At 43.6% G+C, this 57191-nt stretch carries 61 protein-coding genes and 3 pseudogenes (1 of these 64 cut by a window edge); 31 read left to right on the top strand and 33 right to left on the bottom strand.

Features of this window, described 5'->3' with window-relative positions:
* On the top strand, positions 1-1015 hold the 3' end of the coding sequence (gene recG, locus ABEF84_RS02245) for an ATP-dependent DNA helicase RecG (RefSeq protein ID WP_034586949.1). 1031 nt of this gene lie to the left of the window's left edge; 1015 of the gene's 2046 nt are visible here — the last part of the coding sequence; its start codon lies off the left edge, out of view; its stop codon occupies positions 1013-1015.
* Complete coding sequence (locus ABEF84_RS02240) at positions 1002-1637, top strand: phosphoribosyltransferase family protein (RefSeq protein WP_347453547.1); 636 nt, start codon at positions 1002-1004, stop codon at positions 1635-1637. Before recG ends, ABEF84_RS02240 begins: the two co-directional genes overlap by 14 nt.
* 2 nt (positions 1638-1639) lie before the next feature.
* Here ABEF84_RS02240 and ABEF84_RS02235 read toward each other — a convergent pair whose 3' ends face one another.
* Both ABEF84_RS02235 and ABEF84_RS02230 read right to left on the bottom strand, forming a co-directional pair.
* Positions 1640-2041 carry an NUDIX domain-containing protein gene (locus ABEF84_RS02235; RefSeq protein ID WP_034586945.1) on the bottom strand — a complete coding sequence of 134 codons (402 nt, stop codon included), beginning with the start codon at positions 2039-2041 and terminating at the stop codon, positions 1640-1642.
* A gap of 30 nt (positions 2042-2071) precedes the next feature.
* On the bottom strand, positions 2072-2662 hold the full coding sequence (locus ABEF84_RS02230) for a TIGR00730 family Rossman fold protein (protein WP_034586942.1): 591 nt from the start codon (positions 2660-2662) through the stop codon (positions 2072-2074).
* Between the two features lie 153 nt (positions 2663-2815).
* Between ABEF84_RS02230 and ABEF84_RS02225 the strand changes: the two genes are divergently transcribed.
* Complete coding sequence (locus tag ABEF84_RS02225; protein WP_034586940.1) at positions 2816-3829, top strand: CorA family divalent cation transporter; 1014 nt, start codon at positions 2816-2818, stop codon at positions 3827-3829.
* A 189-nt stretch (positions 3830-4018) separates the two neighbouring features.
* Here ABEF84_RS02225 and tnpA (ABEF84_RS02220) read toward each other — a convergent pair whose 3' ends face one another.
* Positions 4019-4432: an IS200/IS605 family transposase gene (gene tnpA, locus ABEF84_RS02220; protein WP_075167884.1), complete on the bottom strand. Its 414-nt coding sequence runs from the start codon at positions 4430-4432 to the stop codon at positions 4019-4021.
* Positions 4433-4452: 20 nt separating this feature from the next.
* Here tnpA (ABEF84_RS02220) and ABEF84_RS02215 point away from each other — a divergent pair, with 20 nt between their 5' ends.
* Positions 4453-5511 carry an RNA-guided endonuclease TnpB family protein gene (locus ABEF84_RS02215; RefSeq protein ID WP_034586922.1) on the top strand — a complete coding sequence of 353 codons (1059 nt, stop codon included), beginning with the start codon at positions 4453-4455 and terminating at the stop codon, positions 5509-5511.
* Between the two features lie 17 nt (positions 5512-5528).
* Here ABEF84_RS02215 and ABEF84_RS02210 read toward each other — a convergent pair whose 3' ends face one another.
* The 8 genes from ABEF84_RS02210 to dxs all read right to left on the bottom strand — a co-directional run bounded on the left by ABEF84_RS02210 (position 5529) and on the right by dxs (position 14182).
* A complete protein-coding gene (locus tag ABEF84_RS02210) occupies positions 5529-5819 on the bottom strand; it encodes an STAS domain-containing protein (RefSeq protein ID WP_034586937.1) in 291 nt (96 codons plus the stop codon).
* Between the two features lie 12 nt (positions 5820-5831).
* Complete coding sequence (locus ABEF84_RS02205; RefSeq protein WP_034586935.1) at positions 5832-6467, bottom strand: phospholipid-binding protein MlaC; 636 nt, start codon at positions 6465-6467, stop codon at positions 5832-5834.
* Between the two features lie 18 nt (positions 6468-6485).
* Positions 6486-7163, bottom strand: a complete 678-nt coding sequence (locus tag ABEF84_RS02200; protein WP_034586933.1) for an outer membrane lipid asymmetry maintenance protein MlaD — start codon at positions 7161-7163, stop codon at positions 6486-6488.
* Positions 7163-7942 carry a lipid asymmetry maintenance ABC transporter permease subunit MlaE gene (gene mlaE, locus ABEF84_RS02195; protein ID WP_034586930.1) on the bottom strand — a complete coding sequence of 260 codons (780 nt, stop codon included), beginning with the start codon at positions 7940-7942 and terminating at the stop codon, positions 7163-7165. The genes ABEF84_RS02200 and mlaE overlap by 1 nt, the downstream gene beginning before the upstream one ends.
* Positions 7939-8757, bottom strand: a complete 819-nt coding sequence (locus ABEF84_RS02190; protein ID WP_034586928.1) for an ABC transporter ATP-binding protein — start codon at positions 8755-8757, stop codon at positions 7939-7941. The genes mlaE and ABEF84_RS02190 overlap by 4 nt, the downstream gene beginning before the upstream one ends.
* A 394-nt stretch (positions 8758-9151) precedes the next feature.
* Entirely contained in the window at positions 9152-10900 is a 1749-nt protein-coding gene (locus ABEF84_RS02185) for a DEAD/DEAH box helicase (RefSeq protein ID WP_034582215.1), read from the bottom strand.
* 426 nt (positions 10901-11326) lie between these two features.
* Positions 11327-12157 (bottom strand): inositol monophosphatase family protein, encoded by an 831-nt coding sequence (locus ABEF84_RS02180; protein WP_034582213.1) that lies wholly within the window; start codon positions 12155-12157, stop codon positions 11327-11329.
* Positions 12158-12277: 120 nt separating this feature from the next.
* Positions 12278-14182: a 1-deoxy-D-xylulose-5-phosphate synthase gene (gene dxs, locus ABEF84_RS02175; protein ID WP_347453546.1), complete on the bottom strand. Its 1905-nt coding sequence runs from the start codon at positions 14180-14182 to the stop codon at positions 12278-12280.
* Between the two features lie 311 nt (positions 14183-14493).
* Here dxs and ribA point away from each other — a divergent pair, with 311 nt between their 5' ends.
* Complete coding sequence (gene ribA, locus ABEF84_RS02170) at positions 14494-15096, top strand: GTP cyclohydrolase II (RefSeq protein WP_034582209.1); 603 nt, start codon at positions 14494-14496, stop codon at positions 15094-15096.
* A gap of 124 nt (positions 15097-15220) precedes the next feature.
* Here the strand turns inward: ribA and hemN are convergent, their stop codons facing one another.
* The gene (gene hemN / locus ABEF84_RS02165) at positions 15221-16594 is read right to left on the bottom strand and encodes an oxygen-independent coproporphyrinogen III oxidase (RefSeq protein WP_034582205.1); all 1374 of its coding nucleotides are present in this window, start codon (positions 16592-16594) and stop codon (positions 15221-15223) included.
* 237 nt (positions 16595-16831) lie between these two features.
* Between hemN and hemF the strand changes: the two genes are divergently transcribed.
* From hemF to ABEF84_RS02125, 8 genes are all read left to right on the top strand, one after another.
* Positions 16832-17782, top strand: a complete 951-nt coding sequence (gene hemF, locus ABEF84_RS02160) for an oxygen-dependent coproporphyrinogen oxidase (protein WP_347453545.1) — start codon at positions 16832-16834, stop codon at positions 17780-17782.
* A 222-nt stretch (positions 17783-18004) separates the two neighbouring features.
* The gene (locus tag ABEF84_RS02155) at positions 18005-18967 is read left to right on the top strand and encodes an IS30-like element IS18 family transposase (RefSeq protein WP_075174500.1); all 963 of its coding nucleotides are present in this window, start codon (positions 18005-18007) and stop codon (positions 18965-18967) included.
* Positions 18968-19098: 131 nt separating this feature from the next.
* Positions 19099-19305 (top strand): hypothetical protein, encoded by a 207-nt coding sequence (locus ABEF84_RS02150; RefSeq protein WP_034582199.1) that lies wholly within the window; start codon positions 19099-19101, stop codon positions 19303-19305.
* Between the two features lie 103 nt (positions 19306-19408).
* Positions 19409-20197 carry a shikimate dehydrogenase gene (aroE, locus tag ABEF84_RS02145; protein WP_034582197.1) on the top strand — a complete coding sequence of 263 codons (789 nt, stop codon included), beginning with the start codon at positions 19409-19411 and terminating at the stop codon, positions 20195-20197.
* A 390-nt stretch (positions 20198-20587) separates the two neighbouring features.
* A complete protein-coding gene (locus ABEF84_RS02140; RefSeq protein ID WP_347453544.1) occupies positions 20588-22411 on the top strand; it encodes an acyl-CoA dehydrogenase C-terminal domain-containing protein in 1824 nt (607 codons plus the stop codon).
* Between the two features lie 348 nt (positions 22412-22759).
* Positions 22760-22969 carry a cold-shock protein gene (locus ABEF84_RS02135; RefSeq protein WP_034582192.1) on the top strand — a complete coding sequence of 70 codons (210 nt, stop codon included), beginning with the start codon at positions 22760-22762 and terminating at the stop codon, positions 22967-22969.
* 336 nt (positions 22970-23305) lie between these two features.
* On the top strand, positions 23306-23563 hold the full coding sequence (locus ABEF84_RS02130) for a hypothetical protein (protein ID WP_347453543.1): 258 nt from the start codon (positions 23306-23308) through the stop codon (positions 23561-23563).
* 155 nt (positions 23564-23718) lie between these two features.
* Positions 23719-24690, top strand: coding sequence for a hypothetical protein (locus ABEF84_RS02125; protein WP_347453542.1), 972 nt, complete (start codon positions 23719-23721; stop codon positions 24688-24690).
* A gap of 3 nt (positions 24691-24693) precedes the next feature.
* On the opposite strand, the gene hemW is transcribed toward ABEF84_RS02125, so the two are convergent.
* Positions 24694-25848 carry a radical SAM family heme chaperone HemW gene (gene hemW, locus ABEF84_RS02120; protein ID WP_347453541.1) on the bottom strand — a complete coding sequence of 385 codons (1155 nt, stop codon included), beginning with the start codon at positions 25846-25848 and terminating at the stop codon, positions 24694-24696.
* 124 nt (positions 25849-25972) lie between these two features.
* On the opposite strand from hemW, the gene ABEF84_RS02115 reads away from it, so the two are divergent.
* Both ABEF84_RS02115 and ABEF84_RS02110 read left to right on the top strand, forming a co-directional pair.
* The gene (locus ABEF84_RS02115; RefSeq protein ID WP_034587787.1) at positions 25973-26431 is read left to right on the top strand and encodes a DMT family transporter; all 459 of its coding nucleotides are present in this window, start codon (positions 25973-25975) and stop codon (positions 26429-26431) included.
* A 40-nt stretch (positions 26432-26471) separates the two neighbouring features.
* The gene (locus ABEF84_RS02110) at positions 26472-27839 is read left to right on the top strand and encodes an MATE family efflux transporter (protein ID WP_347453540.1); all 1368 of its coding nucleotides are present in this window, start codon (positions 26472-26474) and stop codon (positions 27837-27839) included.
* 257 nt (positions 27840-28096) lie between these two features.
* Here the strand turns inward: ABEF84_RS02110 and ABEF84_RS02105 are convergent, their stop codons facing one another.
* Positions 28097-28306 (bottom strand): DUF1737 domain-containing protein, encoded by a 210-nt coding sequence (locus ABEF84_RS02105; protein ID WP_347453539.1) that lies wholly within the window; start codon positions 28304-28306, stop codon positions 28097-28099.
* A 258-nt stretch (positions 28307-28564) separates the two neighbouring features.
* Here ABEF84_RS02105 and ABEF84_RS02100 point away from each other — a divergent pair, with 258 nt between their 5' ends.
* Together ABEF84_RS02100 and ABEF84_RS02095 are read left to right on the top strand one after the other, a co-directional pair.
* Positions 28565-29863, top strand: coding sequence for an AarF/ABC1/UbiB kinase family protein (locus ABEF84_RS02100; RefSeq protein ID WP_347453538.1), 1299 nt, complete (start codon positions 28565-28567; stop codon positions 29861-29863).
* 130 nt (positions 29864-29993) lie between these two features.
* Positions 29994-30251 carry a type B 50S ribosomal protein L31 gene (locus ABEF84_RS02095; RefSeq protein ID WP_347453537.1) on the top strand — a complete coding sequence of 86 codons (258 nt, stop codon included), beginning with the start codon at positions 29994-29996 and terminating at the stop codon, positions 30249-30251.
* A 74-nt stretch (positions 30252-30325) separates the two neighbouring features.
* On the opposite strand, the gene crcB is transcribed toward ABEF84_RS02095, so the two are convergent.
* Positions 30326-30706 carry a fluoride efflux transporter CrcB gene (gene crcB, locus ABEF84_RS02090; protein ID WP_347453536.1) on the bottom strand — a complete coding sequence of 127 codons (381 nt, stop codon included), beginning with the start codon at positions 30704-30706 and terminating at the stop codon, positions 30326-30328.
* A 164-nt stretch (positions 30707-30870) separates the two neighbouring features.
* On the opposite strand from crcB, the gene ABEF84_RS02085 reads away from it, so the two are divergent.
* Entirely contained in the window at positions 30871-31203 is a 333-nt protein-coding gene (locus ABEF84_RS02085) for a HopJ type III effector protein (protein WP_347453535.1), read from the top strand.
* A 59-nt stretch (positions 31204-31262) separates the two neighbouring features.
* Here the strand turns inward: ABEF84_RS02085 and ABEF84_RS02080 are convergent, their stop codons facing one another.
* Positions 31263-31814, bottom strand: a complete 552-nt coding sequence (locus ABEF84_RS02080) for a hypothetical protein (protein WP_347453534.1) — start codon at positions 31812-31814, stop codon at positions 31263-31265.
* A 193-nt stretch (positions 31815-32007) separates the two neighbouring features.
* On the opposite strand from ABEF84_RS02080, the gene ABEF84_RS02075 reads away from it, so the two are divergent.
* Positions 32008-32634, top strand: coding sequence for a class I SAM-dependent methyltransferase (locus ABEF84_RS02075; protein WP_347453533.1), 627 nt, complete (start codon positions 32008-32010; stop codon positions 32632-32634).
* A 1-nt stretch (position 32635) separates the two neighbouring features.
* Here ABEF84_RS02075 and ABEF84_RS02070 read toward each other — a convergent pair whose 3' ends face one another.
* A complete protein-coding gene (locus ABEF84_RS02070) occupies positions 32636-33211 on the bottom strand; it encodes a hypothetical protein (RefSeq protein WP_347453532.1) in 576 nt (191 codons plus the stop codon).
* 11 nt (positions 33212-33222) lie between these two features.
* Positions 33223-33699 carry a Holliday junction resolvase-like protein gene (locus ABEF84_RS02065; protein ID WP_034587767.1) on the bottom strand — a complete coding sequence of 159 codons (477 nt, stop codon included), beginning with the start codon at positions 33697-33699 and terminating at the stop codon, positions 33223-33225.
* A gap of 124 nt (positions 33700-33823) precedes the next feature.
* Here ABEF84_RS02065 and ABEF84_RS02060 point away from each other — a divergent pair, with 124 nt between their 5' ends.
* The 4 genes from ABEF84_RS02060 to ABEF84_RS02045 all read left to right on the top strand — a co-directional run bounded on the left by ABEF84_RS02060 (position 33824) and on the right by ABEF84_RS02045 (position 36923).
* Entirely contained in the window at positions 33824-34468 is a 645-nt protein-coding gene (locus ABEF84_RS02060) for a ParA family protein (RefSeq protein ID WP_347453531.1), read from the top strand.
* 126 nt (positions 34469-34594) lie between these two features.
* Complete coding sequence (locus tag ABEF84_RS02055) at positions 34595-35728, top strand: AI-2E family transporter (protein ID WP_347473508.1); 1134 nt, start codon at positions 34595-34597, stop codon at positions 35726-35728.
* A 128-nt stretch (positions 35729-35856) separates the two neighbouring features.
* Positions 35857-36405 (top strand): superoxide dismutase [Cu-Zn] SodC, encoded by a 549-nt coding sequence (gene sodC / locus ABEF84_RS02050; RefSeq protein ID WP_347473509.1) that lies wholly within the window; start codon positions 35857-35859, stop codon positions 36403-36405.
* 215 nt (positions 36406-36620) lie between these two features.
* Entirely contained in the window at positions 36621-36923 is a 303-nt protein-coding gene (locus tag ABEF84_RS02045; RefSeq protein ID WP_347473282.1) for a DUF3817 domain-containing protein, read from the top strand.
* A gap of 222 nt (positions 36924-37145) precedes the next feature.
* On the opposite strand, the gene ABEF84_RS02040 is transcribed toward ABEF84_RS02045, so the two are convergent.
* The 3 genes from ABEF84_RS02040 to ABEF84_RS02030 form a co-directional block, all read right to left on the bottom strand.
* A complete protein-coding gene (locus ABEF84_RS02040; protein WP_347473510.1) occupies positions 37146-38375 on the bottom strand; it encodes an MFS transporter in 1230 nt (409 codons plus the stop codon).
* A gap of 171 nt (positions 38376-38546) precedes the next feature.
* Positions 38547-38921: a hypothetical protein gene (locus ABEF84_RS02035; RefSeq protein WP_347454460.1), complete on the bottom strand. Its 375-nt coding sequence runs from the start codon at positions 38919-38921 to the stop codon at positions 38547-38549.
* 150 nt (positions 38922-39071) lie between these two features.
* Complete coding sequence (locus tag ABEF84_RS02030) at positions 39072-40481, bottom strand: FAD-binding oxidoreductase (protein ID WP_347454120.1); 1410 nt, start codon at positions 40479-40481, stop codon at positions 39072-39074.
* Between the two features lie 354 nt (positions 40482-40835).
* Between ABEF84_RS02030 and serA the strand changes: the two genes are divergently transcribed.
* A complete protein-coding gene (gene serA, locus ABEF84_RS02025; protein ID WP_034587753.1) occupies positions 40836-42068 on the top strand; it encodes a phosphoglycerate dehydrogenase in 1233 nt (410 codons plus the stop codon).
* A 179-nt stretch (positions 42069-42247) separates the two neighbouring features.
* A pseudogene (locus ABEF84_RS02020) lies at positions 42248-43066 on the top strand (EamA family transporter).
* A gap of 4 nt (positions 43067-43070) precedes the next feature.
* Here ABEF84_RS02020 and ABEF84_RS02015 read toward each other — a convergent pair.
* Positions 43071-43388, bottom strand: coding sequence for a hypothetical protein (locus tag ABEF84_RS02015; protein WP_347454461.1), 318 nt, complete (start codon positions 43386-43388; stop codon positions 43071-43073).
* A gap of 154 nt (positions 43389-43542) precedes the next feature.
* Positions 43543-43956 (bottom strand): annotated as a pseudogene (tnpA, locus tag ABEF84_RS02010) (IS200/IS605 family transposase).
* A 20-nt stretch (positions 43957-43976) separates the two neighbouring features.
* Here tnpA (ABEF84_RS02010) and ABEF84_RS02005 point away from each other — a divergent pair.
* Positions 43977-45035 (top strand): RNA-guided endonuclease TnpB family protein, encoded by a 1059-nt coding sequence (locus ABEF84_RS02005; protein WP_034586922.1) that lies wholly within the window; start codon positions 43977-43979, stop codon positions 45033-45035.
* On the opposite strand, the gene ABEF84_RS02000 is transcribed toward ABEF84_RS02005, so the two are convergent.
* The 3 genes from ABEF84_RS02000 to ABEF84_RS01990 form a co-directional block, all read right to left on the bottom strand.
* On the bottom strand, positions 45032-45625 hold the full coding sequence (locus tag ABEF84_RS02000; protein ID WP_347454462.1) for a hypothetical protein: 594 nt from the start codon (positions 45623-45625) through the stop codon (positions 45032-45034). The genes ABEF84_RS02005 and ABEF84_RS02000 overlap by 4 nt on opposite strands.
* Before the next feature lie 45 nt (positions 45626-45670).
* Positions 45671-45844, bottom strand: coding sequence for a hypothetical protein (locus tag ABEF84_RS01995; protein WP_347454463.1), 174 nt, complete (start codon positions 45842-45844; stop codon positions 45671-45673).
* 122 nt (positions 45845-45966) lie between these two features.
* On the bottom strand, positions 45967-47118 hold the full coding sequence (locus ABEF84_RS01990) for a hypothetical protein (RefSeq protein ID WP_347454464.1): 1152 nt from the start codon (positions 47116-47118) through the stop codon (positions 45967-45969).
* A 243-nt stretch (positions 47119-47361) separates the two neighbouring features.
* On the opposite strand from ABEF84_RS01990, the pseudogene ABEF84_RS01985 reads away from it, so the two are divergent.
* The 3 genes and pseudogenes from ABEF84_RS01985 to ABEF84_RS01975 all read left to right on the top strand — a co-directional run bounded on the left by ABEF84_RS01985 (position 47362) and on the right by ABEF84_RS01975 (position 49785).
* Positions 47362-48238 (top strand): annotated as a pseudogene (locus ABEF84_RS01985) (IS982-like element ISAba825 family transposase).
* A 183-nt stretch (positions 48239-48421) separates the two neighbouring features.
* Complete coding sequence (locus tag ABEF84_RS01980; protein ID WP_347453527.1) at positions 48422-49300, top strand: EamA family transporter; 879 nt, start codon at positions 48422-48424, stop codon at positions 49298-49300.
* Positions 49301-49371: 71 nt separating this feature from the next.
* A complete protein-coding gene (locus ABEF84_RS01975; protein ID WP_347454465.1) occupies positions 49372-49785 on the top strand; it encodes a hypothetical protein in 414 nt (137 codons plus the stop codon).
* A gap of 54 nt (positions 49786-49839) precedes the next feature.
* Here ABEF84_RS01975 and ABEF84_RS01970 read toward each other — a convergent pair whose 3' ends face one another.
* From ABEF84_RS01970 to truB, 3 genes are all read right to left on the bottom strand, one after another.
* On the bottom strand, positions 49840-50307 hold the full coding sequence (locus ABEF84_RS01970; RefSeq protein WP_347454466.1) for a hemerythrin domain-containing protein: 468 nt from the start codon (positions 50305-50307) through the stop codon (positions 49840-49842).
* A gap of 127 nt (positions 50308-50434) precedes the next feature.
* Positions 50435-51202, bottom strand: coding sequence for a TSUP family transporter (locus ABEF84_RS01965; RefSeq protein WP_347454467.1), 768 nt, complete (start codon positions 51200-51202; stop codon positions 50435-50437).
* A 22-nt stretch (positions 51203-51224) separates the two neighbouring features.
* On the bottom strand, positions 51225-52130 hold the full coding sequence (gene truB, locus ABEF84_RS01960; RefSeq protein WP_347454468.1) for a tRNA pseudouridine(55) synthase TruB: 906 nt from the start codon (positions 52128-52130) through the stop codon (positions 51225-51227).
* Between the two features lie 155 nt (positions 52131-52285).
* Here truB and ABEF84_RS01955 point away from each other — a divergent pair, with 155 nt between their 5' ends.
* Both ABEF84_RS01955 and ABEF84_RS01950 read left to right on the top strand, forming a co-directional pair.
* A complete protein-coding gene (locus ABEF84_RS01955; RefSeq protein WP_347454469.1) occupies positions 52286-53317 on the top strand; it encodes a lipase secretion chaperone in 1032 nt (343 codons plus the stop codon).
* Positions 53318-53852: 535 nt separating this feature from the next.
* Positions 53853-54836, top strand: a complete 984-nt coding sequence (locus tag ABEF84_RS01950) for a lipase family alpha/beta hydrolase (RefSeq protein WP_404798936.1) — start codon at positions 53853-53855, stop codon at positions 54834-54836.
* Between the two features lie 61 nt (positions 54837-54897).
* Here the strand turns inward: ABEF84_RS01950 and rplS are convergent, their stop codons facing one another.
* The 4 genes from rplS to rpsP form a co-directional block, all read right to left on the bottom strand.
* Positions 54898-55269, bottom strand: coding sequence for a 50S ribosomal protein L19 (rplS, locus tag ABEF84_RS01945; protein WP_004787066.1), 372 nt, complete (start codon positions 55267-55269; stop codon positions 54898-54900).
* A gap of 176 nt (positions 55270-55445) precedes the next feature.
* On the bottom strand, positions 55446-56195 hold the full coding sequence (trmD, locus tag ABEF84_RS01940) for a tRNA (guanosine(37)-N1)-methyltransferase TrmD (RefSeq protein WP_347454471.1): 750 nt from the start codon (positions 56193-56195) through the stop codon (positions 55446-55448).
* Positions 56196-56236: 41 nt separating this feature from the next.
* The gene (gene rimM, locus ABEF84_RS01935) at positions 56237-56785 is read right to left on the bottom strand and encodes a ribosome maturation factor RimM (protein ID WP_347453520.1); all 549 of its coding nucleotides are present in this window, start codon (positions 56783-56785) and stop codon (positions 56237-56239) included.
* Positions 56786-56814: 29 nt separating this feature from the next.
* Complete coding sequence (gene rpsP, locus ABEF84_RS01930; protein ID WP_034587736.1) at positions 56815-57072, bottom strand: 30S ribosomal protein S16; 258 nt, start codon at positions 57070-57072, stop codon at positions 56815-56817.
* Positions 57073-57191: the final 119 nt, after the last annotated feature.

Raw genomic sequence — 57191 nt, 5'->3', positions numbered from 1 at the left:
ACAGAAAGGCAAAGCCCGCACAACTGCTGAACAAAGTATTAGAGATGGCAGTGCCAATCTGGTGGTCGGCACACATGCCCTGTTTCAGGAAAATATCGAGTTTGCCAAACTCGGTCTGGTGATCATTGATGAACAGCACCGCTTTGGGGTCGATCAGCGTCTGGCTCTGCGTAACAAAGGCCTGGATGGTATGTCACCACATCAACTGGTGATGACCGCAACTCCGATTCCACGCACACTTGCCATGTCCGCCTATGGTGATCTGGATACTTCGATTATTGATGAGCTGCCACCGGGCCGTACTCCAATTCAGACGGTGACCATCCCCTTGGATCGCCGGGAAGAAGTTTTGCAACGTATTGCTACCAATTGTGCTGAAGGCAAGCAGGCCTATTGGGTCTGTACACTGGTAGAACAGTCTGAAACCCTGGATGCACAGGCAGCTGAAGCGACTTTTGCTGAAATCAAGGAACGTTTCCCGGAAATCAATATCGGTCTGGTACATGGCAAAATGAAGGCCGATGAAAAACAGGCCGTGATGCAGCAATTTAAAAACAATGAACTGCAGCTACTGATTGCGACCACGGTAATTGAAGTTGGTGTCGATGTACCCAATGCTTCACTGATGGTGATTGAAAATGCTGAGCGCCTAGGTTTGTCCCAGCTGCACCAGTTGCGTGGCCGTGTTGGCCGGGGGGCCAAAGCCAGTTTCTGTGTGTTGCTGTATAAACATCCCCTGTCCCAGAATGGTCAGGAACGTTTGCGCATCATGCGCGAGACCAATGACGGCTTTATCATTGCGGAAAAGGATCTGGAACTGCGCGGACCAGGTGAACTGCTCGGCACCAAACAGACCGGGGATATGGGCTTCCGTGTGGCTAAATTGGAACGGGATGATCACCTGCTGAATCAGGCACATTATGTGGCCCAGCAGATGTTAAAAGATTATCCGCAGCAGGCCGAAGCTCTACTGAAACGCTGGCTGCCTGAGGCTCCCCGCTATGCCTATGTTTAAGCTGATTCAACAAGGCAAGCATTGGCTAGGCAAGTTACAGCCCTGCCAGCTCTGTCATCATGATTATCAAGCGATACATTCAGTCTGTCAGGACTGCTGGCAGCAATTGCCCTGGGCATGTCAGACAGTACAACGACAGGAAATACCGGTACAGATTGCCTGCCATTATGCCTATCCGATGGACCGGCTAATTCAGCTTTTTAAATATGAACAGAAACTGTATTTAGAAAATCTGCTGGCAGGTACCCTGCTCAGCTTAAACTTACCTAAAGTCAGTGCCGTGGTACCAATGCCGATCTCAACCGAAAAGCTGGTACAGCGTGGTTATAACCAGTCATTACTACTCGCCAAGCATGTCGCCAGACATTTGAATGTGCCAGTGTGGCAACCGATAACCCGACTTAAGCAGCATTCACAAAAAGGCTTATGCCGGCTGGAACGAATTGAAGATATTGATACGCAGTTCCAGATGAATACTTCATCCAAACTGCGTTACCGCAAGGTACTGATTATTGATGATGTCATCACCACAGGCAGCTCAATCCGAGCACTCAGCCAGAAGCTGGAAGAATTGGGCTGCCAACAGATTAATGCTGCTTGTGTGGCAGGTGCCAAACTTTAAACTCAGACTTGAGCTAATAGATTTGCCTTTACCCAAGGAATCACAACTTCGGTCGTCAGCGGTGCTAATATTACACCCCGCTCATCCAGATCAATCCATTTCATCTCGGCAATTTCCGCCTCGATTTTTGGAAGCTGATCCAGTTTGACCAAATAGACATAACTGACCAGTTGATGATCTGGCTCATTCGCCGTTTTGGTTTCAAAGCGGCCGACAAATTGCTGCACTTCGGCATTGCAACAGATCTCTTCCAGAATTTCACGCACAATGGTGACCTCAGGTGCTTCTTTTTGTTCTAGCTTGCCGCCCACCTGCATAAAGCAGCTGGTGCCTTTCTTGCGCACCACCAATAATTGCTGTGCTTCATTCAGCACGATGCCAGCAGCGACTGTAATCACTTTCATATCAACTCAAATTTTAAAAGGTGAATCAGTTTATTTCACAAGGTCTTGCTGATCGACCATACCCCATTTTGCTTGCGGTGCTTTGTAAACTGCAAAGGCATCCAAAATCTGATCAATGTCTGCATTAACGATCAGCTTGTCCATAAAGCGTTCTTTGGTAAAGCCCTGTTCCATCGTGTGTTGGATGAACTGGATCAGACCAGTGTAGAAATTCTCTGCATTTAAAAATGCACACGGCTTTTCATGAATACCGAGCTGCGCCCAAGTCCATTGTTCAAAGATTTCCTCTAACGTGCCTACCCCGCCCGGAATCGCGATAAAACCATCCGCCAGTTGTGACATTTTGGTTTTACGCTCATGCATATTATCTACCACATGCAACTCGGTCAGTCCGGGATGTGCCAGCTCGCGATCTACCAACTGTTTGGGAATCACTCCAATCACTTTACCACCAGCAGCCAAGGCACTGTCGGCTACAATTCCCATCAAACCTGAACGTCCACCGCCATAAATTAATGTGAGTTGTCGTGCAGCTAGAGTCTGACCTACCTTGTGCGCAATTTCAGCATAAACAGGCGAGACACCCAGTGCGGAACCACAAAAAATTGCGATAGAATTCATCATTTTTCACCATTCAGTTGACGTTATAGCGGAAGGAAGGCCTGATTGATCGTTTTTTTGAAAAAATAACTGCCCAATCAGTGTTTTTATTTGATTCCTTGTCTAAAATACACCCATTCAATTATACATACTGCGCAAGGGAGAAAAGACAGCATGCTTGAAGCCTTTTATGCCACAGAGCGCGGTAGCTTAGAAGATGCCACCATTAATGGCGACTTTGATTTACATCAGGATTTGGTCTGGATTGATCTGATTGCGCCCTCACAGGAAGAACAGCAATGGATCATGGATGCTTACGAGCAGAATCTTCCTACCCTCAAATCATTAGAAGACATTTCATCTAGTGCACGATTCTACCGTGATGATGATGGTATTTTGCATATCAGCACTTATTTTTTAACGAAAAATAAAAATTATCAGGTTGAAGAGGAAACGGATGACCAGTCCAGTATTTTAGCAACGGTTCAAACCGTTGCCTTTATTCTGCATAAAGAACGGCTGTTTACCTTGCGTGGGGAAAAGCTGGTGGCATTCCGCGCCTTCCGTGCCCGTGCACGCCGTAATGATTATGAAATTGACTATAAAGATCCAACCTGGATTCTGCTCGGGCTACTGGAAGCTAAACTGGATGAGCTTGCGGATATCTTAGAAGATGTCCATAAGGATCTGGAAAAATATTCAACCGAGGTTCTGAATAACCGCCATCGTGAACAGATTCTGGATCTCGATGACATGATTACCCGTCTGGCGCAATTAGAAGACATGCTCGGAAAAGCCCAGCTCTGTCTGATTGACTTGCGCCGAGTACTGACCTTCTTGTCACGTCCACGTGCGCTAGGTAGTCATATCTATGATGCCGACATTCGAGAACTCAGTGAAGACGTGCGCTCGCTGGTCGAACATGATGCTTTCCTGTTCCAGAAGGTACGATTCCTGCTCGATACCACGTCTGGATTCATTAACACTGAACAGAACGATACCATCCGTCGATTCTCTATTTTGCCAAGTATGCTTGCACCACCAATGCTGGTTGCCAGTGTGTATGGGATGAATACCGAGGTATTGCCCTTCGCGCATGGCTCGACCAGTTTTATTGTCGTCAGCTTTATTATTGTTGCCTTCTTTATTGGGCCATTGATTTACTTTAGATGGAAGAAATGGATTTGAGCGAGCTTTGAAGCACTGCTTCAAAGTGAAGCGCAAGAAACGCACCTTATTCGTAAATTCCTATTTAAAACCAATAAAAAAGCACCTTTCGGTGCTTTTTTATCCCTTTAGCCGTAAAACCTCGCCCTTCAGGGCGGGGATATAAGGCTGCAATCCGCTAGTCCCCCTTGTGGGGATTAGCTAGGATTGCTAATGCGGTGTTTGCTGTTGTTGGATATATTGTTTAATAATCCCAATGGGAGCACCTCCACACGATGCAGCGAAATAACTAGGCGACCACAAAGCATTCCCCCATAATTTGTTTTTAATTTCAGGGTGTTTAGTTCTTAAAATACGACTAGATGCACCTTTTAGGCTGTTAACCAAGCTAGAAATAGCTACTTTTGGTGGATAGTTCACAAGTAAATGAACATGATCATGCTCACCATCAAATTCTACCAACTTAGCTTCAAAGTCTAAGCAAATGCGCTTGAATACTTCATTCATAGTTTCGAGCATAGCTTTGGTAAAAACATCTCTACGATATTTAGCCACAAAGACTAAATGAACGTGCATATTAAAAACACAGTGACGACCTGTTCTAATCTCTTGACTATTATCCATAGACCAAATATATTTTAGTGATGAAGACACTTAAATTACGCATAAAAGACAAACATTGCAAGGTGCTAGACCAATTGGCATCTGAAGTTAATTTTGTCTGGAACTATGTCAATGATTTGTGTTTTAAACACTTGCAAAGAAAACAACAATTCTTTTCAGCTTACGATATTGCTAAATACACGAAAGGTACATCAAAAGAGTGCAATTTGCACAGCCAAACCATACAGGCAGTTGCGGAAGAATTAGTTACTCGAAGAAAGCAATTTAAAAAAGCCAAGCTAAAATGGCGTGTCAGTAACAAAAAAAATGCTAGACGTTCTCTCGGTTGGATTCCATTTAAAAAAGTGGCGGTGAAATATGCCGATGGGTATGTCCAATACGGCAAGCATCAATTCAAGCTATGGGACAGTTACGGACTAAGTAAATACAATGTTAAAACAGGCTCGTTTGTCGAGGATAGCCGAGGGCGTTGGTATGTATGTCTTGTGGTTGATTCAATTAAAACAGAGAAAACCACCGCTAAAACCTCAATTGGCATTGATCTAGGACTCAAAGACCTTGCGACTTGCTCAGATGGTGTAAAGTTCAAAGCGCCTAAAATCTATCGTCAATATGAACAAAAACTTGGTATTGCTCAAAGAGCAAGAAATAAAAAACGTGTCAAAGCGATTCATGCCAAGATCAAAAATCTACGTCAAAATATGCTGCATCAATTCAGTCATAAACTGGTGAATGAACATGCAGCCATCTTCGTTGGTAATGTGAATGCCAAAGCATTGGCACAGACAAAATTAGCTAAGTCTGTACTCGATGCAGGTTGGACGACCTTAAGAACCATGCTCAAGTATAAATGCGAGAACGCAGGGGTATGGTATGAAGAAGTCAATGAAGCCTATACCACCCAAACTTGCTCGTGCTGCGGCTCACGCTCCAGTAGTCTGAAAGGTAGAGCAGGACTTGGAATAAGAGAATGGCAGTGTGTGGAGTGCGGTACATTCCACGATAGAGATATAAACTCAGCACTGAATATTCTTGCGCTCGGACATGGGCGTCTCGCAGGAGGAATCTCCGTCCTTTAGGTCGGAGAGGATGTCAATTACTGAATGATCTGTAAATCATCCTGCAAATGACAGGCTTGAATGATCTTCATCATCTTTTCAGGAACTGCTTTAAACTGTAATCCTTTGGCTTGCGGGGTTTGACGTAACCAGCGTACCAATACAGCCAGTACCAAGGTACTGCCATTTTCCAGTCCAGCCAGATTCACAACAACCGGAAACTTGCCATAAGACTGGATCTCACTCAGCCCCTGTTCGTAGTACTGCTGTGCATTCTCATAATCGATTTTGCCTGAAACCTGCAGTTCCTGCTGATTGAATTTGATCACCGCTCACCTATCTTATTTTTTCTTGTCAATTGCTGCTTCAGCATCTGGCTTGAAGTTAGCAATGGCTTTATCCAGGTTACCACCGTTACGTTTTACAGTCGCTGCAAACTGGTTACGGAACTGCAAACCAAGGTCAATACCAGACACGTTGATGTTACGGATTTTCCATTGTGAGCCTTTATCCGCTAACTGAAAAGATACCGGAATCTTTTCACCGTTGTTGTGGAAATCAATCGTTACCACAGGATTCTTACTACCTGTGTCTTTATATGGACGCATGGTATAAGTCTGATTACTGTATTTCGCAAACGCAGAACCGTAGTTTTCGATCAGCGTTTCACGGAAATTATGTTCGAACTTAGCACGTTGTGCAGCAGTACTATACTGATTAGTCGCATAAGTCCCCATTACGATACGGGTAAAGGCTTGCGAATCGATATATGGGTCCAGATTTTGACGCACAATGCTTTTTACCAGGGCCGGATTATTTTGCAGCTTGGCATGATCCGCTTTCAGGCGTGCAATCAAGTGATCCGCAACTTTCTTGATAAATGCAGGTGGTGTTTCAGACGGTGCAGCAAATGCACTTCCCATCACCATGGTAGAAAGTACGCTGACTGCTAAAGTTTGTCTTACTAAAGTTTTCACTCAAATCTCCTCAATCGATTATTCAACAAATGCAGGTTCGTCGCTGGCTTCAGCAGTAGCTGTCTCATCTGTAGCAGCCTCTTTGCTCTCTGACGACTTTTGTCCTGCACCACCTGTCACGAATTTGGTAATTAAATCTTCAATTTCCATGGTGCCTTGGGTATTGCCAATCTGGTCACCACGTTTCAAATAATTCAGACCGCCACCTGGAACAATTTTCAAATATTTTTCACCCAACAAACCGTTGGTCGCTACCATAATGTAAGCATCTTCATCAATATTGGTGATGGAGGTCATGTTATCTAACAGTTGTTTTTCCATTGCTTTTTGTTGCGCAGGCGTGGCAGCTTCATAGTCAGCGCTATAACGTAATTCTTCTAGTGCATCCTGCTGTACTTTTTTCAACTGCTCAGCATTGAAAGACGTCAGGGTACCATCCAGGGTCATATGTACAGTCGCCAGACGAGTGATCGGATCTAGGGTAATTCTATCAACCTGTCCGACTTTCACACCGCTTAATGCCACTTTGGCCCGTGGTTTAATCCCGTTTACATTTTCAAAGGTGGCGGTCATGCTATAGCTGTCCGCAATATTGTGTCCAACCAGACCACTCACGCGCATCGCCAGAAAGAAAATGGCAATCCCAAACAGAATGACAAAAACACCAACGGCCAGCTCACTAGTACGTGATTTCATTAAACACCTCCGAACATGACCGCAGTCAACACGAAATCAAAACCTAAAACACACAACGATGAATACACCACGGTACGGGTGGTCGATGTTGCAATCCCCTCGGATGTCGGCACACAGGCATAGCCCTGATAGACCGCAATCCATGTACAAATCAGCGCAAATACAAAACTTTTCACAATGGTGCCGTTAAAGACATCTTTATAGAATTGCACGCTGCTTTCCATGCCACTCCAGTAACCACCTTCATCCGCACCCAGAAAATCGACACCGACCATTTTGCCGCCCATGATGCCAATCGCGGCAAAAATCACAGAGAGCATAGGCAGACTGAAAATACCAGCCCAGAGACGTGGCGAGATCACACGTTTTAACGGATCAACACCAATCATTTCCATACTGGATAACTGTTCAGTGGCTTTCATCAGGCCAATTTCAGCTGTTAATGCCGAACCAGCACGACCAGCAAACAGCAAGGCTGCAACCACCGGTGCCAGCTCACGTAACAAGGTCAATGCTACGGCTGTCCCTAACATAGACTCACTACCAAAGGTCGACAGGATGGTAAACATTTGCAGACCGAGTACTGAACCAATAAACAGGCCAGAGACGCTGATAATCAGCAAAGACAGTACACCCACCCGATACATCTGGTAGACAAACAGCTTAAAACCCAGTGCTGTCGGCATAGAGAAAAGGATCTGGAATAACATCAGGGTGGCAACCCCAATGCCTTGTACACGTTCAATGACACGTCGGCCTAATGCTTCAATCGCATTCATGAACGCACCTCATCACTTAAATACGCCGCATGGCTAAACTGGTAATCCACCGGCCCTTCTACCGAGCCAGTCAGAAATTGCTGAACAAATGCAGAAGGATGAGCTTTTAATTCTTCAGGTGTGCCCTCGCCCTGGATTTTCCCTTCCGCCACCACATAGATATAGTCAGCAATAGACAGTGTCTCAGCCACGTCATGCGAAACAATAATCGTAGTCAAATCCAATGCTTCACGTAGGGAACGAATCAGACGGGTCAACACACCCATCACAATCGGATCCTGTCCGGCAAACGGTTCGTCGTACATGATCAGTTCAGGATCAAGCGCAATTGCACGGGCCAAAGCCACACGACGGTTCATACCGCCTGACAGTTCTGAAGGCATCATCTGCTCTGCACCACGTAGGCCGACGGATTCCAATTTCAATGCCACAATTTCCGCAATCAGATGTTCAGGCAGTTTGGTATGTGCACGCAATGGAAATGCCACATTTTCATAGACACTCATGTCCGTGAACAGCGCACCACTTTGGAAAAGCATGCCCATTCGTGCACGTGCTGCGAACAGCTCATGCCGTGACATACGGGCGATATCCTTGCCATCCAGCAATACCTGTCCCTGATCCGGCGTCAGCTGTCCGCCAATCAGTCTTAATAAGGTTGTTTTACCGGTTCCTGAAGGCCCCATAATGGCGGTGATCTGACCACGTCGAATGTTCAGGCTGACATTGTCATAAATGATACGTTCGCCTCGCTTGAAGCTCAAACCCTTCACTTCTATGAGTGATTGAGTCTCAAACGCTGTTTGATTTGTCATAGCTAAGCGTTGTCCTGCATTTTTTCAGCATGCGTACTATATAGGATTAATGCACAAAATGTTACCTTTTCGATGGAAGGTTACAATGGCATAAAGAAAGTATCTGAATGAAAAAAATGAAAGTTTACTCTCTATTCTTATGGCATAAATTTTTTGTTAAATGCTGAATAATCACTCAATGATAAAAGTTATAGATCAAGAAAATCACGTTACACAGAACCAATGTCAGTGCAATATAAGGCATAGCCAGCCCCTCCGTTCAATCAAGCGTTTTAAAATCCATTTATTCTAATTCACTCAAACAATGAATTATTCCACACTTTAGCAAAAAAAGTGCCAATTTTAGGCATAAAAAAAACCAGCACAAGTGCTGGTTTTTTTAGATTCAACGAGATTAGTCGTTGAATTTACGGCGTGGTTTATCATCGAAGTTACGACGCGGACGGTCACCACCGAAATCACGTTTTGGACGGTCATCACCAAATGAACGTGCTGGACGGTCACCGAAGTCACGTTTTGGACGATCAAAACCACCTTCACGACGTGCTGGACGATCACCAAAATCACGTTTTGGACGGTCACCGAAAGAACCTTCGCGACGTGGTTTGTAGTCTACGCGGTTACCACGGTTGTCATCGTTATTATCGAAACGAGGACGGTCACCAAATTCACGACGTGGGCGATCACTGTTGAATTCACGACGCGGACGGTCGTTGTTAAACTCGCGACGTGGACGATCTTCACCATTGAATTCACGGCGTGGACGGTCGCTGTTAAACTCGCGACGCGGACGATCTTCGCCATTGAATTCACGACGTGGACGATCATCGCCAAATGAACGGCGTTCGCCATCACGACCACCTTCACGGCGTTTGAAATGACCTTCACCTTCGAAGCGACGGCCGCCACCAAAGCCACCACGACCACGACCGCCATCACGACGACCACGACCATCACGGCTTGGACGTGCAGGAGGTGGAGATGGCTCAAGACCTTCAATTTCAGAAACTTCTAGACGCGCTTCCAGGTAGTCTTCCAGCGCACGAATTTTACCGCGTTCACGGTAAGTCGCTAAAGTAATCGCTTTACCAGTACGGCCAGCACGACCTGTACGACCAATACGGTGTACATAGTCTTCATTCTTCATTGGAAGGCCGAAGTTGATCACGTGAGAAATGGTTGGAACGTCTAGACCACGTGCTGCAACGTCAGTTGCAACCAGGATTTTTGCACGACCTTCACGGATGCTGCGCAGACGACGGTTACGTACAGTCTGTGGCATTGCACCGTGTAGCGCTACAACTGAATGACCTGCTTCAGCAAGTTCTTCAGCCAGCATGTCGGTATCTTCTTGAGTAGAAGCAAAAACCACTGCTTGGTCTACGTCTTCTTCATTCAGCCAGTGAGTCAGCAGTTTTTTCTTGTGCTCGAAACCATCAGTCCAGTGTAAAGTCTGAGTGATGTCAGTATTGGTGGTGTGACCAGTTTCGATGGCAATACGCTCTGGCTCGTTCATCATGCGTTCAGCAAGAGTGATGATACGTGGTGCAAAAGTCGCAGAGAACATCAAAGTCTGGTTACGGTTTGCTGCAAGATCACCAATCGCTTCAAGATCTTCAGAGAAACCAAGATCCAGCATACGGTCCGCTTCGTCGACGATCAACGCATTCACTTTGTCGAGTTTAATTTGACGACGATTCACAAGGTCAAGCAGACGACCTGGAGTTGCAACAACCACTTGCGCGCCTTTTAACTGCTGGATCTGTTTACCGAATGGCATACCGCCCATGATTGCTGCGATACGAACACCTTTCATGTGGCGTACAAATGCAATCGCGTCCTGGCTTACCTGTTGAGCAAGTTCACGCGTTGGGCATAAAACTAGAATAGAAGGTTGGGTAATCGCCTTCATACGTTCCTTGAAAGGAACGAAAGTGTCCAGGTTGGCCAGTGCATTCAAAGTTGGGAGAAGGAATGCAGCTGTTTTACCTGAACCAGTCTGGCTTGACACTAGAAGGTCTTTACCTTCAAGTGCAGCAGGAATTGATTGTTCCTGTACAGGAGTAGGTGCAGTGAAACCTAGTGCTTGTAGCGCTTGTTGTAAGGATTCGTGCAGAGGAAAATCAGCAAAAGTTTTGCTCATAGAGTCTTTCACCCGGAAAATGGGTGCTCCATTAAAAATAAAGTCAAATGAACATCGACAAAAAGCGGTACAGCAATAAACGCTGAAAATAAGAGATTATTCAGCGGCGATCCGAGTAACGACGATGTGATATAACGCACGCATGATTACGGCATAACCTGAAGGAATCGCTTTAGCGATTGGGGCGCGAGATATCGTCCTCTCTTTGGACCGCACGCGCATACACAATGATAAGAAGAGAAATGTTCAGGTAACGAACAGAAATTAAGTGCGTGCGCGGATTATAGCAGGATTTTCTATATTGTCATTAAGTTTTATTGTTAATTTGTATTATTCTAAAAATAATTGATATTTCCACATGATTTAGCGCAAGAAAAAGGCACCCCGAAGGATGCCTGATCTATTTAAACAGTTGTCTAAACTCGATTATTTCGCTGCGTCGCCCCATGCAGGAACCACTGCCTGCATTAAAGGTTTCAGCATTTTCATAGAACAAGCAATGACTTGACCTTTTTCCATCGCTTCGCTGCCACCACGTGCATCCACCACTGTACCACCTGCTTCTTTTACAATCAGTTCACCTGCGGCAATGTCCCAAGGCTTCAGACCAAGTTCGAAGTAACCATCCAAACGGCCTGCGGCAACATAAGCCAAATCCAGCGCTGCTGAACCTGCACGGCGGTATTGGGCACCTGCTTCAGTCACATTTAATAGAGATTCAAAATGGTTTCTCGCATAAGACACGACTTCACCACCACGTTTCGCGCGGTAAGCATGACCCACTGCCAGGAAAGAATTTTGCAGGCTGTCTTTTACATTTACACGAATACGGCGTTGGTTCAGCATTGCACCGCGACCACGGCTTGCAGAGAACAGCTCATCTTTCACAGGGTCATAAATAACACCGTGTTGAGTCACACCTTTGTGTTGAACAGCAATAGAGATACAGAAATGGGGGAAACCATTGATGAAGTTTAATGTACCGTCAAGAGGATCAATCACCCAACACCAATCAGCGTCGTGGCCTTTACCTTCTTGCATTCCAAACTCTTCACCAAGGAAGCTGTGGTTTTTATAACTTTTACGCAGCGTATCGATAGTCAGTTGTTCCAAGTAACGGTCTACACGCGTTACAGGACCATCAATGCCTTTTTCTTCGACTTGTAGATCGAGTTTATGACGATTTTGATGCGCTTTTAAAAGCTCTTGACCAACTAATTGAGCCGCACGCGCAGCCATCACCACCATAGGTTCCATTGAACACCCACTACAAATTTGAAGATATTGATAAAGAATAATGCATAAAAGCCCTCATATTTTAGCAAATATCAGGACTTTTTGGGAAAAAATTGTTTCTAAAATTTTGAAGACTTTGTTTCAGACCTGCTGGGTCAAGGCTGTCCAAGCCTGATTCATCGACTTTTCAATGCCTTGAGGATCAAGACCCGCTTCCTGCAACATCTGTGCATGCGTTGCTTGCGGCATAAAAGTATCTGCCAGACCTAGATTCAGAATCGGCTTAACAATCTGCGCTTCTGCCAGGTATTCATTCACTGCACTACCCGCACCTGCCATCACTGCATGTTCTTCAACAGTGACAAACAGGCTGGTACTTGGGGCGATGTCATCTAATATCTGGGTATCCAGCGGTTTGATGAAACGCATATTGATTACACGCACAGCTACTTCATGTTTGGCGGCAAACGCCTGTGCTGCTTCAATCGCAGGTTGAACACGACTACCGAAAGCCAGAATCGAGACATATTCATCGTGCTGAGTATTCAAATTCGCCACGATCTCAGCCTGACCGATTGGCAGTTCCACCAATTCCTGCTGGATCTCAACACCCAGTCCATTACCACGTGGATAACGTACTGCAGCCGGACCTTTATATAGATAAGCGGTATGCAGCATCTGACGGCATTCATTCTCATCTTTCGGTGCCATAATCACCAGATTAGGAATGGTGCGCATATAGGCATAGTCATAAGCGCCGGCATGGGTTGGACCATCTTCACCCACTAAGCCAGCCCGGTCGATACCGAAAGTCACATCCAGATTTTGCAGCGCCACGTCGTGCACTAACTGGTCATAGCCACGTTGCAGGAAAGTTGAATAAATCGCAACCACCGGTTTTAAGCCTTCACACGCCATACCAGCTGCCAAGGTTACGGCATGCTGTTCGGCAATCGCGACATCAAAGAAACGTTCAGGAAACTGTTTGGCAAACTGCACCATGCCTGAACCTTCACACATGGCCGGAGTAATGGCTAATAAACGATCATCTTGCGCCGCTTCATCACACAGCCACTGACCAAACACATCCGAATACTTCGGCGCCACATTGGATGAAGCTGTTGCATTTATTTTACTAATCGCATGATATTTAATCTGGTCTGCTTCCGCAGGTGCGAAGCCCTTACCTTTCTTTGTATAGACATGAATCAGGCGTGGGCCTTTACGCTTTTTCAGTGCATTAAAGACATGGACTAACTGATTAATGTCATGACCGTCATAAGGACCAAAGTACTCGAAACCAATCGCTTTAAACAGGTTATCGGCAGCATCGGTTGCAGCACAATGCAGACGGGAGTTATACACCCATTCCGGATGTGGCTGAACAAAGGCTTCGCCATCTTCAGTGACATTGACGAATTCACCACGTTCCCAGATCGCCGCCAGATGCTTAGCAAAACCACCAGTACTGCAGGAAATCGACATGTCATTATCATTCAGTACCACCATCAAGTCAGCTTGATGTGCTACAGCATCATTCATGGCCTCAAAGGCCATGCCTGCAGTCATGGCACCATCACCAATGATAGACACCACTTCACAAGGATTGTTTTGATAACGGCGAGCCAGCGCCATACCCAGACCAGCAGAAATCGCAGTCGAGGAATGCCCGACCCCGAAAGTATCAAATTCAGATTCTTCACGTGCCGGGAATGCTGCTAGACCACCTTTAGCACGAATGCTAGTGAGTTGTTCACGACGGCCGGTCAAGGCTTTATGCGGATAAGCCTGATGACCGACATCCCAGATCAGTCGGTCATATGGTGTGTTAAAGCAATAATGCAAAGCTACCGTTAACTCAATCACACCCAGGTTTGCGCCAAAATGCCCACCACTTTGCCCTGCAGCATACAAAATGTACTGACGTAACTCATCCGCCACCTGCTCAAGCTGACTTTGCTCAAGTGAACGCAATTGCTGAGGATGGTCGATCGCATCAAGCAACGGTGTTACAGGGCGTTGAGTTGGTATTTCTGTATACAGCATAAATGGCAAAGCCTTCAAAAGCCTGGCAAATCCTAAGCTAGGTCTGTCTATGGGGAGTCCCGATCATATAGTCGAATTGTAGCAGCTTCAATTCAACAAAGCTGTTAACGGCGCAATATTAAACAATGACATAAATCAGGGTAAAATTTCGCAGCGTACGATTATCCTGAATAATCTTACTGTTTATCAACTATTATCGTGCGCTTTCTACAAAAAAGAAAATGTTCTCCAGAAATTCAGCTATACAATTCTACTAATGTGCAATCATTACGCTATACTTTGAACAATTTCAGGATTTAACGGGTTCAGCTGTGCCGATCGAATTTGTCGCAACTTCACGATTACCTACTGCTCATGGTGAGTTTAAAATTACTGTTTTTCAAGATCCTAAGACTGGCGAAGAACATGTCGCACTATCTAAAGGATTAGAGGAACCCAGTGATGAGCCGGTGTTGGTGCGCATACATTCTGAATGTCTCACTGGTGATGCTTTTGCTTCACTAAAATGTGACTGTGGCCCTCAATTACAGGCCACTCAGAAGCTGATTAATGAAGCCGGTCGCGGTGTGATTCTGTATTTGCGCCAAGAAGGTCGCGGGATTGGCTTGACCAATAAAATCCGGGCCTATGCCTTGCAGGATCAAGGTCATGACACCGTCGATGCGAACCTGATGCTGAATCTACCAGCTGATGCACGTAAATATGATATGTGTACCATTATGCTGGATCATTTGGGTGTAAAATCGGTTCGATTAATTACCAATAACCCGTTAAAGATTAATGCACTAAAAGATTTAGGAATTAATGTGGTGGATCGTGTGCCACTCACTGTAGGTCTGAATCCATTCAATGAACAATACCTCAAGACCAAGCATGAGCGTATGTCGCATATGTATCGGAAGGATGATTTTTAATTTTTCTTTTATACAAATCCTCCTCCTTTTTTTAATTAAATCCCTCCAAACCTCCCTTTTCCAAAGGGAGGCTTTCCCCCTCTTTGAAAAAGATGAGCAACACTGTTGCGCAAGAGGGGGAGATTCAAATCGTCATCGAAAAAATCCGGTTTTCTGGCATTTTCCGCTTTAGTCTCAAGTCAAATGCCATACAGATATTTCTTACAAAAGGTTTGCCTTTTTCCAAAACTGTGACCGATGAGTCTGTTATTTGAATCAGCTCGTCCTGTACCATTTCTTCGAGTTGTTCCAGCACATCTTCAATTTCAGCAAACTGCATGCTCTCGTCCGCCCAAGAGGTGGTAAAGCTGCACATCAGGTTCAGGATATGTTTACGGATGATCAGATCTTCCTGATTGAGGATATGCCCTTTCACCACCGGAATTTGGTTCTGCTCTAGCAGTTCATAATATTCTTCAATGGTTTTTACATTCTGGGCAAAGCTGTACCAGCTGTCACTGATCGATGAAATTCCGAGGCCAATCATCACCTGAGTTTTCGATGCGGTATAACCCATAAAGTTACGGTGCAAGCTGCCAGACTTAAAAGACTGGTACATGCTGTCACTTTCTAGCGCAAAGTGATCCATGCCAATTTCATGGTAGCCATGCGCTAACAGTTTCTTCTTCCCTTCTTCATAGCACTGGCGCTTGATTTCATCTTTAGGCACATCGGCATCTTTAAATCCGCGCTGACCATTGCCCTTGATCCAAGGCACATGTGCATAGCTATAGAGCGCCAAACGATCTGGCATCAGTGAATTGGTTTGATCAATGGTGTTGAGCACGTCCTCTAAGCTCTGGAATGGCAAGCCAAAAACCAGATCATGCGAAATCGAGGTATAACCAATTTCACGTGCCCATTCGGTGACCTGTTTGACATTTTCATAAGGCTGAATGCGATGAATGGCTTTTTGCACGGTTTCATTATAGTCCTGCACCCCATAACTGACGCGGCGAAAACCTAAGTCATATAAACTCTGTAAATGCTCACGAGTGGTATTATTTGGATGGCCTTCAAAACTGAATTCATATTCAGGGGCAATCTCAGCTTTGGATAAAATGCCCTGAATCAGCTGGGTTAAATGCTCAACCGAGAAGAACGTTGGCGTGCCACCACCAAGATGAATTTCCTTGATCACTGGCTTTTGTTCTAAAAGCTCACAGTACAAATCCCATTCTTTGAGTACCGCTTGAATATAGGGCTGCTCCACTTCATGACGTTTGGTTACTCGTTTATGACAGCCACAGAAGGTACACAGGCTTTCACAGAATGGCAGATGGATATATAGACTAATGCCTTCAGCCTGATTGGATTCCAGAAAAGAACGCTTTAAAGTCTGTTTCCACAGCTCCAGTGAAAAGTGCTGATTTTCCCAATACGGTACGGTTGGATAGCTGGTATAGCGTGGACCTGGGACATTGTATTTCTGAATAAGAGAAGTTGCCTGCACCGACATAAGATCCACCTATCGCTATGGAAAACTGACCCAAATCTTGGGTATCTCAAGCTATTGTGTGGGGGCTAGAAAAAGAATTCAACCAAGCATCCCAGTCGGGTTTCGCTCTTTCCTCACCTGCCGTATAGGGGAATAAAAAGTCTTTTTTAATAATTACGATCGGGAAATACACCTTAATTTTTAGAGGGTTTTATGCTTTGATGTAGGAAGTATTATTTTCTCCCCATGAGGACCTTAATGCAGCATCCAACTTCTGCAGATATTCAACGTGTACGCGAATTCCTCCTCGACTTGCAGTCACGCATTTGTGCCGCGCTCGAACAACAAGAAGACGCTGGTGGTGGCACAGCCGAATTTATCATTGATGACTGGGAACGCCCGGAAGGTGGCGGTGGCCGTTCACGTGTCCTGCAAAATGGCACAGTGATTGAAAAAGGCGGTGTGATGTTCTCACACATCCAGATTTCCAAGCTGCCGGCTTCCGCGACTGAACGTCATCCACAGATTGCTGGTGCCAAAGCTCAAGCGATGGGCGTATCGCTGGTGATCCACCCGAAAAATCCGAATGTCCCGACTTCACATGCCAATGTTCGTCTATTCGTGGCAGAAAAAGAAGGCCAAGATCCGATCTGGTGGTTTGGCGGTGGCTTTGACCTAACCCCCTTTTATCCACATGATAAAGATATTCTTTCCTGGCATCAGACCGCGTATGACCTCTGTACCCCATTTGGTGAAGATATCTATGCACAACACAAGAAATGGTGTGATGACTATTTCTATCTCAAACACCGTGATGAGCAGCGTGGTATTGGCGGCCTGTTTTTTGATGACTTAAATCAATGGGATTTTGAAACCTGCTTTAAATACATCCAGGCAGTGGGTAATGGCTATCTGGATGCCATCATTCCCATCTTCCAGCGCAATCAGGACAAGCCTTATACTGAAGCACAACGCGAGTTCCAGCTTTACCGTCGTGGCCGTTATGTCGAATATAACTTGGTTTATGACCGCGGCACTTTGTTTGGCTTACAAACTGGTGGGCGGATTGAATCGATTCTGGTCAGCCTACCACCGCTGACTGGCTGGTCTTATCGAGCTGAATGGCCGGAAGGCTCACCAGAAAAACGCTTGACTGATTATTATCTAAAGCCGCATGACTGGCTCAAAGAATTAAAGCAATCAACCTGACACAAAAAATGCTCTCAATTTGAGGGCATTTTTATTCTTTGTACGATTTAAACAGCTCCATTAAATCTCTAACCTTCCAGAATTAAGCGATCGTGTGATTTACGGAAAATTTAAATTCCGCAGATTCAAATCCCAAGTGCGACACATTTGTAGTTAGTTGAAAAAGTTAGGTGTATTCATAGAATCATTAGACTTTTTCAACTCGCAATTGGAAAGCACACAATGAAGAAATACACCCAACTTTCTCAAGATGAAAGATACGAAATTTATGCTACTTTGAAAAGTAAAAGCTCAATCGCTAACCTTGCTCGGGAGTTAGGGCGTTCACGATCAACCATCTACCGTGAATTAAAAAGAAATACTGGGCAACGTGGATATAGGGCTCAACAGGCAGCGAAATTTGCAAGTCAAAGACGGTACCGTCCTTCCTCATCAATGACAGCATTTGCCTTCGCCTATATTGATTATTTAATTGGCTTGGACTGGTCACCAGAACAAATTTCAGGTGCTTTAACACAACGCGGTTGGCTGGATGTACCTTCACATGAGTGGATTTACCAGTACATTTATCAAGATAAATCAAAAGGCGGTAAACTCCATCTACACTTAAGGCATCAGAAGAAATATCGAAAACGAGGTTACAAAAACACGGATCGTAGGGGGCAAATCATTGATAAAACAAGTATTCACTGTCGAGACCAGGTCATTGATCAACGACAACGTTTAGGAGATTTCGAAGGTGACACGGTGATTGGTAAACATCATAAAGGTGCTTTATTAACCCTTGTTGATCGAAAGAGCCTGTATGTACATATTGTTCATTTAGGATCAACGAGAGCATCCTCTCAAACGATTACTTGTGCGTTAGATCGTTTACGAATGAGCCATGCTTATAGTGTGACATTTGATAATGGTAAAGAATTTTCCGAACACAAAAGAATTACTGATGCCGGGATAGAGACGTATTTTGCTGATCCTTACAAGTCTATTCAGCGAGCTAGAAATGAAAATACAAATGGTTTAATCCGTCAATATCTGCCAAAATCATCATCGTTTGATGACGTGTCAAACGAACAAATAGAGCAGATAGAATTTGCACTCAACCATCGTCCTAGAAAAACGCTAGGTTGGTATACACCGAGTGAAGTTATGGCTGGTTTTTATACTGTTGCACTTGCCGCTTGAATCCGCCTTCAATAAAAATGAAAATTTGGAAAAATATTTAGAAACGTTTCAACATAAGAATTAGCACAAATGTCCTCACACCTAAACCACTACTCCTGTATAGTGGAATATCAAAAACAGAAGGGAATTTTATGTACTTACGACGTTTCAATACTCAGGTGCTGGTGTTATGGGCATGTCTGGCGGCTACTGTGAGTGCGATTGCTATGACTTTTATGACTAAAGATTTAATGCTGGACAGTTTGGCCATCAGTGTTAGTGTACTGACTTTGCTTGGTGTAATTTTTAGTGGTTCACTTTTATTGACTGAACGTATTATTAAAACCTGTAATTCCTAAAATAATTCAAAAGATAGTCTCACTCACTTCAGTCACTCACAGCTTTAGTCCGTAGCAATTTTCACGTATATTGTTGAGCATTTCAGCACGTGGACACTGTGAAATGAGCAAACAATTTGCTGTGGTTGGCAACCCAATTGAACAATCACGTTCTCCAGAATTACATCACGCCTTTGCTGCCAAAACTGGCATCGATCTCATCTATAGTAAACGTTTGGCGCCGCTGGATGGCTTTGAAGCCAATATCAAGGAATTCTTTGCCCAAGGTGGTGTTGGCATGAATGTCACCGTGCCGTTTAAAGAACAGGCCTATGCCCTATGCCAGGTACTGACCGAACGTGCCCGTATTGCTGGTGCTGTGAATACGCTATGGATGGAAAATGGCGTCTTGTATGGCGACAATACTGATGGCCAAGGTCTAGTCGAAGCGATTCGTGCATTAGACTGGAATCTGGAAAATACCGATCTTCTGATTATTGGTGCTGGTGGCGCGACACGTGGCGTGATCTACCCCCTAGTACAGGCGGGTGCAAAAAAAATTGTCATTGCGAATCGTACCTTGGCTCGTGCTGAACAGTTAATTTCTGACTTAAAAGATGCGGTGCCTCAAGCTGAACTGCAAGCAATTGCACTAACGGATCTGGCTGGGGATTTCGACATTGTCATCAATGCGACCTCTGCCAGCCTGAGCGGTGATGCCTTAATCCTGCCAGAAGCCCTGCAATTCAAACACGCCTATGAAATGGTGTATGGCAAACCATCGACTTTCCTGGATCAGGCTAAAGCGCGTGGTGTACCAACCTCAGAAGGTTTCGGCATGCTGGTCGGTCAGGCGATTGAGTCCTTCTCGATCTGGAATGGGGTTAAACCAGAACTGAAAGATTTCCTCTAAGCGATATTGAGCTGATTACATCCTGAAGAGTCTCTACGGAGACTCTTTTATTTTCCGACAAAAAGCAGCCTTTATCTTTAAAAATTGGATTTAGTGACAAGTTTATGATTCGTTATTCAATAATAATATTTGTGTACAGTTCCAGCAAAATAATGGCTAGACAAAATCTATAATATTTCGATAAATTCATTGTAAATAAGCATTTTTTATATTTTTAAAAGTCTTGAGCAAGAATAACCTTTAACTTGAATTGCCTGACTTTTGCATCGATTCAATTCGCCTTTCTGACATTTTTATTCGCTTGCCTTATCAATGTATTTTTATTTGCAATGTGAATAATCAAAGAATCAATACAGATAATCCAAAACAATTTTAATCAGGATTAAACGCATGCCAGCATATAAAGCCCCGTTACACGACATTCGCTTCCTTATGAATGAAGTGCTTGACTACCCTGCACACTACAAGACGCTGTCGAATGGTGAATATGCCGATGCCGACACCGTCGACATGATTCTGGAAGGTGCTGCAGATTTCTGTGAAAACGTACTTTCTCCAATTAACCAGACAGGTGACGAGGAAGGCTGTCATTTTGAAAATGGCGAAGTCAGAACACCAAAAGGCTTTAAAGAAGCATACGACCAGTTCGTACAAGGCGGCTGGCAAGGTCTGTCTTATCCTGAAGAATTTGGTGGTCAGAACCTGCCAATGTCTTTGAACCTGATCAAATCTGAAATGATGGGTACAGCCAACTGGTCATTCCAGATGTATCCAGGCCTAAGCGTAGGCTGTATTAACACCATCATGCAGTTTGGTTCAGAAGAGCAAAAGAATACATATCTACCGCATCTGGTTGCAGGCACCTGGTCGGGTACGATGTGTCTGACTGAGCCACAGTGTGGTACTGACTTGGGTCAGGTGAAAACCAAAGCAGAACCAAATTCAGATGGTACTTACGCGATTTCTGGTACTAAGATCTTTATCTCTGCCGGCGAACACGATCTGACTGAAAATATCATTCACATCGTTCTGGCGCGTCTTCCAGATGCACCTGCAGGTACTAAGGGTATTTCCCTGTTTATCGTACCGAAATTCCTGCCATCTGCTGATGGCGGTGTAGGCGAACGCAACCCTGTGACTTGTGGGTCGATCGAACACAAAATGGGGATCCGCGCTTCTGCAACTGCGGTACTGAACTTTGACAACGCCGTCGGTTACCTGATTGGTGAAAAGCACAAAGGCCTGCACGCTATGTTCACCTTCATGAACACTGCACGTATCGGTACCGCGATTCAGGGTATCTGTCACGCTGAGCTATCATTCCAAGGTGCCCTGCCTTATGCTAAAGAACGTATGTCCATGCGTGCCCTGTCTGGCAAGAAAGATCCAGATAAAGTGGCAGATGCGATCATTCACCATGCTGACGTACGCCGTATGCTGCTAACGCAAAAAGCTATTGCTGAAGGTGGTCGCTCAATGATCTATCATGCAGCAAAGATTGCCGACAAGATGAACGATGCACTGGTACGTGGCGATACAGCGGCATTTGAAGAGCACGATGACCATCTTGGTTTCTATACTCCTATCCTGAAAGGCTTCCTGACTGAAATGGGTTATGAAGCTGCAAACCATGGTATGCAGGTGTATGGTGGCCACGGTTACATCAAAGAATGGGGTATGGAACAGATCGTACGTGACTCACGTATCTCTACCCTGTACGAAGGTACAACTGGCGTTCAGGCACTGGATCTGATCGGCCGTAAAGTGTTGCTGACTTCGAAAGGCAAAGTAGTACGCGACTACACTGCTGAAATCCTGAAATTCTGTGGTCAGCATGCGCGCAACAAATACATGCGCCGTTTTGCATGGGATCTGACCAAGCTGTGTGCACAGTGGAATGCACTGACTGTCCGTATCATGCTGGCAGCACGTAAAGACCGCGACATCGTGTCTTCTGCTTCTGTAGACTTCCTGATGTTCTCGGGTTACGTAATGATGGCGTACTTCTGGGCACAACAGGCTGCAGTTGCTTCTGCGAAACTGGCTGCAGGTGACGGTGCTGAAGTTCCTGAGTTCTACAAAGCGAAAATTAAGACTGCAGACTTCTACTTCGAGCGCATGCTGCCTCGTGCCCAAGGTCATGCTGAAGCGATGGTAAATCCTTCTAAAACGATGACTTCACTGGCACCAGAGCACTTTAGCTTCGACTACTAATTTTCTAGCCATCTAGAAAACCAAAGAGCGCTACGGCGCTCTTTTTTATTAGGTATGAATAAGCTGTTGATTTTCTATTTTGCTGTTTTTTTCTACAATTTTATTTCCCATAATTTCAACTGCATAAAAAATAATAGCCAGATTCAGCTTGAATATCTGCAGATTAAAGGTATGATGGTTCTCAACTAGAAAAATTCTTGTTTTGGTTAGTCTTCTTTAAGTATCGCAGTTTTAGTCATAAACCTCCGTTTTTATAGATCCAAGCTCCATCCAGTCTATTTTTCAAAGTTACACATTAGTCATTTCATATATCTGACTAGAAATTAATAAAACTCAATAGGTTACATTATGTCTAATACAGTTACCGGTACCGTAAAGTGGTTTAACGAAACTAAAGGTTTTGGCTTCATTCAACAAGACAACGGTCCAGACGTTTTTGCTCACTTCAGCGAAATCCAAGGTTCAGGTTTCAAAACTTTAGCTGAAGGCCAAAAAGTGTCTTTCATCGTAGCTCAAGGCCAAAAAGGTCCTACAGCGACTCAAATCACAGCGATCTAATCGATTCTGAGATTCAAAAAAGCATCCATTCAGGGTGCTTTTTTTATGACTTTAAAATTTTCTTCATCATTTTCTGTTTTAATTTTAGCTTTGTAAAAACATGGAGAAATTAAGAAGATTTTTGATGATTTTAAAAACAAAATTTAGATCTTTAAGCGACAATAAAACTATAATAAATATTATTTTTCAAAAATTTAAAAACTAAATAATAAAAAACTTTTTAGTTTACAAAAGCACTATCGATCGCTTCATAGTCTCTCCACCACCTCCCTCTATGATGAACCCATTGAAATTCATAGAGTATAAAGACGATGAAAAAAGCTGATTTCTGGATTAATGATTGGTTTGATTACTGCAACTGCAACAATGTCGGCAATGGCTGCACCAAGTCATAAACATCATGTTCCACCACATGCAGCGCATTTTGATCATAAGCCAATGCCGCATAAAGGTGGCTTCCATAAAGCACCGCCAAAACCACGTTTCAACAAACATGATGTGCATCATAAATTTGATAAGAAAGACCATAAAGGCATCTTTAATAAGCACCACCATAATGGTCCAATGCACAAAATACCACCTAAGCATCGTTAATTTTTAAATTATAAAAATGCTAAATACTAAAAGAGTGCTTCTGCACTCTTTTAGTATTACTTTAGTGATCTATTTATTTGAAATTAATGATTTTTGAAATAAAAAAAGATATGGATCAATTACAATCAGAAAAAAATTAGTTTCGAGATTTTCCTATGATGAAGACTTTAGTTGGCTTAACTTTTTGTACAAGCATTTTATTAGTTTCATTAGAAACCATGGCTATTCCTCTTAATCAAAATTATCTCGAACAAAAACCAACATTTTTTTCTAGTTTAGCTACTGAAAACTCAAGTAAACCTATAATTTTATTAAGGAAGGGTGCTGGCAAAAACAATGTTGTTCAAGGTATGGCGATTGATTCTAAACATAAGACACTTTATACATTACACGTTACTGGTAAACCTGAAAAAGGGGCAATAAACTGTTTTAAAATAAATGATAAAACCAAACAATGGACAGCTTCAGATAACCAACTTCCTTCAGATTTGATCGGACATCAAGGAATTACAATAGATCCTGTTTCTGGATCTCTATATAGTTCTAGTGGACCAGGTGTAAAGAATAAAGGTTGGCATATTATTCAATTCACTTATAAGCCTAACGCACTACCTGAGCAAACCAAAATTATCAAAGTCTTTGATGAAAAATATAATAAGAATTTAAATACAATGCCTTCTATTTCGCCTGATGGAAAAATTATGGTAGTAAGAGGCAAGAAAGGCAAAACTAATATTATACGAATCTATTCACTTCCAAAGATCAAAAATCGCACTAATATTACTTCTGGGTTTGATCATGAATGGGAGGTTGATCCAACTTTTACTAAAGATGATCGCCCATTTCAAGCCCTAACTACAGATGGTAAATATGTTTATATACTAAGTGGTAGAGGGAATTTATTACCTAAACACTTATACGTGTATAATCTGTCAGGTAAAATTATTCAAAAAATCAATAATTTTCATCTTGGTCTAAAAGAAGCTAAATCCGCAGGCAATTCAAGTCATTGGGAACCCGAAGGCTTAGCGATCGACGGAGTTAGGAACGAATTAAATATCCTTTTCGCAGTAGGAGATAAAGGTCAACGAACAGCTCATTTACATCGAGTTAAAATACAAAATTAAGCCTTACAAAAACTCTTCCAACACCGAATTCAAAAAGATATGGCCTTGCTCGGTACAAGCTAAACGCTCAGGATCATCTACCATCAATTTACGCTGACGCAGTGAGTTTAATAATTCCTTGATTGAATCCAAGCTTTGACCTGTGCGTTCTGCATAGAGTTTGACATCAACACCCACATTTAAACGCAGCGCATTCATCATAAATTCAAACGGCATATCTTCTGCTGCAATCGGTTTAAATTGCAAATGCTCAGCTGGAACTTTGGCTAAATAGTCTTTTGGCAAACGGGTTTTCTGGTAACGGTACACGCCATCTGCTTGAGTGACTTTACCATGTGCCCCTGCCCCAATCGCCAGATAATCGCCAAATTGCCAGTAATTCAGGTTATGTGCTGAGGGCAGCTCTTTACGCCAAGCAGAGACTTCATAATTTACGAAACCATTGGCTTTTAGATAGGCTTCGCCCTGTTCCTGAATTGCTTCCAGTACTTCATCATTTGGCAAAACTGGCTGAGTACGGAAAAAGACTGTATTCGGTTCAATGGTCAGCTGATACCAAGAAATATGGGTCGCGCCATTTTCAATTGCCAGTTTCAAGTCATTTAGTGCCTGTTCCAGTGTCTGTTCTGGCAGTCCATGCATCAAATCGACATTGATACGCTGAAATCCGGCTTCTTTGGCATGCTGAATTGCGTTGATCGCATCTTCATTACTATGAATACGACCCAGTTTTTGCAAATGTTCGGTATTAAAACTCTGTACACCAAGTGATAGACGATTAATTCCTGCAGCCAGATAACCGGCAAACGGATCATGCTCTACAGTCCCTGGATTAGCTTCCAGGGTAATTTCACAGCCTTCTTCAAAAGGAATTAAAGCCCTTAATTCTCCAAACAGCCATTGATAGCCTTGAGCCGAAATCAGCGACGGTGTACCCCCACCGATAAATACGCTATGAATCTGGCGTTCTTGAGCGAAATCGACTTGGGTTTTAAAGTCTTCTACCAGTGCACGTAGATATTCCTGTTCTAGATCCAGAGACAGTTTTCCATCCGGTACCGCATGCGAGTTAAAGTCACAGTAAGGACATTTACGCACGCACCATGGCATGTGGATATACAAGGACAGCGGGATATTAGCAGGGTTTAGATCAGACAAGGACAGTGCTCAGAATATCAGATGAATTTTGTTGCATTTTAGCATGACAAAAGTACCCAGCTCAGCAAATCTCGTCCACTTTCTAGTAGACTCAATTTAGTCCAACAAAAACAAGATGCTAAGAATGAAAATATCTCCCGAGATTCTGCTATTTATTCCCCTGGCGATGGGTATAGGCATTGCCATGAGCTTTCAGACCGGGATCAATACCCAGCTTAGAGAATCTTTATATTCTCCGCTGCAGGCCGCGCTTTTCTCTTTTCTGGTTGGTACAATAGTGCTCGCTGTGTTGGTATTTTTTCAGCAAGTCGATAAACCGGGATTTAGCACTTTTGCGCAATTGCCTTGGTATTTATGGCTAGGTGGTATTCTTGGGGTTTATGCCATCAGCATGAGCATTTACAGTGCGCCCAAACTTGGCCTGCTGAGCCTGTCTGCCCTGATTATTTTCGGGCAACTAGTCACGTCGATGATCATCGATCATTTTGGCTGGCTCGGCAGTGAAAAAATACAACTCAACTGGCAACGTCTTCTGGGTGGCGTGGTGATTTTTATTGGTGTGCTTCTCACTTTACAACGCTAAACCTTATATCTAAGCACATAATGAAAGATGAGTAATTTTTGTGTCGAATATTACGTCAGCCACAACTGTACGCTTTGAATTAAAACGACTCTTTACCCTGATGTTACCGATCCTGGTCACGCAGTTTTCTCAGGCGGGGCTTGGCCTGATTGATACCATTATGGCGGGCCACCTGTCTGCGCTTGATCTTGCCGCCATTGCGGTTGGCGTGGGTTTATGGATTCCCATCATGTTGCTGTTTAGCGGCATCATGATTGCCACCACACCATTGGTTGCAGAAGCCAACGGTGCCCGTACACCAGAAAAGATTGCGACGATCGCCCGTCAGTCACTTTGGGTGGCATTAATTTTGGGAATCATTGCCGGACTGATTTTACAGTTCTTGCCTTTCCTACTGCCGATACTTGGCGTGCCTGAAAATCTACAGCCAAAAGCGAGTCTGTTCCTACATGCGATTGGTTTTGGTATGCCAGCCGTCACCATGTATGCCGCACTACGTGGCTATTCCGAAGCCATTGGTTATCCACGTCCGGTTACAGCAATCAGTCTGGTTGCATTGCTGGTACTCATTCCACTGAATTATATCTTTATGTATGGTGTCGGCCCGATTCCTGCACTCGGTAGTGCTGGTTGCGGTTTTGCTACGGCGATCCTGCAATGGCTGATGCTGATTACTTTAGCTACCTATATCTTTAAAAATAGCTCTTATCGCTCAACCCAACCTTTTACTCATTGGGAAAAAATTAATAGCTACTGGCTGCAACGGATTTTAAAACTGGGTCTGCCGATTGGTCTAGCGATTTTCTTTGAAGTCAGTATTTTTAGTACCGCCGCGATTATCCTTAGCCCACTCGGTGAAACCATTGTCGCAGCACACCAGATTGCGATTTCCATTACCTCGCAGCTGTTTATGATCCCGATGTCACTGGCGATCGCCCTGACCATTCGGGTCGGCACCTATTATGGCGAGAAAAACTGGGTTGCCATGCGCAAGGTTCAATGGCTCGGCTTCGCCACTGCAACTATCTTAGCGGTCATGACCATGTTACTGCTTTGGTTCTTTAAGCATGAAATCGTGGCACTCTATACTTCAGATTTCCATGTTACCCAAATTGCAATTTACTTGGTGCTGTTCGCGATTGCCTACCAGATGATGGATGCCTGGCAGATCAGTGCTGCCGGTTGCCTGCGCGGGATGCAGGACACTAAAGGCCCAATGTGGATTACTATGGTTGCATACTGGGTGATAGCTTTCCCAGTTGGGGTGTATCTATCGCGTTTCGATGATATGGGGGCTGCCGGGGTTTGGGTTGGGCTGATTGTCGGTCTTACCGTTGCCTGTGTAATGTTATTGATGCGCCTTTATGGAAACAATAAACGCTTAAGTCAGCAAGCTTCAGCTCAATAAAATCTTATACCTTATAAAATCAAGAAGGGGTTAGTTCACTTGAAGGCGACATGGATGCCGCCGTTGAGCAATCTTGCGCCACGCTTTAAAGCAGTGCTTAAAGCTTGCTCAGGAAGCAATATTCGCCTAACAAAGCGTTTTTGCCTTGCGGTCTCAAAATATATTTTGAGAACCTCATGTCGCTACAGAAGTAAGAACAGCCTATACGGAAAAATCAGAACCTCAGACAAGAAAATGAGGCTATGACAATTTGAACTTTAATTAGCTGCTAAAGCATCCTTTAATCCCTGCAGAATCTCTGACTCATCCGCTACCTCTTTCACCACTACCTGTCCCACAATCACATCCGTACCATTAAAAGTCATGGTCGGTGAGCCATATAGCTCATAACCTTCATTTAAGGCTTTGGTGACACGGGCACAAAAATGCACATCATCCTTACCCGTAAAATAACGATAAACTTTCATGAAATAGTCTGAGATAAAATGATGCTGCCTATTCTAATCCTATCGAAGCTCAAACAAACTCAGAATAAATGCTATACCTGATCAGTCCAGATGATGAGTCAAAAATGGTATTGGCACAAATTTTGGTAGATTTTTGAAGGAATTGTGAAGTATTCAACTGACTTGGCAACACAACCTCTACAATTAATTGTAGGCATTTAGGCCTTTGTCGCCTATGATCAAAGGCAGCATTCAAAAGATGATTTTGAGGAATCCCGCATGGCAAAAACGGCTAGCACACCCGGTCGTCGCTTTATGAAACTTGCCGGTATGACCGCAAGTATCGCCAGCAAAACACTCTCCAATTCGATTAAAAATTTAACTGCTGATGAAGAACAGAAAAATGCTGCACGCAGTAAACTTTTTCAGGATATTGGCGTCCAGATTGCGGATACCCTAGGTGAAATGAAAGGTGCGGTAATGAAGGTCGGCCAGATTGCCTCACAATATAAAGACGTCTTCCCGCCTGAAGTCGCCAAAGCCATTGCCAAGCTGCAACGTCAGGCACCGCCAATGCCATTTAATGTCATCCGTGCCCAAGTAGAAAAAGAACTCGGTAAACCATTAGAACAGCTATTTAAAGAATTTGATGCTACCCCTTTTGCGGCAGCATCCATTGGTCAGGTCCATAAAGCCACTCTACCCAATGGTCAAGCGGTGGTGGTTAAAGTGCAATATCCTGGCGTGGATGAAGCTTGCGAAAGCGACCTGAAACAGATCCGTCTAGCACTGCGTTTAATGGGTGTTTTAAAAATTGACCGCAAGCTGCAAGACCAGCTATTTAAGGAAATTCAGCACAGTCTGGACAATGAGCTGAATTATGAAATTGAAGCGCAGAACCTGGAAATCGCACGTGCTTTCCATGAATCGCTAGATGACAAGATTATCATTCCGGAAGTCTACAAAGATTACTCATCGCGCCATATTTTGACCTTAAGTTTGGAACAGGGTGAGAGTATGGAAACCGCCAGCAACTGGCCGGTGGAAGTGCGTAATAAACTGGGCCGCCGCCTGTTCCGTGCCATTGGTCAGGAAATTTTCTATCTGCGCCGTTTCCACTGCGACCCGCATCCGGGCAACTTTGCCTTCCGTGAAGATGGCACCGTGATTATTTATGATTTCGGTGGGGTGAAAACCCTTTCTACTGAAGTGATTGATCATTTCCGGGAACTGGTACATGCTGCGCGTGAGCAGAATATCCCGTTGATCGAGCAACAGCTAGATGCGTTGAAGTCATTAACTGAACTGGGCAAATTCCCAGAAGCGCTCTATGCTCAATGGCTGGAAGTATTGTTACGTCCTCTTACTGGTTATTATGACTTTGAAAAAAACTCTGCCCATCACGATGGTGTTGAGCTAATCAAACCGTCGCTAAAATACTGGGATGTATTCAAGCCATCGCCGGATACACTGATGGTGAACCGGACCATTTCTGGACAATACTGGAACCTGATTCACTTGAAAGTGAAAGATGATTTAAGTGATGTATTTGAAGAGCTGGTTCCAAAACGTGCCTGAGCTTTAAAACTCAAACTTTATAAAAGTTACGCCCGGTTACACATCATTACCGGGTTTTTATTGATTTAAATATTGTTACATTATAACATAACATAAATCTAATCATTGTTGTTTAAGCAAGGTGAATATTATGCGCCCTGATATCCATCCAGAGTATCGTGAAGTGTTATTCCATGACACCAATGCCGATGTCTATTTTGTGATTGGCAGTACCATGAGCTCAAACCAGACCCGTGAATATGAAGGCAAGACTTATCCATACATGACTTTGGATATTTCCAGCGCTTCACACCCTTTCTATACTGGTGAGCAGCGTCAAACCAGCAACGAAGGTCGTGTGGCAAGCTTTAACAAACGCTTTGCACGTTTTAAACGTAGCAGCAGCTAAAACTGCCGGTCTCATTTTCATATCGTCAACTTGCCAGGAAACTTTTCTTGTTTCCTGGCTTTTTAATGCCTGCTTTAGGCTTGAGCCAACGCCAGCTGGGTCAGGTAAAAACCGATCCCCAACATAATAACACCGACAATCAGGCTGGAAATGACATAGCTCAAGGCAATGGTAACCGCGCCATTTTTCAATAACTGGAAGGTTTCCAGACCAAAGCTGGAAAATGTGGTAAAGCCACCGAGAATACCCACCATCAGCAACAGGCGGGCTTCATTTTGCAAAAAGACATATTTTTGGCTAAAAGCAAAAAAGATTCCGGCAAACAGACAACCAATCACATTGATCCACCATGTTGGCCATGGAAACATCATCTGTGGCTTGGCAATGAGCAGACCTGCCCCATAACGCAGTGTTGCCCCAATCGCGCCGCCCATTGCCACCAAAAGCCAGTTCATGTCCGCTCCATTTTCATTCAATCATTCATGCTCTGCTGACGAGATCTTGCAGAGAATCTGAATAACATCATGCACCTAAAATTGCACAATGAACATGGAACTTTAACAAAAAATTGGTATATTCGACGCCATTCAAATTTATTTAAGTGATAGAGGGAAACTCCATGGCTCAGGATTTACTGGCACAACTGGCTGCAGGCGAAGCGGAATTTGCTGATGTGATCGCTTACATTGATGCACGTTATACCCATACACCAACTGCATTTAAAAATGGCCAGCAAGCCAATGCGGCAACTGAAAATCAAGGCAGTGCCAAAGTTTTTTCATTTGCAAAACTGAATGGCCTGGATAAAGAGCAAACGCTAAGCCTGTTCGCTGAACACTATGCTGCTGTACTGGCAACTCCAGAAGCGACTGATCACCAGAACATTCGCCAGTTCATGCTGAATGGCTGGGATGGTATTCAATTTGAAGGTGAAGCACTTGCTACAAAATAAGCACACAATTCATTAAAAAACCGCTCATTTGAGCGGTTTTTTAATGAATAACAGTACGATTAGCTGCGCTGTACTTTTTCAATCCATTGAATTGAGTTCACCCGGAATACTTCACAGGCACCCTCGCCTGTATCGGTTGGAGTTAGGGATGAACGCCAGACCAGATTCTTGTCACGTACTTCCACCAGTTCACCTTTCAGACGGACCAGATCACCACGTTTTACCTGTTTAATTGCTTTGGCAATCTGTGGATTGGCCGGAATGATGTGCATATTGGAGACCATCTGCATGGCCTGCTCTTTCGGTACCGGCACTTTGTCCATTTTCCAGTTCAAGAAGCGGTCATACTGGTTCACGGTAATGTGGCGGGCAATTTCCGGCTCGGCAAACAGTCCCCAGCTCACCGCATAATCGATCGGGGAAAACTTGGCTTGCGGGTCATTTGTATAAATTTTAGAACCCAGAATCCGGAAATCCCCTTTAAACGGTTTTAGCACCGAAATTGACTGCCCTTTCACTACGGGTGGCAAGCCTTTAGCAATATTATGATCTATGGATGCCTGTGACAGCACCGGCAACATGAGACCCAGACACAGGGCAATATGCTTCATGCTTTTCAACATCATCTCTTATCTATTCCAGTCTTCTCAATTCATCTTTTCAGACTATCTTAGCGTGATTTTGTGAAGGAAATAGTTGATATTGGTAACAATGTGCATGGGTTTGGTCAGACTGAATCTGCTTGTACCTGCAGAATTTTCGGTTAAGCTAAGGTCAGTCCAGCCATAAATCGAACCTATAACTATGCTGTATCAATTTTATCAAAAACATATTTTCCCTCATCTGCTCAATCAGGTGATGCAAACACCTTCTTTGATGGATCTGCGTCGTGAACTTTTGGTCGGTGTCTCTGGTGAAGTGCTGGAAATTGGCTTTGGTACCGGGTTAAATCTACCGTTTTATCAGAGCGTCAGTATGGTCTATGCCTTGGAACCAAGCAACGAGATATTTAAACTGGGACAGGAACGCATTCAAGCAGCACCATTTTTGGTGGAACACATTTTGGCAAGTGCCGAAGCCCTACCATTTGACAATGACACAATTGAAAATGTGGTCTCGACCTGGACGCTATGCAGCGTGCCGGATCTGGTCAAAAGCCTGCATGAAATCTACCGGGTGCTGGTTCCAGGTGGAACTCTGCATGTGGTCGAGCATGTGCTAAACCGGCAAAACCTGAATGTACAGCGTCTACAACAATTGCTGACACCAATCCAGAAAAAAGTCGCGGATGGCTGCCACCTGAACCGGGATATTGAACTGGCATTGCTGGTAGCTGGCTTTGAACTGGATGAAGTAAAATATATCGATGCAGCGGGTATTCCAAGTATCGGCCAACGCATGCTGCTAACACGAGCACGTAAGCCAGCTTAAGTTAATTTAAAACCTGAAGACGGGTCACTTTCACGATCTGACATTGAGCGCGCTGCTTTGCCCCGGCTCCAACAGAAAAAGCCTGCCCGGTAGTTCCAGAATGCACCGTGACAATATCTCCTAAGATTTGAATCTGCTGACCGGATTTCAGACGGCGCATCTGGTTGGCAATATTCTTATTAGATGCAATCAGGCTAAAATGCTGTACATAGTTTTGAATCGCTTCGCGTTCTGCATCATTCATCATCCCTTCGATCTGAAAACAGCGTTGAGCCTTATCCAGTTTGGCCTGCATCTCTGGCAATGGCTGACGGGTCAGTAGTACATCAATGTTGCTGAGATAAGCCAGATCATTAAAACCACCGACAAAAGGGCTAGCCTGATGCAGTACCCGGCGATTCGGTGCAATAAAAGATTTTTCCAGAATGGTATAAGTCGCTGAAACGGGCTGCACTACTTCAACCTTAAAGTTTTTCTGTACACCTGTTTCTTCCAGATGCGGCACGGCTCGAAAAAATTCTGTCCAGACCCAAAAGCCGATGGCGAACAGTACCGCGGTGATCAGCAACTTATCCATTGGACATCATCCTAATTCTCCAGCTCTTCAAAGTCGATACGGATGGTTTCAAAACGTACCCGTCCTTCCTGTATCGCCCGGGCAATGGCCTGTTGGCCTTTGGTCAGCCGTGCCCCGCCACTTTTGATGTCGATCAGTACCACCTCAATATCTTCGGCCAAGCCATCGCCATCACGGAAATCGGTATAGCCATCAAAGACCACATAGTCCACTGGATCACCGAGAAACTTGGCATCACTCGGCAAGTACTGGAATTCCGGCATGATCGGCGCCAACTGTTCGGCCATTTTCCCTTTTAATACCGCACGACTGGTATTTACACTACGTTTCTGTGCCGCCGCTAGTGCCTGCTGATGTTCCAGCTCCAGCTCGGCAATATACTGTTCATATTCCGCCTTGATCCGGCCATTACGGCTCTGCCCCAGAATCAGGGTGGTTAATACGATGCCAATACAGGCCCCAATCAGCATTGCCATCCAAATGGACATTCAGTCTTCCTTTATCTTTAACATTCTTGATGGATAGATTCGACTGAAGTCGATGGAGTTCCATCCGCTGCCAGCCTGAAAAGAATGATATGCTAGCTGGGTAAAGAATTAAATCACACGGCTCATGAAAACGATCTTAGTTGCGAATCAGAAAGGCGGTTGTGGCAAGACCATCACTGCTATTAGTCTGGCATCAGCACTGGCCGAGAAAGGTTATAAGGTTGCGCTCGCCGATGCTGATAACCAGAAATCTGCCTTGCAATGGCTAAAACATCGTCCTGAAGATGCTGCCCCGATCCAGAGTCTGGACTGGCGTGACAGCAAATCCATTGGCGATGTGCCGAAGAATATCGAATACCTGATCATCGATGCACCGGGTGCATCGACCGGGAAACAGGCCGAACCACTGATCAGTGAAGCGCATGCCATCATCGTGCCTTTGCAGCCTTCTTTCTTCGATATTGATTCGACCCGACGTTTCCTGAAGCATTTACAGAACATTAAGCGCATTCGCAAAGGCAAAGTGCAGATTCTGCTACTGGCCAACCGTATCCGCCCAAATGCTGCGTCCAATCAGGAAATTCAGCAGTTCTTTGACCGCATTGACCAGCAGCCGGTAGCCTGGATTACCGAGCGAACGCCCTATGGCCGCCTGGCGATGCAAGGTCTAGCCATTTTCGACAAGCCACAGAAAATGTACCGTGAACTGCAACTACAATGGCAGCCCGTCCTGAATGCCATCATCGATGATCCTACCGAGTGGTTTTAATAACCATTTCAGTGCTATCTTCACTTCATAAGGTAATCTTAAATACTTCGTTCTCGCTCGTTTGCGGATGGATATTTTTCCAGTTAATATGCCTGTCAAGACCTAAGGAATGAGTCATTGAATTCAGTGCAACAATACGCGCCCACATTACAAAAAGTCTTATTGTTCGGACTCTTTTTTGTTCTGCTTTTTTTGAGTTTTAATGTACTTAAGTACTTCATTGTGCCTGTAGTCTGGGCGGCAATTATTGCCTATATGACCTGGCCGATGTACCAGTCCATCAAGCGCAATGTGGGTAATCGGCCGAATGTCAGTGCGGTCCTGATGATGGTGATTGTAACGCTGGTAGTTGGCATTCCTTTGACCTTTGCCATTTTCCTGTTACAGCATGAAGGCCGTAACCTGTATTTTGAATTGCAGAAACAGGTGTTTTCTGGTCATCTGACCGTGCCAGATTTTATCCGTAAGCTGCCAATTGTGGGTAAGGAAATTTCCCGTACCTTACGTGACATCAACAATGACCCGAACAGCATTGCCCAGAATGTTTCGGTGTGGATTCAAGGCCACCTGAACTATGGCAAGGTGCTGTTTAGCGAAATCAGCAAGAATCTGGTCAAGCTCGGCTTTGCCATGCTGTCGCTGTTCTTCTTCTATCGTGATGGTCAAATCATTTTAAAACAGGTCAGCAAGGCACTGGAAAAAGTCATTGGCCCGCGTGTGCATCATTATCTGGATACCATTTCTGATACGACTCGTGCCGTAGTTTATGGCGTTGGTCTGACTGCGATTGCCCAAGCTCTACTGGCTGGTGTGAGTTACTTCGTGGCTGGTGTACCTAACCCGATGGTTCTGACCATCATCACCTTTATCTTTGCCTTAATTCCCTTTGGCCCACCAATGGCCTATGGCGCTGTTTCGCTGTGGCTGTTCTCACAAGGCCAAACTATCGAAGCGATTGGCGTGATGGCTTGGGGCGTGTGTATCGTCAGTACTGCAGATAACGTGATCCGCCCGCTGGTAATCTCGGGTGCGACCCAGATTCCATTCCTGCTGATTATGTTTGGTGTTTTAGGCGGTATCGCCAGCTTTGGCCTGATTGGTGTATTTATCGGTCCGGTGATTTTAGCTGTATTACTCGCAATTTGGCGTGAATGGCTGCACGAAAGCGATCAGCACGAATCCTTAATGATGCCGAAAGCCACCATGGCTTATGACATTGAGGATGAGAAAAAAGATCCGCCACCCTCTGCGCCCCTCTAAGCCAGAGGATAGCTTTGGTATCTGAATTACAAAGCGAAAACATTTAAGTACTTCATCTTCATAGCCTTGTTAATGGCAATCTGTTTCAATTAGGGCACATAATCACAATAATTATGGGATGCCCTATGATGTCTTCATTATTCAAATTCTCTGCGCTCGGCGTGATCAGTGCTGCTCTGTTCACCGGCTGTGCGACTTCTTCTACACAACCCAGCATTGAAAATATGAAAGCCGTGACGGTCAATGCCGTGACTGCACAAGGTGTGGGTGAATCCATTGGTATGGTCTATCTGGCGGATAGTTCGGCTGGTCTGGTGATTCGTACCAACCTGAGCAACCTGCCTGCAGGCGAACGTGGTTTCCATATCCATGAAAATGGTTCATGTGACCCGGCCGAAAAAGATGGCAAAGTCGGCGCTGCCATTGCTGCCGGTGGTCACCTGAATACCAATCAGGCACCAAATCATGGTACGCCAATGACTGGCCACCTCGGTGACTTGCCTGCACTGAAAGTAGCTGCTGATGGAACTGCCAAAGTGACCGTAGTTGCACCACGTCTAAAACTGGCCGATGTTCAGGGACGTGCCATCATGGTTCATGCTGGTGGGGACAACTACTCAGACTCACCACTTCCACTAGGAGGTGGCGGTGACCGTATTGCCTGTGGTGTGATTTAAGTTCAGCTCATAAAAAAGCACCTTTTTAAAGGTGCTTTTTTAATGCCTTATACACCTGTCAGATCATTTGACTAAGTGACCTAAATACAACTAAAACCAAACTCATAAATCTGAATTATTATTTTAAATACAAAAACTTATAAAAATAAAATCAGTTTATTCTTATCCATATATCCGTTACACTCGGCTCAGTTTTCAATTTTTAAAATGTGCTTATGAACCTCAAAACCTTGCGTCTTGTGGGCCTGATTGAAGGCATTTCATTTCTACTACTTCTCTTTATTGCCATGCCGGTCAAATACATTATGGACAATCCGATTCTGGTGAAATATATCGGTATGGGTCATGGGGTTTTGTTTGTGTTGTTTCTGGTCGTACTATTTGCTGTATGTGAAAAGCAGAAATGGTCACTGAATATGTTTATTCTGGGTCTGATCGCTTCAATCCTGCCGTTTGGGCCGTTTGTATTTGATTTAAAGTTAAAGAAGTTGGAGCAGCCGGTGGTTGAGAAGGTTTGAAATTACCTCTCCCTAGCCCTCTCCTAAAACGAGAGGGAACGCCCATTCGATAATTTGGACCTATTTGACGCTAAGGAAATGATTTAAAAATATTGAATGTCCTCTCTCCCGCTGGGAGAGAGTTAGAGAGAGGGTATAGTCCCTCTTTGAAAAAGGGGGATTTAGGGGGATTCCTATAATAATTAAATCCCTCCCAACCTTCCTTTAAAAAAGGAGGAGTTTTTAAAACTCCCCTCTCTCCTTCCTTTCCGCCATCAATGTTTTTAAGCAAGCTCTTGGAAGCCCAAACCACAGTGCAATTAATACGGCGCAAGAAATGCTGTAACCCCAAATGTCATAGGCTTCATAAATCATCCTGACCAGCTCAATCACAAAGAAGAAGCTCAGCATCATCAGTACTGACAAAGCTGCAGCAACTGTACCTTTAGACACTTCTGAAGACATCAGGGCAAAACGGTAAATCACCGAGAAACTTAAACCTTCACCCAGACTCACCAGCGTCATGCCGATAATCAGGCTATAGACAAAATAGTCTGGCACAAACAGGCCTGCTACCACGATCAACGTTCCTGCAAACATCATTGGTACTGCACGTAACACGGTTTGCCCCAATGGCATTTTATCAATGATTTTCAGCAGGATTAGGTTGCCTGCAATCAAGCCACCGAGTACCGGAATTTGTGCCAAACCATATTGCATGCTGGTCAAACCTAAATGCTCGACTAGCATCACTGGGGATAGTGCAATCCACAGCATCAGCGGCATACCGATGGTGGGCAATGACAGAGTCAAAGTCACAAAGCGTTTGTTTCTCAAGACCTGTTTAAAGTCATCCCAAATATAACTGAGTGGCTGTTTGACCCGGCTGATTTTAGGATCAGGCATTTTGCCTTTTAGGCCAAACCAGCTAATCAATGCCAAAGTAGCAATTCCGATAAAACCCCAATGCCAGGAGACATGCTCAATCATAAAGGCACCAAGTACGGGGCCCAACAACGGCGCAAGCAAAGAGACATTCGCCATCAGTGCCATGACTTTAATGGCATCACGCTCTTCAAAGGTTTCCTGAATGGCGGCATAGCCCACTGCCCCAATCACAGACAAGCCAAAGCCCTGTAAAAAACGCAGTCCAATAAAGCTTTCGATATTTGGCGTAAACAGGATTGCCAGACAGGTGATCACAAAAAAAGCCACACCACCAAGCAGTACCGTTTTACGTCCCCAACGGTCTGAAAGCGGTCCTAAAATACCTGCAATAAATGCTCCACCCAGTAAGAAAAATGACATGGACGACGGTGCCCAGGTGCTGCTGACACCAAAATCCTTGGTGATGGCGAGCATTGCTGGCTGTACCAGGTCATTACAGATATAGACGGAGAACTCAAACAGCACCAGCGCCAATGGAAACATCATGGTGGCACGGGTGAGTTTTGTGGTCTGGGTATTTTGCATGGAGATATGAGGGCTCATTTACTCTTTTTAGAATTTTAAAAGAGCTGTATTAATAAAAAAGTGAGCGAAGTGTAGCAAAGTTCCTCATTGAAATCTTTTTCATATAGAAAAGCAAAAAGCGCATCGCAAAGATACGCTTTTAACCAAATTTCGCTTAAATATCAAACAAAATTATGGACATGGTTCTTGCTGGAATTTTTTCTGATCGCTACTGCGTAAGCACTGATACATCTTCTGGGTATTCACCAATTCCCATTGACGACCATCTAGCCTAAAGTGATAAATAGTTTGAATTGCTTTTACCGAATCATCTTTCAAACCCGTTTCGGTGACCTTCACCTGCCCTGCCGTTGGCGCTTCAGGATTATTAAAAAATTGACGTAGCTCAACCGTTGCGATTTGCTCACGCAGTTCAGGACGTAATCTTAAAACCTGTTCTAATGGGGTATCTGGTGCGCGTAATTGAAGAATTGCATCTTGTGTCGTTGCACAACCACCTGTTACAGCCACACCCAAAGTTAAAATTGCACAAATTATTCGTAGCATGGTCTTGTTTCCGTTGTTGTCATTATTATCGAAATAATGATGCCGGGCTTTTTTTAAAGCGACTGTTTAGACTATGTAATTACTTTTACACAAATATAAAAAAAGCGCACCTTTCGATGCGCTTTTGTAAATTTTAAGAATTCGATCTGATTAAAGGTCGAATAATTTTCCTGGGTTCATGATGCCATTTGGATCGAACACTTTTTTCAGGGCTTTCATGTATTCAATTTCTTCAGCGGAACGGGTGTATTCCAGATATGGTTTTTTGGTCATACCCACGCCATGTTCTGCAGAAATTGAACCGTCATATTTCTTCACGGTATTAAATACATATTTGTTCACCACCTGACATTTCGCGAAGAATTCATCTTTAGTCAGATCAGCCGGTTTCAGGATGTTCAAGTGCAGGTTACCATCACCGATATGACCGAACCAGCAGATTTCGAAGTCTGGGTAATTTTCATTCACGATGGCATCAATTTCTTTAATGAATGCAGGAACGTGAGTGATCAGTACAGAAATGTCATTTTTGTATGGAATAAACGGTGCGATAGACTCTGAAATGTCTTCACGCAGACGCCATAAGCTGTGAACCTGTTCCAGACTTTGACTCATCACGCCATCCAGCACCCAGCCCTGCTCCATGCAGTGCTCGAAGATTTCCATGGCCTTGTCCATGATCGGCTCAAACGGCGCTTCAAACTCAAGCAGTACGTAGAATGGGCATTCAGTTTCGAATGGACGTTGCACGTGACCATTTGCCAGAACTTTTTGCATTGCCAGTTCACCAAAGAACTCAAATGCTGTCAGGTCGATTTTCGCCTGGAATGCGTGAAGTACAGGCATTACCGCATCAAAGTCAGGTACACCCAGTACCATCACTTGCAGGTCTTGTGGTTGGCGTTCCAGCTTGATTTCAGCTTCAGTCACTAGACCTAGAGTACCTTCACCACCGATGAACAGGTGCTGCATCGCATAACCAGTCGCGTTCTTGATCATGCCCTTGTTCAGACGCAGAATGTCACCTTTACCAGTCACCACGGTCAGACCCAGAATCCAGTTACGGGTCATGCCATATTTGATCACTTTAATACCGCCAGCATTAGTACCGATGTTACCGCCGATCTGAGATGAACCTGCAGAAGCGAAATCAACTGGGTAGTACATGCCCTGCTCTTCAGCATAGTTCTGAAGCTGTTCAGTCACTACACCTGCCTGTACGCGTACCATACGGTCTGCTGGATAGAAGTCCAAAATCTGGTTCATCTTGTCCATGCTGACTACGATTTCACCGTTCGCAGCCACTGCACCTGCAGAAAGACCAGTACGACCACCTGATGGAGTCACCGCAACATTGTATTGGTTTGCCAGTTTAACAATGGCTTGAACCTGTTCAGTTGTGGATGGGAAAACGATGACCGATGGGTTTGGATCAAAGTGCTTAGTATGATCGCGACCCCAATTTTGGAGGCTATCCGCATCAGTTTTAATACGGTTTTCACCTACAATTGCAGTCAATTGGGTCAATAACTCAGGGGTTAAAGCGACTGGAGCATTCATCGTTTGCAGACCTAGCATGAAGTAAACAAGAGAGAGTCCGTCCGTTCATTTGCATATATTTCAGGCAAAAAATCCTGTATGAAATTTGGACGATACATGCACATTAAAGCAGCAAAACCGGCTGCTTTAAAAGCATGGTGCAATATTATAAGCTATTTTTTCGCGTTTCCCTGAAAAAATGACAATTTTGATAATATGCCTTTGAAAATGATAATTTAATTCAACCAAAATCATCATTTTCACCAATATCACTTGCAAAAATACCTGATATTCACGTCAAGATGGAAATGTGAATCGGGTGCTTTCCTATGCTATAATCTGCGCACTAAATTTGGCCTTTGTAGCGGAGCCGTAATGAGCCAACATCTATCTCTACCTAAAGATAAAATCCGTTTCTTGTTGTTAGAAGGTGTTCACCAGAACGCAATCGACACATTGAATGCAGCTGGATATACCAACATTGACTATCGCAAAACAGCGCTTGAGGGTGAAGCACTGAAAGAAGCGATCAAAGATGCTCACTTCATTGGTATCCGTTCCCGTACTCAGTTAACTGAAGAAGTGTTTGAAGCTGCGAATAAGCTGATCGCAGTGGGCTGTTTCTGTATCGGTACCAACCAGGTGGACCTGAACGCTGCAATGCGTCGTGGTATCCCTGTGTTTAACGCACCATACTCAAACACTCGTTCAGTTGCAGAACTGGTACTTGCTGAAGCAATCCTTCTCCTGCGTCGTGTTCCTGAAAAATCAGTAACAACTCACGCGGGTGGCTGGGAAAAAACTGCTGTCGGTTCTTATGAAACACGTGGTAAAACTTTAGGTATCGTGGGTTACGGTTCAATCGGTTCACAACTGTCTGTGCTTGCTGAAAGCATGGGTATGAAAGTGATCTATTACGATACAGTGACTAAATTGCCTTTAGGTAATGCACGTCAGGTCGGCACAATGGGCGAATTACTGGCAAATGCTGATGTGGTATCGATCCACGTTCCAGACGTTCCTTCTACCCGTAATTTTATGGCGAAAGAACAGTTTGACCAGATGAAAGACGGCGCAATCTTCATCAATGCTGCACGTGGTACATGTGTCGTGATCGAAGACCTGGCTGATGCACTGAAATCTGGCCACCTGGCTGGTGCTGCGGTTGACGTATTCCCTAAAGAGCCGAAAGCAAACGGTGAAGAATTTGTTTCTCCACTGCGTGGCCTGCCAAACGTGATCCTGACTCCTCACGTGGGTGGTTCTACCATGGAAGCTCAGGCAAACATCGGTCTGGAAGTTGCTGAGAAGTTCGTGGCTTATTCAGATAAAGGTATGACACTTTCTGCGGTGAACTTCCCAGAAATCGCATTGCCATTAACTGAAGGTAAACACCGTCTGCTACACATCCACAAAAACATCCCGGGTGTGCTGTCTAAGATCAACAACCTGTTTGCTGAACATGGCATCAACATCTCTGGTCAAACTTTAATGACTAAAGGTGATGTGGGTTACCTGGTAATGGATGTTGATGCGACTGCATCTCATGAAGCGCTAGACACATTACATAATCTGGAAGGTACAATCCGCGTTCGCGTATTATACTGATCCAGTACTTCGGAAAAACCACAGCAATTGCTGTGGTTTTTTTGTGCCTATTGCTTTTATATTTCAGAGCATTGCTGTGCTTTTTCTCATCGTTCGCATGATTTGGAATATCAATTATCGTGGTCTTCTTCTCTAAAGTTACCCCCACTGTTCAGGCCTATTTGCTACTCCTAATTTCCATGCTCAGCATGCAAAGCAGTGGTTCATTCGCCAAAATACTCTTTGAGCAATTTCCAATTGTGACGGTTTCAGCAATGCGCTTACTGTTGGGCGCTTTGGTTTTGGCACTGATTTTTAAAATTTGGCAGATTAATTTTCAGCAAGTGAAATGGAAAGCCATCATCAGTTATGGTATTGCACTCGCCGGTATGAATGTACTGTTCTATCTCGCGATTCATCGCTTACCTCTTGGCATTGCAGTGTCCTTTGAATTTATTGGTCCATTGTCGGTGGCATTATTTCATGCACGGCAAAAGTTTGATTTTATTTGGGTGGGTCTTGCCATTCTCGGTTTAATTTTACTGTTCCCATTCAATCAAGCTGTAGAACCACTCGACCCGATGGGCATTTTATTTGCTTTAGGGGCTGGGAGCTGTTGGGCATTGTATATTGTGGCAGGGCAAAAACCATCCGGTGTTTCAGGTAATCATACCGTGTGCTTAGGAATGTTTGTGGGGATGTGTATTTTAATGCCGATTGCCCTGTGTTTAGGTATGCCATCTCATACCTTTCAACCGATGAGCCTGATGTATTTCTTGGGTTTAGCAATTTTAGCCAGTGCGCTGCCGTTTAGCTTGGAAATGATTGCACTGCGTAATTTAACGGCGCTGAGCTTTGGCACACTCATGAGCTTGGAACCTGCCATTGCCGCCCTGTCTGGTTTTGTATTTTTAGGTGAGTCTTTACTATGAACACAGTGGCTAGCACTTGCCACCATTATCAGCGCGTCCATTGGCTGTACCGTGACCATGCAACAGGCAGAACAACAAGGCACCTAAGTGCCTATTGCTGTGTTGTTGATTCCGCTTGCAGAATTAATGCATCAATTGCTTGGGCTGCAGTGACATTATAGCCATGACATCCTTTTAACTGATTATCATAGTAATAGTCAGTGAGTTTAATTTCACCTAGACTCATCACATCACTTAGTTCTTGTAACATACGCTGATAATGAGCTTCACGCGCTTTGAGCATATCACTCAGATTTAAGTCTGTAGAAAAAGTAGCATCAAAGACGTGTTGCTTATATTCCACTGCACCCCAATAACGTGCGAGATTAAAACTAAATACTTCACCGCGATCCACTTTAGCAATTGGCAATCCATTAAAGGTGTCATACTGAATATCCTGATATACCGAAGCCTAACTCCATGCTTTTAGATTTTTATCCCTTTAGCCGTAAAACCTCGCCCTTCAGGGCGGGGATATAAGGCTGCAATCCGCTAGTCCCCCTTGTGGGGATTAGCTAGGATTGCTAATGCGGTGTTTGCTGTTGTTGGATATATTGTTTAATAATCCCAATGGGAGCACCTCCACACGATGCAGCGAAATAACTAGGCGATCACAAAGCATTCCCCCATAATTTGTTTTTAATTTCAGGGTGTTTAGTTCTTAAAATACGACTAGATGCACCTTTTAGGCTGTTAACCAAGCTAGAAATAGCTACTTTTGGTGGATAGTTCACAAGTAAATGAACATGATCATGCTCACCATCAAATTCTACCAACTTAGCTTCAAAGTCTAAGCAAATGCGCTTGAATACTTCATTCATAGTTTCGAGCATAGCTTTGGTAAAAACATCTCTACGATATTTAGCCACAAAGACTAAATGAACGTGCATATTAAAAACACAGTGACGACCTGTTCTAATCTCTTGACTATTATTCATAGACCAAATATATTTTAGTGATGAAGACACTTAAATTACGCATAAAAGACAAACATTGCAAGGTGCTAGACCAATTGGCATCTGAAGTTAATTTTGTCTGGAACTATGTCAATGATTTGTGTTTTAAACACTTGCAAAGAAAACAACAATTCTTTTCAGCTTACGATATTGCTAAATACACGAAAGGTACATCAAAAGAGTGCAATTTGCACAGCCAAACCATACAGGCAGTTGCGGAAGAATTAGTTACTCGAAGAAAGCAATTTAAAAAAGCCAAGCTAAAATGGCGTGTCAGTAACAAAAAAAATGCTAGACGTTCTCTCGGTTGGATTCCATTTAAAAAAGTGGCGGTGAAATATGCCGATGGGTATGTCCAATACGGCAAGCATCAATTCAAGCTATGGGACAGTTACGGACTAAGTAAATACAATGTTAAAACAGGCTCGTTTGTCGAGGATAGCCGAGGGCGTTGGTATGTATGTCTTGTGGTTGATTCAATTAAAACAGAGAAAACCACCGCTAAAACCTCAATTGGCATTGATCTAGGACTCAAAGACCTTGCGACTTGCTCAGATGGTGTAAAGTTCAAAGCGCCTAAAATCTATCGTCAATATGAACAAAAACTTGGTATTGCTCAAAGAGCAAGAAATAAAAAACGTGTCAAAGCGATTCATGCCAAGATCAAAAATCTACGTCAAAATATGCTGCATCAATTCAGTCATAAACTGGTGAATGAACATGCAGCCATCTTCGTTGGTAATGTGAATGCCAAAGCATTAGCACAGACAAAATTAGCTAAGTCTGTACTCGATGCAGGTTGGACGACCTTAAGAACCATGCTCAAGTATAAATGCGAGAACGCAGGGGTATGGTATGAAGAAGTCAATGAAGCCTATACCACCCAAACTTGCTCGTGCTGCGGCTCACGCTCCAGTAGTCTGAAAGGTAGAGCAGGACTTGGAATAAGAGAATGGCAGTGTGTGGAGTGCGGTACATTCCACGATAGAGATATAAACTCAGCACTGAATATTCTTGCGCTCGGACATGGGCGTCTCGCAGGAGGAATCTCCGTCCTTTAGGTCGGAGAGGATGTCAAATCAAACTGTAGATATGGCACCTGATTTTGCACTTTATAAATGACAAAACACTTAGAACCTTTCGGATATTTATGTTGCTGCTGCAGTTCTACGAAACGATTTAAGCGATAGTAGTAACGATCAAATCCTGGCTCATTAATTCGATCTACTGCATAACTGAGTGCTGATTGGGCATCTTTATCTTTTAACAGCAAATTGACAGCCACATTGGTCATATAAGTCATTGCATGATCTGAAAGATCATACCACTGCAAATAATACGTCGTCCGTATATCATTTTCTTGTGTTGTCCATGGTCGTAGTTCTAATTTACCTTTCTGATTTTCAATAATTTTCCAGCCTGCACTGCTCTTTTGATAATCTGAATCATATACCCCTGTCGCTGTCACAAAATTTTTGTTTTCTACGTCCATTTTTATGATAGTTTCAGGCAGTACATGAGTATGCTGAGTCATATAAAGTGCTTGATCTTTCACACGATACTCAGCGGCTGACAACAGAATATGATCATGCTCAGGTTCAAATTCTTCATTATTCGGTGTTGAAAAATCGTATATAAAATATTGCGTCAAGGGTTCAGCATGCGTGAGATCGGGTTTTTCTTGCGCTTCAGGTGGTTATTCTTGTGGTGAGTTTGTTTCAGGTGGTTTTTCTGCAGGTGGTGTCACAGGTGTCGACTGTTCTGAAGGATCTGCAACAGGTTCGAACACAGGAGTGTTGTGATCATCCGAATTATGACAACCACATACGATGAGCGTCACTAAAGCGTAGCAAACTCGATTTAATGTCATTATAGAACACCTCGTCATGTTTATTATTTTTAAGATTATTTGACGTCAAACGGTGAATAGAGCATGTTTGCTCTTGATCGAATTATGATACAACAAGGCACCGAAGTGCCTGATTTCAGGTTTTATTTAGGTTGAGCATCTTTAATCGCTGCATTTAATACTTTTGCTGCCTCAACATTATAGCCATCACAGTTATTGTTCAGACCCTCAATTTTATAGGTCACTTGTTTAATCAGTGGTTCACCTTCAGCGCCCAATGATTTAAGTTGAGCAATAGTATTTTTGAGGAAAAGTGCATTTGCATCGGCATGGACTAATTTTTCAGAGAATGAGCTTTCATAAACTTTGCCGTTGTACTCAATCGCACCAAAATACTTTTTATAATATTGTTGATTGTCTAGATATTCAGCTTTTTTGTAGTTCAGATTAGCGAGACGACCGTCCACAATCGATTTCGCTAGTGTGCTATAAGATTCTGCCCACTCTGCTAAGCTCGTCGGCAAATTAACGCCGGGTTCAATCTCCTGACTGAATTCAATATATTCTGTTTTAGGGTCTTCTGAAATCACACGGAAACATTTTGCTCCCGATGGAAAACTGCGTTCACTCTGTAATTTAATAAAATTCTGTAAATATTGATTGTAATACTGACGATTGGCATTGACCTTATTGTCTGGTGAAAAATAGCCTTTCAGGTCTTTGTCTGCCACAATTTTTTGCATGGCAAGATTGGTACGTTCTGTGAGTTTTTTGCCAGATAAATCATGCCATTCGAGTGTGGTGACATTGCGAATATCATTTTCAGGAATTGTAGCAGGTGCAGACACAAAGCTTGTACCGGTATTTTCAATGACACGTTCTAATTTATAACCTAAATTTGTTACACGTTCTTTATCAGGTTGGAAGACACCTTTGGCTGTGACGTAGGTTCCGAAATATACAGTGTCATCAAGCGTATAATCCGCACTAACCTCGGTATTTGTATCGTAGTACAAAATACCATTGGCAATCTGTTTTTTTGCACTGTCCACTAACAGGTTACGTGCCTCATCATATTCATTACTTTCAAGCTGCGGACTATTAAACGTATACGTATAAAATTCAGACAGGGTATTCCCGCCTGCACCTGGTGTTGACGGTGTACTTGGTGTCGATGGATTTGATGGTGTAGTTGGTGTATTGGGATTTTTTACCACAGGCTGATCATGATCAGAGTCATTACATGCCGCAAGCATGCAGCTAAAAATCGCACATGAGAGAACTTTAAATTTCATTTTTATTTACCTGATTGTGATTATTATCTGAATGACCATAAAGGACTAAAAAAATTTGAATATATCAGGTCTATTAACTCAAGTTAAAAAATGTAACTTGGTCGTTAAGTAGATCACATTTTCGTTTTCTTTCATGAATCGCATGACTAAAGTTAGGTTACGCCAATCTCAACTTTTTAAGTCATAGAAATAAAAAGGACATAACCTCATTTTAAATCCGTCTATGAAAATAAAATTACAGTTATGTCCACTGAAGAATTTATCATCATTGTCTATTTAATCATAGAGGAAATTTACCCAACTATAGTCTCTGAACCATTAAGAAAACGTGGTTTTCCACCTGCTTTAACCGATATTGAAATTATCACAATGCAAATTGTTGGTGAGTGTCTCAAAATGGATACGGATAAAAGCATATGGATGTTTTTTTAAAAACAATTACTTAAGTTGGTTCCCTCATTTAGGTTCATATCCTAACTTTTGTAAGCATTGTGCAAACTTATGGCAAGTTCATCAAAAAATCACAGCCCAATTAACTGCACATTATGGTCAGGATCATATTCATTTTATTGATGGATTTCCTATACCTGTTTGTCGTTATAGTCGAGCAAAAAGACACAAGAATTTCAAAGAACATGCAGGTTTTAGTTATTGTGCTGCACAACAAGAGAAATACTATGGTTTTAAAGGGCATCTTGTAATTAATTTGGAGGGTATGATTACTGGCTATACTTTCGCTCCAGCAAATGTAGATGAGCGTGATGTTGCACCAGAAATCACAGAAAATATTCATGGGTTACTAGGTGCAGATAAAGGTTACTTAAGACCCAGCTTGAAAGAATACTATAAATTTCAGTATGTTGATCTACAAACTCCTTTAAGAAAGAATATGCCGGACTCTAGATCTCAAGAATCAATGAGGTTGCTTATGAGAGCACGAAGGAAAATTGAAACGGTCATTGGTCAATTAACTGATCGCTTTAATATTCAAAAAGTAAGGGCAAGAGATTTATGGCACTTATCGCATCGTTTTATCAGAAAGATTTTGTCACATACGGTCTGCGTCGTTATGAATAAAAAATGTGGTTATTCGCCGATTCAATTTGAAAAGCTTATTTAAAGTTGAGATTGGCGTATTTTTTATGTAATTTTGAATACAACAAATTTAAATTCATTTCTCATAAAACTAACTTACTCTTCACAAAATAGTGCTCACCAAGCTTCATTAAAAATTCGCCAGTTTGCTATAATCTGCCGCACTCCCCAACTGAATGCTGTGCCGGTCTGGCACACTCCTGTTCTCATGCCAAACGCCCAACTTCTTGCTGTGTTGTACATGGTTCTATCCATGGCTTCATACCAGATCAGTGCATCTTTTGCGAAGCAACTGTTTACTGTGCTGGATCCGCTGACGGTCACCATTTTACGTCTGTGTTTTGCTGCAATTATTGTCGGGGTGATGTTTCGTTCCTGGAAAATCATCTCGCGTTTGCCTTATCTGAAATGGAAAGACTTACTGTGCTATAGCGCGGCTCTGGGTCTGATGAATATCCTGTTCTATATGTCGCTGAGCAAACTGCCACAAGGCATTGCCGTGGGATTGGAATTTGTTGGCCCATTAGGACTGGCGCTATTGTCGATTAAAAACCGTAGCGATTATATCTGGGTGATTATGGCGATACTCGGCATCATCCTGATGGTACCGTGGGGACAGGCAGCACATCATGAATTTGACCTGTTTGGTGCGGCCTGTGCGCTGGGTGCGGGTCTGTGCTGGGCCTTCTATATTTTCTTTGGTCAACGTGTGGTGCAACAGAATATCGGCATGCATGCCCTAACCATTGCGATTAGTATTTCTGCGCTGTGCCTGTTGCCGATCGGATTCTATAGTAATGCAGAAGCTGTACTGGATACCCAGTACTGGGGCAAGGCACTCATCATTGCTACGCTGGCCACTGCGATTCCCTATGCACTGGACTTAAAAGCACTCAAACAGCTGAACAAGATGAGCTATGGCACCCTGTCCAGTCTGTCACCTGCACTGGCAGCTTTGACTGGCTTTATCCTGCTCGGGGAACGGATTAGCCTGATCCAGTGGATTGCCTTGGCCTGTATCATGCTTGCATCAGTCGGCGTGACTGTTCGTGCTGCACACCAGTCCAGAAAAGAAAAATCAGCATAATAGTAAATTGATTAAGAATGAGATATTACTAAATACATTCTTAATCAATATTAAATTTAAAGGATTATGTGATGGGAATTGTTGATGAATTCAAAAAATTTAATGCAGAACTTAAGAATCCTAATTGGTCCGTATCTTCTATCAATTCCAAAAATGAACTTATCGTGAGCTTATGGGGACATTCTCCTCTTCTAAAAAAACATCCCACTGCAAGGAAACAAATTTATAAAGACCGTATAGATCGATGGTCTGGACATGGGTGCAATGAATTTAAAGCAAATCTTGATTTAGCCTATTCATCTAAATTACCGATTCGTCCAATCATTGTAATGCTTAATAATCTCTCTGATTTTAAATATATATTAGATGGACATGATGCTAGTAAATACCCTAAGAGATTCAATGCGAAAATTAACTGGATTGGAGAATTGATTTATTGGGATGGCACTAATTTTGAAATTGAATTTCAATTAGAAGAGAGATAGAAAGATGGCAATTGCGCCATCTTTTTTATGCTTTAAAAGCTTTGAATTCAAATGTCAGCTTTCAACTAGCATGTCTTTTTTCATCTCTTTATAGCGCTGATATTCATTCTTGTACTGTACTGCCAAAGCTGTTTTTTGTTCCTCTCCCAGAATTTTACCAGCCTGCTGGAAGAAACCATGTTCTTCTTCTTTTAAATGATGATGTACTTTTTCCGAAAGTTTCTTAGCCAAGGCAATCCAGCCCGGATTACTAAAATCCATATCACTCAGCTCTTCGATCATTTCATCCATTTCATGGTGTTCCGCCAAGGCATGGCGGGTAATATTCAGACCAGAATCAGTCATCATCAATGGAATATAGAAATAACGGTCTTCAGCTGTTTCATGGGCGAATAATTCATTTTTCAATTGCTGGAACAGCTCATGGCGTTCTGGTGAATCCCCGGAAGTCTGTAATAATTTTGCTGCCAGATCCCGCTGAATTTCATGACTTTCTCTTAAAGCTTCGAAAACGGTCTTCATGTCATTTTTCTCCTGTTTTTATCATGCATTTCATCCAGCATAGAGATGAACAGCTAAACTTTCAGGCGTATTTCTAAGACAAATTTGTATGACAAACTTTAATATTGAAAACGGTTGATGAATTTATTTAGGCAAAAAACATTTGATAGGCCATACGGCAAATCAGCAAACTGACCAGAATCAGAAACAGAATTCGGATAAAACCGCTGCCATATTTAAATGCCAGTTTTACCCCAATAATTGAACCAGCAATATTGGCAACTGCCATCATGGCACCGACCAGAAACAGTACATGTCCGGTCGGAATAAAGAAACTCAGTGCAGCCAGATTGGTGGTGAAATTGGCGATTTTCGATAGTGCAGAAGCATGCAGAAAATCCACACTGAGATAACGGATAAAGAAGAAGATAAAAAAGCTGCCCGTACCCGGTCCAAAAATCCCGTCATAAAAGCCGATCAGCAGACTGCCAATCGCTGCAAGGATCAGCATTTTCCGGCTGAGTTTTTGCTGTACATGCACCCGGCCAAACTGCTTTTTGGTAAGGGTATAGACCGCAATCACGATCAGCATGATTAAGACAAAAGGCCGCAGGATATCTACCGGTATCAGGGTAACACTGGCTGCTCCGGCAAAGGAACTCAGAAAGCTACAGAGTGCGATCACACCGAGCAACGCCCACGGTAATTTCACCTGGCGAAGATAGGAAAAAGCTGCCGAGCCTGTACCGAAAATGGATGCCAATTTATTAGTGCCAAAGACTGTTGCAGGCTGTAAATGCGGCAGGCTGCTTATGATTGCCGGGATCTGGATCAGACCACCACCGCCCACGGCCGCATCAATCGCCCCCGCCATAAAGGCAAAGCCGATCAGGCTGATGATGATCTCGATCTCCATATCTGTTTTGTCCTGATAAGTTCTAGAGATTTAACACGCGTTTTGGCACCAGACGCTTACGGTCGGTGATTTCTGCCAGACCTAGACATTTTTCGCCATCAAACACCAGTACCTGTGGCTCAGCCGGATGTTCAATATTACTTTCCATGCCACGACTGAAATATTCAGCACGCCCTTCCGGCACCTGAACTTTCGAGAAATGATCCACTGGTGCATAAGCAGGTAAGAGCAAAGCTTCTCTCTCTTCCTCACTCAGGCTTTCCAGATATTCAATGGTATAACTTGGAATCAGCTCAAAATGTCCGGTCTGGATACGGTGTAGATAAGTCAGATGGCCATAAGTTCCTAGCGCTTTGGCAATATCCTCACCCAGCACGCGGATATAAGTGCCTTTGGAACAGGTCACATCCAAAGTGATGCTATTTTCAGTAAACGATAAAAGCTCAATCGCATAAATGGTGATTGGACGTGCTTCACGTTCAATCTCGATGCCCTTGCGTGCCAATTCATACAGCGGACGGCCTTCTTTTTTCAGCGCCGAATACATTGGAGGGACTTGTTGAATATCACCGACAAATTGCGCCAAGATATCTTTGATCAGCTGTTCATTTAATTCAGGTACTGGCTTTTCCAGCAGAATTTCACCTTCAATATCCCCAGTCGTGGTGCTATGCCCCAGAAAAACCGTGGTCTGATAGCGTTTGGTCGAATCCAGCAGATAATGCGAAAACTTGGTCGCCTCTCCCAAGCAAATTGGCAAAAGACCTGATGCCAGCGGATCCAGCGCCCCGGTATGTCCGGCTTTTTGCGCACGATACAGCCAGCGTACTTTTTGCAGTGCGGCATTAGAGCTGATACCCAAAGGCTTATTTAAAAGAAACACACCGCTGATATGACGACGCTGAATTTTAGGAGATGAGGATTTCATGGCAAAAAATCAGACAATTTTAAAGTTGGCGCAATGGTAAAACCCTGCTCAATGATTTACAACTTTTCTATGCCATTCCTTTGCATTTATGGCATATTGGACGCATTCCTTTTTTATAAATCACTTAAGAAAAACAAAATAAAGGTGCATAGGACATGCAGAAATATAAAATCTGGATCATTACGGCATTAGTGATCTTGTGTCTGGTCACGCTAGTATTTTGGCTCTCTCCAAAAGATGAACAGCAAAGAAAAAATCAGCAAAAAGGCGCACAGGCCGCCATGCTCAGAACTGAAAATAGTCACCTGGATGTAAACAGCCCAACTGGCACAATGTTTAACAGCCCTAGTCAGCAGGACACTGAAATTAACTGTCAGATACAGCTGAATAATGGCAATCACCTGATTGTGAACGAGCAGACCCGCAACTGTTTTGAATATTTCATTACCCAGTTCGGTGAAAAGACCATTGAGCAGATCACGCAGGATTTTAAAGCTTATATTTCTGAAAATCATAAAGAGCCGGTCTTAAGCCAGATTCTGGATCTCTGGGATCGCTATATGCAATACCGGCAGAGTTTCGGTGAACTAACACCTCCAGCAGGTCTGGATCAGGAAGACCCCGCTTATTACCGTAGCATTTATGCCAACACCAAAAACCTGCGTAAACGCTTCTTCTCTGATTATGAAATTGAAGGCCTGTTTGGTACTGAAAATACCTATCACGAATATACCTTAGACCGTATGGAGGTGATGGCAGATAAAAGCCTGAGTGAAGCTGAAAAAGCCCAGAGACTGAAAGAACTGTTTGAACAGCTGCCAGAAGACTGGCAGGAAAACCTGGAACAGCTGAATAAACTGGAAGACCTACGTAAACTTACGGCTGATATTAAAGCCCGTGGCGGTTCCGCCGAGGAAATCCGCCAGATGCGTTTAAATCTGGTCGGTCCTGAAGCCACTCAGCGTTTAGAACATCTGGACAGTGAACGTGCTACTTGGAAAGCTGATGTCACGCATTATTTAACTGAACGTGACAGTATTATGAAAAGTGGTATGAATGACGGTGCCAAGCAAAAAGCGGTGGAACAACTACGTGCCCAGCATTTTAAAGAACCAGGAGACCGCCTACGTGTGGAAACCTTTGAAAAGGTCTATGATCAAGGTGGTAAACTGCCTTTTGTCGATTAACATTTTCTAAATTTTTTAGAGGTTGTAACGAGATCAGTTATAACCTTTTTTTATTTTGAAATTCTGCCATTTTCACCTAAACATCCCGACTGATTATTCAAGCTGATTAAAAATGAATGCCATTCATCTATTTAAATGTTAAATCATGATTTCTTACAATATAGTTTTCATACAATAATTTCATAATAATTATTAATTTTCAATAACTTAAATTTTAAAACAATGTACTCTCATCAGTCTTTACCATTTATCTATTTTTAAAGCCTGCTCCTGACCTCAAATGATATGGCTTTGCCCTATCAGCATGAAAAAATACGCTGGCGTAAAATTCATTTGTTCTTTGTTTGAGGATAAAGACGGTATTTTTAAATTCAGACGTTCAACGCTAATTCAGCATCAGTATTTAAGGGAATTCATATCAATCGGAATGTTCTTCAATATCAGGAAAGTACTTTCTCACAACAACAATAGCTGATTGGACTAAGTAAAACATGGCTAGGACAGCCTTTAGAAAACAACAATAGAGGTCATCATGATGAAAATTAAACTCTTGGCAGCAAGCCTCGTATTGGCGGGTACCTGCTTTAATGTACAGGCTTCAACCCAGGCAAAACAGGTCACTGCAAAAGCCAGTTCCACCTATGCCAAAACCAAATATCCAATTGTGTTCACCCACGGGATGGCTGGCTTTATCACTGTAGGTACCGATCAGTTTGGTCTGGACTACTGGTATCAGATTTTGCCTGATTTAGCGCGTAATGGTGCCAATGTCTGGGCGACCCGCGTCTCACCGTTTAACTCGACCGAAATTCGTGGTGAACAATTATTAGAACAAGTAAAAGAAATCCGTGCCATCACCGGTGCTGATAAGGTCAATCTGATCGGCCATTCCCATGGTGGCCCGACCATCCGTTATGTGGCTGGGGTTAAACCGAAATTTGTTGCTTCACTGACAGCAGTTGGTGCAACCAACAAAGGCTCCCCTGTTTCAGATCTGATCTTAGCCATTCGGGATGCTGCCCCGATCTTGGAAACGCCTGTGGTAAGTGTGGTGAATTTATTATCTAGAACCATTACCTGGGCGCAGGGTCTGGATCCAAACAGCTTCCCACATAACTCACTGGCGAGTGCAGAAAGCCTGAGTACTCAAGGTGCCGCTAAATTCAATCAGCTTTATCCTCAAGGTGTTCCAAGCAATTGTGGTGAAGGTGCTCCTACATGGAAACATGCGAATGGCGTGATTTACAATTATTCCTTTACGGGTACAGGTACCGTCACTAACTTACTTGATCCTGACAGCATCTTGAAAGCAACTAGTCTGCTCATCAATGGTGGCCGAGATAATGATGGTCTGGTACCACGCTGTAGTGCCAAATTTGGTAAAACCATCCGTGATGACTATAACTGGAACCATCTGGATGAAGTGAACCAGGTACTGGGTTTAAAAGCACTGTTCGCACCAGATCCGGTAGATGTTTACCGTCAGCATGCCAACCGTCTAAAACAGCAAGGTTTATAAAATTCAGGCATAAAAAAATGCGCCAAACGGCGCATTTTTTCGCTTTAAAGCAAGGTCAAAATTAACCTTGTTTACGAGCTGGTAATTTTTCACGAATACGTGCAGCTTTACCAGACAGTTCGCGTAGGTAGTAAAGTTTAGCACGACGAACGTCACCACGACGTTTCACTTCGATTTTAGCAACGATTGGAGAGTGAGTTTGGAATACACGCTCAACACCAACGCCGCTAGAGATTTTGCGTACTGTGAACGCAGAGTTCAAGCCACGGTTTTTCTTAGCAATTACAACGCCTTCAAACGCCTGTAAACGCTCACGGTCACCTTCTTTTACTTTTACTTGAACAACTACTGTGTCACCTGGTGCAAAAGCAGGGATATCTTGTTTCAACTGTGCATTTTCAACAGCTTGTACTAAAGGATGTTTACCGCTCATGGGGTATCTCCAATAATGTGTGGGTCAGAAGAGGTCTGAGTTCCACTGGGTATAGAGGCTAAATCGCATAGACCCGGTTATCTTTCCCTTTATGCTTGACCACTTCAATGCATAAAGAGCCTAATTCTTAAATACTAGAAACATGATTGTTTCAGTATGCGCTCGGACAACAATAATTATTTATTGTGACCTTGCAAATCTGCTAGCCATTTCTTTTGCTGCTTGCTCAGTTCCACTTTTTCAACCAGCTCGGGCCGGCGTTCCAAAGTGCGCTGATATCGCTGCAAAAACCGCCATTTTTCAATATTGGCATGATGTCCCGACTTCAATACTTCTGGCACATCCATACCTTCAAAATGGTCTGGCTTGGTATATTGTGGGCAATCTAAAAGACCATCCACAAATGAGTCTTGAACGTGTGATTGTTCGTCGGACATCGCACCCGGAAGTCTCCGGATAATACTGTCTAACAGAACCATCGCAGGAAGCTCACCACCCGATAACACGTAATCACCTATTGACCATTCCTGATCAACGTATTTCTGGATCAAACGTTCATCGACACCTTCATAACGACCACAAAGTACAATCAATCCGTCATAGTTTACGAATTCTTGTACTGCAGGTTCATTTAAGGTTTTTCCTTGTGGTGACATATACACCACAGGAACATGAACTGCTCCCGCTTGCGCTGCAAGCTCTTTGGCACGGTTTATTGCTTTCGCCAGAGGCTCAGCCATCATCACCATACCGGGACCACCACCAAATGGACGTTCATCCACCCGTTTGTAATTCCCTTCAGCAAATTCTCGTGGATTAATACAATGAATTTGTATCAAGTCACGTTTTGCCGCGCGCCCGCTAATACCGTAGGCTGTAATCGCTTCAAACATTTCAGGAAAAAGCGTTATGACTGCAAAGAACACCGCAGACTCCTCATTTTCCTGCTGCATTAATTTTGACAGGATTAATAATCCACGCCCCAATTAACGTAAATACGACCAGCTTCGAGATCAACTCGCTGTACCACATCTTTATGCCATGGAATCATTCGCTCTTCGCCATCGACGCTTTCAGCAGTAGCGCGAACCACCATTACGTCATTGGCCCCTGTTTCAAACAGTTCATGGATTTGACCGAGATTCACTTCCTGTTCATTTTCATCCAGACCTAACACAGTTAAGCCTTTCAAATCTGACCAGTAGTACTCGTCCACGCCCGGTTGAGGCAGTTGCGATTTTGAAATCCAGATATTTGCGCCAACCAAGTTATCTGCTGCCGTGCGATCAGTTACACCCTTCAGCGAAACAACCAGACCTTTGCCATGTGGTTTCCAACGTTTTACATCTACAGTTTGCCAACCTGCTTTGGTCTCAATGTACCAAGGAAGATAGTCAAACATATTGCTCATAGGTTCCGTGTTGGAATAAACCCAGAGCCACCCATTTAATCCATATGCTGAACGTAACTGTCCAATCTGAATACGATCTTCGGGAACATTCTGTGTTGGTGTCATGGGCTCACTACTACCTAATTCGTTAAAAATTATGCAGCAGCTGCAGCTTTCTTAGCTTGTGCAGCCAAAGAAGCAACACGTTCAGAAGGTTGAGCGCCTTGAGCAACCCAGTGTGCAAAACGGTCAGCATCTAAACGAAGTTTTTCTGCTTTACCTTGAGCTGTAGGGTTGAAGAAGCCAATACGTTCGATGAAACGACCGTCACGCGCATTGCGGCTATCAGTTACAACAACTTGATAGAACGGACGTTTTTTAGCACCACCGCGTGCTAGACGAATTACGACCATGTTAATACTCTCACATGTTAAACAAAGCTTTTTAAGTTCGAATGAACTAAAAAGGCGAATATTTTACGATATATTCGCCTAAAGGGAAAGATCAAAAAGTGTTTATCCATAATTTTGAA

Source organism: Acinetobacter sp. ANC 7912 (assembly GCF_039862785.1).
GTDB classification, from domain to species: domain Bacteria; phylum Pseudomonadota; class Gammaproteobacteria; order Pseudomonadales; family Moraxellaceae; genus Acinetobacter; species Acinetobacter thermotolerans.
Note: the sequence above shows the minus strand (reverse complement) of the source record. Positions and strands in the feature narration are given on the sequence as shown.

Excerpts from the sequence above, each read along its gene's own strand:
- ABEF84_RS02240 (WP_347453547.1), top strand. The coding sequence starts at position 1,002 with ATGCCTATGTTTAAGCTGATTCAACAAGGCAAGCATTGGCTAGGCAAG.
- ABEF84_RS02235 (WP_034586945.1), bottom strand. The coding sequence starts at position 2,041 with ATGAAAGTGATTACAGTCGCTGCTGGCATCGTGCTGAATGAAGCACAG.
- ABEF84_RS02230 (WP_034586942.1), bottom strand. The coding sequence starts at position 2,662 with ATGAATTCTATCGCAATTTTTTGTGGTTCCGCACTGGGTGTCTCGCCT.
- ABEF84_RS02225 (WP_034586940.1), top strand. The coding sequence starts at position 2,816 with ATGCTTGAAGCCTTTTATGCCACAGAGCGCGGTAGCTTAGAAGATGCC.
- tnpA (WP_075167884.1), bottom strand. The coding sequence starts at position 4,432 with ATGGATAATAGTCAAGAGATTAGAACAGGTCGTCACTGTGTTTTTAAT.
- ABEF84_RS02215 (WP_034586922.1), top strand. The coding sequence starts at position 4,453 with ATGAAGACACTTAAATTACGCATAAAAGACAAACATTGCAAGGTGCTA.
- ABEF84_RS02200 (WP_034586933.1), bottom strand. The coding sequence starts at position 7,163 with ATGAAATCACGTACTAGTGAGCTGGCCGTTGGTGTTTTTGTCATTCTG.
- mlaE (WP_034586930.1), bottom strand. The coding sequence starts at position 7,942 with ATGAATGCGATTGAAGCATTAGGCCGACGTGTCATTGAACGTGTACAA.
- ABEF84_RS02190 (WP_034586928.1), bottom strand. The coding sequence starts at position 8,757 with ATGACAAATCAAACAGCGTTTGAGACTCAATCACTCATAGAAGTGAAG.
- ABEF84_RS02185 (WP_034582215.1), bottom strand. The coding sequence starts at position 10,900 with ATGAGCAAAACTTTTGCTGATTTTCCTCTGCACGAATCCTTACAACAA.
- ABEF84_RS02180 (WP_034582213.1), bottom strand. The coding sequence starts at position 12,157 with ATGGAACCTATGGTGGTGATGGCTGCGCGTGCGGCTCAATTAGTTGGT.
- dxs (WP_347453546.1), bottom strand. The coding sequence starts at position 14,182 with ATGCTGTATACAGAAATACCAACTCAACGCCCTGTAACACCGTTGCTT.
- hemN (WP_034582205.1), bottom strand. The coding sequence starts at position 16,594 with ATGTCGGTGCAGGCAACTTCTCTTATTCAGAAATACAATGTCCCAGGT.
- hemF (WP_347453545.1), top strand. The coding sequence starts at position 16,832 with ATGCAGCATCCAACTTCTGCAGATATTCAACGTGTACGCGAATTCCTC.
- ABEF84_RS02155 (WP_075174500.1), top strand. The coding sequence starts at position 18,005 with ATGAAGAAATACACCCAACTTTCTCAAGATGAAAGATACGAAATTTAT.
- ABEF84_RS02150 (WP_034582199.1), top strand. The coding sequence starts at position 19,099 with ATGTACTTACGACGTTTCAATACTCAGGTGCTGGTGTTATGGGCATGT.
- aroE (WP_034582197.1), top strand. The coding sequence starts at position 19,409 with ATGAGCAAACAATTTGCTGTGGTTGGCAACCCAATTGAACAATCACGT.
- ABEF84_RS02140 (WP_347453544.1), top strand. The coding sequence starts at position 20,588 with ATGCCAGCATATAAAGCCCCGTTACACGACATTCGCTTCCTTATGAAT.
- ABEF84_RS02135 (WP_034582192.1), top strand. The coding sequence starts at position 22,760 with ATGTCTAATACAGTTACCGGTACCGTAAAGTGGTTTAACGAAACTAAA.
- ABEF84_RS02130 (WP_347453543.1), top strand. The coding sequence starts at position 23,306 with ATGATTGGTTTGATTACTGCAACTGCAACAATGTCGGCAATGGCTGCA.
- ABEF84_RS02125 (WP_347453542.1), top strand. The coding sequence starts at position 23,719 with ATGATGAAGACTTTAGTTGGCTTAACTTTTTGTACAAGCATTTTATTA.
- ABEF84_RS02115 (WP_034587787.1), top strand. The coding sequence starts at position 25,973 with ATGAAAATATCTCCCGAGATTCTGCTATTTATTCCCCTGGCGATGGGT.
- ABEF84_RS02105 (WP_347453539.1), bottom strand. The coding sequence starts at position 28,306 with ATGAAAGTTTATCGTTATTTTACGGGTAAGGATGATGTGCATTTTTGT.
- ABEF84_RS02100 (WP_347453538.1), top strand. The coding sequence starts at position 28,565 with ATGGCAAAAACGGCTAGCACACCCGGTCGTCGCTTTATGAAACTTGCC.
- ABEF84_RS02095 (WP_347453537.1), top strand. The coding sequence starts at position 29,994 with ATGCGCCCTGATATCCATCCAGAGTATCGTGAAGTGTTATTCCATGAC.
- crcB (WP_347453536.1), bottom strand. The coding sequence starts at position 30,706 with ATGAACTGGCTTTTGGTGGCAATGGGCGGCGCGATTGGGGCAACACTG.
- ABEF84_RS02085 (WP_347453535.1), top strand. The coding sequence starts at position 30,871 with ATGGCTCAGGATTTACTGGCACAACTGGCTGCAGGCGAAGCGGAATTT.
- ABEF84_RS02080 (WP_347453534.1), bottom strand. The coding sequence starts at position 31,814 with ATGAAGCATATTGCCCTGTGTCTGGGTCTCATGTTGCCGGTGCTGTCA.
- ABEF84_RS02075 (WP_347453533.1), top strand. The coding sequence starts at position 32,008 with ATGCTGTATCAATTTTATCAAAAACATATTTTCCCTCATCTGCTCAAT.
- ABEF84_RS02070 (WP_347453532.1), bottom strand. The coding sequence starts at position 33,211 with ATGGATAAGTTGCTGATCACCGCGGTACTGTTCGCCATCGGCTTTTGG.
- ABEF84_RS02065 (WP_034587767.1), bottom strand. The coding sequence starts at position 33,699 with ATGTCCATTTGGATGGCAATGCTGATTGGGGCCTGTATTGGCATCGTA.
- ABEF84_RS02060 (WP_347453531.1), top strand. The coding sequence starts at position 33,824 with ATGAAAACGATCTTAGTTGCGAATCAGAAAGGCGGTTGTGGCAAGACC.
- sodC (WP_347473509.1), top strand. The coding sequence starts at position 35,857 with ATGTCTTCATTATTCAAATTCTCTGCGCTCGGCGTGATCAGTGCTGCT.
- ABEF84_RS02045 (WP_347473282.1), top strand. The coding sequence starts at position 36,621 with ATGAACCTCAAAACCTTGCGTCTTGTGGGCCTGATTGAAGGCATTTCA.
- ABEF84_RS02040 (WP_347473510.1), bottom strand. The coding sequence starts at position 38,375 with ATGCAAAATACCCAGACCACAAAACTCACCCGTGCCACCATGATGTTT.
- ABEF84_RS02035 (WP_347454460.1), bottom strand. The coding sequence starts at position 38,921 with ATGCTACGAATAATTTGTGCAATTTTAACTTTGGGTGTGGCTGTAACA.
- ABEF84_RS02030 (WP_347454120.1), bottom strand. The coding sequence starts at position 40,481 with ATGAATGCTCCAGTCGCTTTAACCCCTGAGTTATTGACCCAATTGACT.
- serA (WP_034587753.1), top strand. The coding sequence starts at position 40,836 with ATGAGCCAACATCTATCTCTACCTAAAGATAAAATCCGTTTCTTGTTG.
- ABEF84_RS02005 (WP_034586922.1), top strand. The coding sequence starts at position 43,977 with ATGAAGACACTTAAATTACGCATAAAAGACAAACATTGCAAGGTGCTA.
- ABEF84_RS01995 (WP_347454463.1), bottom strand. The coding sequence starts at position 45,844 with ATGACATTAAATCGAGTTTGCTACGCTTTAGTGACGCTCATCGTATGT.
- ABEF84_RS01990 (WP_347454464.1), bottom strand. The coding sequence starts at position 47,118 with ATGAAATTTAAAGTTCTCTCATGTGCGATTTTTAGCTGCATGCTTGCG.
- ABEF84_RS01980 (WP_347453527.1), top strand. The coding sequence starts at position 48,422 with ATGCCAAACGCCCAACTTCTTGCTGTGTTGTACATGGTTCTATCCATG.
- ABEF84_RS01975 (WP_347454465.1), top strand. The coding sequence starts at position 49,372 with ATGGGAATTGTTGATGAATTCAAAAAATTTAATGCAGAACTTAAGAAT.
- ABEF84_RS01970 (WP_347454466.1), bottom strand. The coding sequence starts at position 50,307 with ATGAAGACCGTTTTCGAAGCTTTAAGAGAAAGTCATGAAATTCAGCGG.
- ABEF84_RS01965 (WP_347454467.1), bottom strand. The coding sequence starts at position 51,202 with ATGGAGATCGAGATCATCATCAGCCTGATCGGCTTTGCCTTTATGGCG.
- truB (WP_347454468.1), bottom strand. The coding sequence starts at position 52,130 with ATGAAATCCTCATCTCCTAAAATTCAGCGTCGTCATATCAGCGGTGTG.
- ABEF84_RS01955 (WP_347454469.1), top strand. The coding sequence starts at position 52,286 with ATGCAGAAATATAAAATCTGGATCATTACGGCATTAGTGATCTTGTGT.
- ABEF84_RS01950 (WP_404798936.1), top strand. The coding sequence starts at position 53,853 with ATGAAAATTAAACTCTTGGCAGCAAGCCTCGTATTGGCGGGTACCTGC.
- rplS (WP_004787066.1), bottom strand. The coding sequence starts at position 55,269 with ATGAGCGGTAAACATCCTTTAGTACAAGCTGTTGAAAATGCACAGTTG.
- rimM (WP_347453520.1), bottom strand. The coding sequence starts at position 56,785 with ATGACACCAACACAGAATGTTCCCGAAGATCGTATTCAGATTGGACAG.
- rpsP (WP_034587736.1), bottom strand. The coding sequence starts at position 57,072 with ATGGTCGTAATTCGTCTAGCACGCGGTGGTGCTAAAAAACGTCCGTTC.